Source organism: Pseudomonas sp. SJZ080, from assembly GCF_007828295.1.
Taxonomy (GTDB): Bacteria; Pseudomonadota; Gammaproteobacteria; order Pseudomonadales; family Pseudomonadaceae; genus Aquipseudomonas; species Aquipseudomonas migulae_A.
Window position 1 is genome coordinate 1 of record NZ_VIUK01000032.1, and the last position, 53561, is coordinate 53561.

General features: G+C 56.3%; 61 protein-coding genes and 4 tRNA genes. 54 read left to right on the forward strand and 11 right to left on the reverse strand.

Annotated elements, in window-relative coordinates; genetic code table 11:
• The first annotated feature begins 171 nt into the window (after positions 1 to 171).
• The 49 genes from birA to bfr all read left to right on the forward strand — a co-directional run bounded on the left by birA (position 172) and on the right by bfr (position 35554).
• Complete coding sequence (gene birA, locus FBY04_RS28595; RefSeq protein WP_145318727.1) at positions 172 to 1131, forward strand: bifunctional biotin--[acetyl-CoA-carboxylase] ligase/biotin operon repressor BirA; 960 nt, start codon at positions 172 to 174, stop codon at positions 1129 to 1131.
• Positions 1121 to 1870: a pantothenate kinase gene (locus FBY04_RS28600; protein ID WP_084319626.1), complete on the forward strand. Its 750-nt coding sequence runs from the start codon at positions 1121 to 1123 to the stop codon at positions 1868 to 1870. Before birA ends, FBY04_RS28600 begins: the two co-directional genes overlap by 11 nt.
• Before the next feature lie 7 nt (positions 1871 to 1877).
• On the forward strand, positions 1878 to 2318 hold the full coding sequence (locus FBY04_RS28605) for a hypothetical protein (RefSeq protein ID WP_084319628.1): 441 nt from the start codon (positions 1878 to 1880) through the stop codon (positions 2316 to 2318).
• 143 nt (positions 2319 to 2461) lie between these two features.
• A tRNA-Tyr gene (locus FBY04_RS28610) sits at positions 2462 to 2546 on the forward strand.
• Positions 2547 to 2570: 24 nt separating this feature from the next.
• A tRNA-Gly gene (locus FBY04_RS28615) sits at positions 2571 to 2644 on the forward strand.
• A gap of 26 nt (positions 2645 to 2670) precedes the next feature.
• A tRNA-Thr gene (locus FBY04_RS28620) sits at positions 2671 to 2746 on the forward strand.
• Between the two features lie 166 nt (positions 2747 to 2912).
• Positions 2913 to 2988, forward strand: a tRNA-Trp gene (locus FBY04_RS28625).
• Positions 2989 to 3033: 45 nt separating this feature from the next.
• Positions 3034 to 3402, forward strand: coding sequence for a preprotein translocase subunit SecE (gene secE / locus FBY04_RS28630; RefSeq protein WP_007896620.1), 369 nt, complete (start codon positions 3034 to 3036; stop codon positions 3400 to 3402).
• Between the two features lie 9 nt (positions 3403 to 3411).
• Positions 3412 to 3945 carry a transcription termination/antitermination protein NusG gene (nusG, locus tag FBY04_RS28635; protein WP_007896622.1) on the forward strand — a complete coding sequence of 178 codons (534 nt, stop codon included), beginning with the start codon at positions 3412 to 3414 and terminating at the stop codon, positions 3943 to 3945.
• Positions 3946 to 4062: 117 nt separating this feature from the next.
• A complete protein-coding gene (gene rplK, locus FBY04_RS28640; RefSeq protein WP_017341076.1) occupies positions 4063 to 4494 on the forward strand; it encodes a 50S ribosomal protein L11 in 432 nt (143 codons plus the stop codon).
• A complete protein-coding gene (gene rplA, locus FBY04_RS28645) occupies positions 4494 to 5189 on the forward strand; it encodes a 50S ribosomal protein L1 (RefSeq protein WP_008041297.1) in 696 nt (231 codons plus the stop codon). The genes rplK and rplA overlap by 1 nt, the downstream gene beginning before the upstream one ends.
• 198 nt (positions 5190 to 5387) lie before the next feature.
• Positions 5388 to 5888: a 50S ribosomal protein L10 gene (gene rplJ, locus FBY04_RS28650; RefSeq protein ID WP_007896629.1), complete on the forward strand. Its 501-nt coding sequence runs from the start codon at positions 5388 to 5390 to the stop codon at positions 5886 to 5888.
• Between the two features lie 80 nt (positions 5889 to 5968).
• Entirely contained in the window at positions 5969 to 6334 is a 366-nt protein-coding gene (gene rplL, locus FBY04_RS28655) for a 50S ribosomal protein L7/L12 (protein WP_084319630.1), read from the forward strand.
• Positions 6335 to 6554: 220 nt separating this feature from the next.
• Positions 6555 to 10628: a DNA-directed RNA polymerase subunit beta gene (gene rpoB / locus FBY04_RS28660; RefSeq protein WP_084319632.1), complete on the forward strand. Its 4074-nt coding sequence runs from the start codon at positions 6555 to 6557 to the stop codon at positions 10626 to 10628.
• A gap of 64 nt (positions 10629 to 10692) precedes the next feature.
• Positions 10693 to 14892: a DNA-directed RNA polymerase subunit beta' gene (gene rpoC / locus FBY04_RS28665; protein WP_084319634.1), complete on the forward strand. Its 4200-nt coding sequence runs from the start codon at positions 10693 to 10695 to the stop codon at positions 14890 to 14892.
• A 216-nt stretch (positions 14893 to 15108) separates the two neighbouring features.
• On the forward strand, positions 15109 to 15480 hold the full coding sequence (gene rpsL / locus FBY04_RS28670) for a 30S ribosomal protein S12 (protein ID WP_002555494.1): 372 nt from the start codon (positions 15109 to 15111) through the stop codon (positions 15478 to 15480).
• 119 nt (positions 15481 to 15599) lie between these two features.
• On the forward strand, positions 15600 to 16070 hold the full coding sequence (rpsG, locus tag FBY04_RS28675; protein ID WP_002555493.1) for a 30S ribosomal protein S7: 471 nt from the start codon (positions 15600 to 15602) through the stop codon (positions 16068 to 16070).
• Positions 16071 to 16100: 30 nt separating this feature from the next.
• Positions 16101 to 18206: an elongation factor G gene (gene fusA / locus FBY04_RS28680; protein WP_008030893.1), complete on the forward strand. Its 2106-nt coding sequence runs from the start codon at positions 16101 to 16103 to the stop codon at positions 18204 to 18206.
• A 30-nt stretch (positions 18207 to 18236) separates the two neighbouring features.
• Complete coding sequence (gene tuf / locus FBY04_RS28685) at positions 18237 to 19430, forward strand: elongation factor Tu (protein WP_007896660.1); 1194 nt, start codon at positions 18237 to 18239, stop codon at positions 19428 to 19430.
• 156 nt (positions 19431 to 19586) lie between these two features.
• Positions 19587 to 19898, forward strand: a complete 312-nt coding sequence (rpsJ, locus tag FBY04_RS28690) for a 30S ribosomal protein S10 (protein ID WP_003186070.1) — start codon at positions 19587 to 19589, stop codon at positions 19896 to 19898.
• 80 nt (positions 19899 to 19978) lie between these two features.
• Positions 19979 to 20614, forward strand: coding sequence for a 50S ribosomal protein L3 (gene rplC / locus FBY04_RS28695; protein WP_003186059.1), 636 nt, complete (start codon positions 19979 to 19981; stop codon positions 20612 to 20614).
• Positions 20615 to 20626: 12 nt separating this feature from the next.
• Positions 20627 to 21229 (forward strand): 50S ribosomal protein L4, encoded by a 603-nt coding sequence (gene rplD, locus FBY04_RS28700; protein ID WP_007896707.1) that lies wholly within the window; start codon positions 20627 to 20629, stop codon positions 21227 to 21229.
• Positions 21226 to 21525 (forward strand): 50S ribosomal protein L23, encoded by a 300-nt coding sequence (gene rplW, locus FBY04_RS28705; protein ID WP_002555488.1) that lies wholly within the window; start codon positions 21226 to 21228, stop codon positions 21523 to 21525. Before rplD ends, rplW begins: the two co-directional genes overlap by 4 nt.
• Positions 21526 to 21539: 14 nt before the next feature.
• Positions 21540 to 22364 (forward strand): 50S ribosomal protein L2, encoded by an 825-nt coding sequence (gene rplB, locus FBY04_RS28710; RefSeq protein ID WP_008030897.1) that lies wholly within the window; start codon positions 21540 to 21542, stop codon positions 22362 to 22364.
• A 16-nt stretch (positions 22365 to 22380) separates the two neighbouring features.
• Complete coding sequence (rpsS, locus tag FBY04_RS28715) at positions 22381 to 22656, forward strand: 30S ribosomal protein S19 (RefSeq protein ID WP_002555486.1); 276 nt, start codon at positions 22381 to 22383, stop codon at positions 22654 to 22656.
• Positions 22657 to 22667: 11 nt separating this feature from the next.
• Positions 22668 to 23000, forward strand: coding sequence for a 50S ribosomal protein L22 (gene rplV / locus FBY04_RS28720; protein WP_003103908.1), 333 nt, complete (start codon positions 22668 to 22670; stop codon positions 22998 to 23000).
• Positions 23001 to 23013: 13 nt separating this feature from the next.
• The gene (gene rpsC, locus FBY04_RS28725; RefSeq protein ID WP_003176422.1) at positions 23014 to 23700 is read left to right on the forward strand and encodes a 30S ribosomal protein S3; all 687 of its coding nucleotides are present in this window, start codon (positions 23014 to 23016) and stop codon (positions 23698 to 23700) included.
• Between the two features lie 12 nt (positions 23701 to 23712).
• Entirely contained in the window at positions 23713 to 24126 is a 414-nt protein-coding gene (gene rplP / locus FBY04_RS28730; protein ID WP_007943783.1) for a 50S ribosomal protein L16, read from the forward strand.
• A complete protein-coding gene (gene rpmC, locus FBY04_RS28735) occupies positions 24126 to 24317 on the forward strand; it encodes a 50S ribosomal protein L29 (RefSeq protein ID WP_008030901.1) in 192 nt (63 codons plus the stop codon). Before rplP ends, rpmC begins: the two co-directional genes overlap by 1 nt.
• A 2-nt stretch (positions 24318 to 24319) precedes the next feature.
• Positions 24320 to 24586, forward strand: coding sequence for a 30S ribosomal protein S17 (gene rpsQ / locus FBY04_RS28740; RefSeq protein WP_003176419.1), 267 nt, complete (start codon positions 24320 to 24322; stop codon positions 24584 to 24586).
• A gap of 23 nt (positions 24587 to 24609) precedes the next feature.
• Positions 24610 to 24978, forward strand: coding sequence for a 50S ribosomal protein L14 (rplN, locus tag FBY04_RS28745; RefSeq protein WP_002555479.1), 369 nt, complete (start codon positions 24610 to 24612; stop codon positions 24976 to 24978).
• An 11-nt stretch (positions 24979 to 24989) separates the two neighbouring features.
• Positions 24990 to 25304 (forward strand): 50S ribosomal protein L24, encoded by a 315-nt coding sequence (rplX, locus tag FBY04_RS28750; protein WP_003176416.1) that lies wholly within the window; start codon positions 24990 to 24992, stop codon positions 25302 to 25304.
• 22 nt (positions 25305 to 25326) lie between these two features.
• Positions 25327 to 25866, forward strand: coding sequence for a 50S ribosomal protein L5 (gene rplE, locus FBY04_RS28755; RefSeq protein ID WP_003176415.1), 540 nt, complete (start codon positions 25327 to 25329; stop codon positions 25864 to 25866).
• A 13-nt stretch (positions 25867 to 25879) separates the two neighbouring features.
• A complete protein-coding gene (gene rpsN, locus FBY04_RS28760) occupies positions 25880 to 26185 on the forward strand; it encodes a 30S ribosomal protein S14 (protein WP_003176414.1) in 306 nt (101 codons plus the stop codon).
• A gap of 210 nt (positions 26186 to 26395) precedes the next feature.
• Positions 26396 to 26788 carry a 30S ribosomal protein S8 gene (rpsH, locus tag FBY04_RS28765; protein ID WP_003186040.1) on the forward strand — a complete coding sequence of 131 codons (393 nt, stop codon included), beginning with the start codon at positions 26396 to 26398 and terminating at the stop codon, positions 26786 to 26788.
• Positions 26789 to 26800: 12 nt separating this feature from the next.
• The gene (rplF, locus tag FBY04_RS28770) at positions 26801 to 27334 is read left to right on the forward strand and encodes a 50S ribosomal protein L6 (protein ID WP_145318730.1); all 534 of its coding nucleotides are present in this window, start codon (positions 26801 to 26803) and stop codon (positions 27332 to 27334) included.
• Positions 27335 to 27344: 10 nt separating this feature from the next.
• Complete coding sequence (rplR, locus tag FBY04_RS28775; RefSeq protein ID WP_003186037.1) at positions 27345 to 27695, forward strand: 50S ribosomal protein L18; 351 nt, start codon at positions 27345 to 27347, stop codon at positions 27693 to 27695.
• A gap of 3 nt (positions 27696 to 27698) precedes the next feature.
• Positions 27699 to 28199 (forward strand): 30S ribosomal protein S5, encoded by a 501-nt coding sequence (gene rpsE, locus FBY04_RS28780; protein WP_003186035.1) that lies wholly within the window; start codon positions 27699 to 27701, stop codon positions 28197 to 28199.
• Positions 28200 to 28201: 2 nt separating this feature from the next.
• Positions 28202 to 28378 (forward strand): 50S ribosomal protein L30, encoded by a 177-nt coding sequence (gene rpmD, locus FBY04_RS28785; RefSeq protein ID WP_003186033.1) that lies wholly within the window; start codon positions 28202 to 28204, stop codon positions 28376 to 28378.
• 3 nt (positions 28379 to 28381) lie between these two features.
• Complete coding sequence (gene rplO, locus FBY04_RS28790) at positions 28382 to 28819, forward strand: 50S ribosomal protein L15 (protein WP_007896782.1); 438 nt, start codon at positions 28382 to 28384, stop codon at positions 28817 to 28819.
• Positions 28820 to 30148 (forward strand): preprotein translocase subunit SecY, encoded by a 1329-nt coding sequence (secY, locus tag FBY04_RS28795; protein ID WP_003228718.1) that lies wholly within the window; start codon positions 28820 to 28822, stop codon positions 30146 to 30148.
• 27 nt (positions 30149 to 30175) lie between these two features.
• Positions 30176 to 30292 carry a 50S ribosomal protein L36 gene (rpmJ, locus tag FBY04_RS28800; RefSeq protein WP_002555468.1) on the forward strand — a complete coding sequence of 39 codons (117 nt, stop codon included), beginning with the start codon at positions 30176 to 30178 and terminating at the stop codon, positions 30290 to 30292.
• Positions 30293 to 30422: 130 nt separating this feature from the next.
• Entirely contained in the window at positions 30423 to 30779 is a 357-nt protein-coding gene (gene rpsM / locus FBY04_RS28805) for a 30S ribosomal protein S13 (RefSeq protein WP_003186020.1), read from the forward strand.
• A 30-nt stretch (positions 30780 to 30809) separates the two neighbouring features.
• Positions 30810 to 31199, forward strand: coding sequence for a 30S ribosomal protein S11 (gene rpsK / locus FBY04_RS28810; protein WP_002555466.1), 390 nt, complete (start codon positions 30810 to 30812; stop codon positions 31197 to 31199).
• 18 nt (positions 31200 to 31217) lie between these two features.
• On the forward strand, positions 31218 to 31838 hold the full coding sequence (rpsD, locus tag FBY04_RS28815; protein ID WP_003210056.1) for a 30S ribosomal protein S4: 621 nt from the start codon (positions 31218 to 31220) through the stop codon (positions 31836 to 31838).
• A gap of 22 nt (positions 31839 to 31860) precedes the next feature.
• Complete coding sequence (gene rpoA, locus FBY04_RS28820) at positions 31861 to 32862, forward strand: DNA-directed RNA polymerase subunit alpha (RefSeq protein ID WP_003186012.1); 1002 nt, start codon at positions 31861 to 31863, stop codon at positions 32860 to 32862.
• Positions 32863 to 32904: 42 nt separating this feature from the next.
• Positions 32905 to 33291: a 50S ribosomal protein L17 gene (gene rplQ / locus FBY04_RS28825; protein ID WP_007943777.1), complete on the forward strand. Its 387-nt coding sequence runs from the start codon at positions 32905 to 32907 to the stop codon at positions 33289 to 33291.
• Between the two features lie 194 nt (positions 33292 to 33485).
• Complete coding sequence (locus FBY04_RS28830) at positions 33486 to 34940, forward strand: catalase (protein WP_084319636.1); 1455 nt, start codon at positions 33486 to 33488, stop codon at positions 34938 to 34940.
• A gap of 149 nt (positions 34941 to 35089) precedes the next feature.
• Complete coding sequence (bfr, locus tag FBY04_RS28835; RefSeq protein WP_084319637.1) at positions 35090 to 35554, forward strand: bacterioferritin; 465 nt, start codon at positions 35090 to 35092, stop codon at positions 35552 to 35554.
• Positions 35555 to 35690: 136 nt separating this feature from the next.
• Here bfr and uvrA read toward each other — a convergent pair whose 3' ends face one another.
• The gene (uvrA, locus tag FBY04_RS28840; RefSeq protein ID WP_084319639.1) at positions 35691 to 38525 is read right to left on the reverse strand and encodes an excinuclease ABC subunit UvrA; all 2835 of its coding nucleotides are present in this window, start codon (positions 38523 to 38525) and stop codon (positions 35691 to 35693) included.
• 191 nt (positions 38526 to 38716) lie between these two features.
• Here uvrA and FBY04_RS28845 point away from each other — a divergent pair, with 191 nt between their 5' ends.
• Positions 38717 to 40114: an MFS transporter gene (locus tag FBY04_RS28845; RefSeq protein ID WP_084319641.1), complete on the forward strand. Its 1398-nt coding sequence runs from the start codon at positions 38717 to 38719 to the stop codon at positions 40112 to 40114.
• A 9-nt stretch (positions 40115 to 40123) separates the two neighbouring features.
• A complete protein-coding gene (locus FBY04_RS28850) occupies positions 40124 to 40651 on the forward strand; it encodes a single-stranded DNA-binding protein (protein ID WP_056743429.1) in 528 nt (175 codons plus the stop codon).
• A gap of 187 nt (positions 40652 to 40838) precedes the next feature.
• Here the strand turns inward: FBY04_RS28850 and FBY04_RS28855 are convergent, their stop codons facing one another.
• The 10 genes from FBY04_RS28855 to FBY04_RS28900 all read right to left on the reverse strand — a co-directional run bounded on the left by FBY04_RS28855 (position 40839) and on the right by FBY04_RS28900 (position 50187).
• A complete protein-coding gene (locus FBY04_RS28855) occupies positions 40839 to 43043 on the reverse strand; it encodes an OsmC domain/YcaO domain-containing protein (RefSeq protein ID WP_084319643.1) in 2205 nt (734 codons plus the stop codon).
• A 156-nt stretch (positions 43044 to 43199) separates the two neighbouring features.
• Positions 43200 to 44357, reverse strand: a complete 1158-nt coding sequence (locus tag FBY04_RS28860) for a glutathionylspermidine synthase family protein (RefSeq protein WP_084319644.1) — start codon at positions 44355 to 44357, stop codon at positions 43200 to 43202.
• 12 nt (positions 44358 to 44369) lie between these two features.
• Positions 44370 to 45083 carry a DUF1190 domain-containing protein gene (locus tag FBY04_RS28865; protein WP_084319645.1) on the reverse strand — a complete coding sequence of 238 codons (714 nt, stop codon included), beginning with the start codon at positions 45081 to 45083 and terminating at the stop codon, positions 44370 to 44372.
• Positions 45084 to 45101: 18 nt separating this feature from the next.
• Positions 45102 to 45530 (reverse strand): DUF350 domain-containing protein, encoded by a 429-nt coding sequence (locus FBY04_RS28870; protein WP_084319646.1) that lies wholly within the window; start codon positions 45528 to 45530, stop codon positions 45102 to 45104.
• A gap of 14 nt (positions 45531 to 45544) precedes the next feature.
• Positions 45545 to 46219, reverse strand: a complete 675-nt coding sequence (locus FBY04_RS28875) for a DUF2491 family protein (RefSeq protein WP_145318733.1) — start codon at positions 46217 to 46219, stop codon at positions 45545 to 45547.
• Positions 46206 to 47240 (reverse strand): ion channel, encoded by a 1035-nt coding sequence (locus tag FBY04_RS28880; protein ID WP_084319648.1) that lies wholly within the window; start codon positions 47238 to 47240, stop codon positions 46206 to 46208. Before FBY04_RS28880 ends, FBY04_RS28875 begins: the two co-directional genes overlap by 14 nt.
• 71 nt (positions 47241 to 47311) lie before the next feature.
• Positions 47312 to 47875: a rhomboid family intramembrane serine protease gene (locus tag FBY04_RS28885; RefSeq protein WP_145318747.1), complete on the reverse strand. Its 564-nt coding sequence runs from the start codon at positions 47873 to 47875 to the stop codon at positions 47312 to 47314.
• A 111-nt stretch (positions 47876 to 47986) separates the two neighbouring features.
• Positions 47987 to 48685: a PspA/IM30 family protein gene (locus FBY04_RS28890; RefSeq protein WP_145318736.1), complete on the reverse strand. Its 699-nt coding sequence runs from the start codon at positions 48683 to 48685 to the stop codon at positions 47987 to 47989.
• A gap of 24 nt (positions 48686 to 48709) precedes the next feature.
• Positions 48710 to 49291 carry a YjfI family protein gene (locus tag FBY04_RS28895; RefSeq protein WP_145318750.1) on the reverse strand — a complete coding sequence of 194 codons (582 nt, stop codon included), beginning with the start codon at positions 49289 to 49291 and terminating at the stop codon, positions 48710 to 48712.
• A 347-nt stretch (positions 49292 to 49638) separates the two neighbouring features.
• Entirely contained in the window at positions 49639 to 50187 is a 549-nt protein-coding gene (locus FBY04_RS28900; protein WP_084319651.1) for a cysteine hydrolase family protein, read from the reverse strand.
• A gap of 101 nt (positions 50188 to 50288) precedes the next feature.
• On the opposite strand from FBY04_RS28900, the gene FBY04_RS28905 reads away from it, so the two are divergent.
• The 3 genes from FBY04_RS28905 to FBY04_RS28915 all read left to right on the forward strand — a co-directional run bounded on the left by FBY04_RS28905 (position 50289) and on the right by FBY04_RS28915 (position 53445).
• Positions 50289 to 51284 (forward strand): GlxA family transcriptional regulator, encoded by a 996-nt coding sequence (locus tag FBY04_RS28905; RefSeq protein ID WP_145318739.1) that lies wholly within the window; start codon positions 50289 to 50291, stop codon positions 51282 to 51284.
• A 303-nt stretch (positions 51285 to 51587) separates the two neighbouring features.
• Positions 51588 to 52697 carry a DUF3182 family protein gene (locus tag FBY04_RS28910; RefSeq protein ID WP_145318742.1) on the forward strand — a complete coding sequence of 370 codons (1110 nt, stop codon included), beginning with the start codon at positions 51588 to 51590 and terminating at the stop codon, positions 52695 to 52697.
• Positions 52687 to 53445, forward strand: a complete 759-nt coding sequence (locus tag FBY04_RS28915) for a S9 family peptidase (RefSeq protein ID WP_145318744.1) — start codon at positions 52687 to 52689, stop codon at positions 53443 to 53445. The genes FBY04_RS28910 and FBY04_RS28915 overlap by 11 nt, the downstream gene beginning before the upstream one ends.
• The last annotated feature ends 116 nt before the right edge of the window (positions 53446 to 53561 follow it).

A 53561-nucleotide genomic window follows, 5' to 3' on the forward strand; every position in this document is an offset into this window, starting at 1 on the left:
GGGTTTCCCCATGTGAGAGTAGGTCATCGTCAAGATTAAATTCCGAAACCCCTATCTGCGTATGCAGGTAGGGGTTTTGTTTTGCCCGCAGGAAAATCAGCCCGAGACGGTTTCTATGCAACAGATCAAGGCGTGGCTATCATGCGGTCCTCATTGTGAGGCGAGATTTGCATGCTGACATTGTTAAAGCTTCTTAAGGATGGTCGATTTCATTCAGGTCAGGCCCTGGGTTCCGCTTTGGGTGTCAGTCGCAGCGCTGTATGGAAACAACTTCAGCTTTTAGAAGCTGAACTTGGCTTGTCCATCCACAAGGTGCGAGGGCGCGGTTATCAGCTGGCTTCGCCGTTGACGCTGCTTGATTCTGTCGCGATTGCAGAGCAGGCGCCTTCTTGTGATTGGCCCATTCTTGTTTTCGATTCAATTGACTCCACTAATGCTGAGGCGTTGCGTGCAATTGATCGTGGCCAAACAGCCCCATTCCTTGTGCTCGCCGAGCGGCAGACGTCTGGTCGTGGGCGCCGAGGGCGTAAATGGGCGAGTCCTTTCGCAGAAAATATCTATTACAGTCTGGTGCTGCGTATTGATGGTGGCATGCGTCAGCTCGAAGGCTTGAGCCTTGTTGTCGGGCTTGCCGTCATGCAAACCCTGAGGGGGCTGGGTGTTTCTGAGGCGGGTTTGAAGTGGCCGAACGATGTTCTGGTCGGTCAGAAAAAAATCGCGGGAATATTGCTTGAGTTGGTTGGGGATCCCGCTGACGTGTGTCATGTGGTGCTGGGTGTTGGAATAAATGTGAATATGCAGAAGACCGATGAGGTTGATCAGCAATGGACGTCCATGCGGCTCGAGTCGGGGCGAGCGTTCGATCGAAATCATCTGGTCGCAGAGTTAGGTCAGATGCTCCAGGTCTATTTGGAGCGGCATCAGGTCGACGGATTTCCCGCTATCCAGGCTGAGTGGGAGCAAAATCATCTATGGCAGGGGCGGGCGGTGTCGTTGATCGCTGGTGTTAACCAAGTAGATGGCGAAGTGCTGGGTATTGATAGTCAGGGGGCTCTGCGCTTGAAGGTGGGTGGTGTGGAAAAAGTATTTAGTGGTGGTGAGCTCAGCTTGAGGTTGCGTGATGATTCTTGAGCTCGACTGCGGAAATAGCTTCATCAAGTGGCGAGTGCTTGGCGCGGATGCGCGTCAGACGGTCGGTGAGGGAGTTGTCGATTCGAATCTCGCATTGCTGGAGAGTTTGAGTGCGCTCAAGGGGCTCGCTCTCAAGTTCTGTCGGTTAGTCAGTGTCAGAACGGCCGAGGAAACCAGTGCATTGGTTTCTCTGCTGAAAGAGGCTTTTGGGGTGTCGGTAGCTTGCGCAGCACCCGCTCGCGAAATGTTGGGTGTTCGCAATGGCTACGAAGAGTTCGAGCGCTTGGGGCTGGATCGCTGGCTGGCGATGCTTGGAGGATTCCATTTGGCATCGCGTGCTTGCCTGGTGCTGGATTTCGGTACTGCTGTCACTGCGGATTATGTCGCCGGTGATGGAGAGCATCTCGGAGGATTCATTTGTCCGGGTATGCCGTTGATGCGGAATCAGTTGCGTACCCATACCCGTAAAATTCGTTATGGAGATCTGGCCGCAGAGCGCGCGCTGGAAAGTCTCGTCCCGGGTCGGACAACCGTCGAGGCGGTTGAGCGGGGTTGCTTATTGATGCTCAGGGGGTTTGTCCTGACTCAGTTGGAGCTCGCACGTAGTTATTGGGGGACAGATTTTTCCGTATTCCTTACTGGGGGGGATGCGGGGTTGGTTTCCGAAATCGTTCCTGAGGCCAGAGTGGTTCCAGATCTGGTATTTGTGGGTTTGGCTATGGCATGTCCTTTGTCCTGAGGTTCGTATGCGTTGGTTGTTCCTGTTGCTGCTTGTTCTCAACGTCTTCTATTACATCTGGCACCAACAAGAGGCTCCTCTGCGCGCGAAGGATGTCACTCCTTTGAGTTTGTACCGGGGGTCTCAGCAGGATATTCGCTTGTTGAGCGAGACGACTGATGCATCCCGAGATAGAGGAAAAGCTGCCCAGGCGGACAATAGCTGCTTGTACTTGGGTGGTTTTGTTCGTCCAGAGGTCGTTGAGGCTGTTGAGCGACGCTTGAAAGGCATGGAGATCAAGTATCAGTCCTTGCCGAAGGATCTCCCCGAGTTTGCTGGTTACTGGGTGCGCGTGGCCCCTGAAAGCCGTCGCTGGCTGGATGAAGTGCAGTTGCAAAACCTTTCTAGAGAATTCAACGAGTTAAAACATAAAATAATGCCATGCGAGGGGGTTGCACCCGCTGAATAGTTTGCATAGAATGGCGCCCGCTTCGCAGTGAAGACCTATGAGGGTCAACGGTGCGAAGCGAGGTCAACGCAGCTAACCTCAGGTTTTTTAATGAGAAAATGCTTGACAGAAGGCTGGCATGATATAGAATGCCGGCTCGCTTAGGAGGGGTTCCCGAGCGGCCAAAGGGATCAGACTGTAAATCTGACGTCTACGACTTCGAAGGTTCGAATCCTTCCCCCTCCACCATTTTTAGCGAGAGCTGCAAGTCTCGCGGGTATAGTTTAGTGGTAGAACCTCAGCCTTCCAAGCTGATGATGCGGGTTCGATTCCCGCTACCCGCTCCAAGTTTGCAGGTTTTGCACAGTGTTACGCTCTTGTAGCTCAGTTGGTAGAGCACACCCTTGGTAAGGGTGAGGTCAGCGGTTCAAATCCGCTCAAGAGCTCCATATAACAAGGCAGATATGAAAATATCTGCCTTTGTTTTAATGGTCTGGTTGTGTTTCGTTGTTTCTCGGGGGTTAAATCCCGGAGCTGACGGGGCGCAAAGGCTGTTGAGTAAATTGTTGTAATGTCTTTTTCGGGCCGGCATAATGGTCGGCCTGATTTTGTTTTAGGTCAGTAGCTCAATTGGCAGAGCGACGGTCTCCAAAACCGTAGGTTGGGGGTTCGATTCCCTCCTGACCTGCCAGATTCACTTGGTGTGTCTGGCTTTCTTTTCACAGGATCTTCATAGATGACTCCTAAAGCTGAAGCTCAAGGCTCTCGCTTCGATCTGCTCAAGTGGCTAGTGGTAGTCGCTTTGGTGGTTGTTGGCGTTGTTGGTAATCAGTATTACTCTGCTTCGCCGATCCTGTACCGTGTGCTTGCATTGCTTGTCATTGCTGCTGTAGCTGCCTTTGTAGGCCTGCAGACAGTCAAGGGCAAGTCTTTCTTTGTGCTGGTGAAGGAAGCTCGCACCGAGATTCGTAAAGTCGTATGGCCAACTCGCCAAGAAACTACGCAGACCACGTTGATTGTTGTGGCTGTTGTTCTGGTAATGGCGTTGCTGTTGTGGGGGCTCGATTCCCTGCTCGGCTGGCTTGTTTCCTTGATTGTCGGCTAAGGGTGTCCCGTGGCTAAGCGTTGGTACGTTGTGCATGCTTACTCCGGTTACGAGAAGCATGTCATGCGCTCGTTGGTAGAGCGCGTAAAGCTGGCTGGCATGGAAGATGGCTTTGGCGAAATTCTGGTTCCCACTGAAGAAGTGGTTGAAATGCGTAATGGCCAGAAACGCAAAAGCGAGCGCAAGTTCTTCCCGGGTTATGTGCTGGTTCAGATGGACATGAATGAGGGTACTTGGCACTTGGTCAAGGATACTCCTCGGGTGATGGGTTTCATTGGCGGTACCGCTGATAAGCCTGCGCCAATCACAGATAAAGAGGCAGAAGCGATTCTGCGTCGTGTTGCTGACGGTAGCGACAAGCCGAAGCCGAAGACATTGTTCGAGCCAGGTGAGTCGGTACGAGTCAATGACGGGCCGTTTGCCGATTTTACTGGCACGGTTGAAGAAGTTAACTACGAAAAGAGCCGGATCCAAGTGGCAGTGCTCATTTTCGGTCGCTCTACTCCGGTAGAGCTCGAGTTCAGCCAGGTCGAAAAGGTCTAGCTGGGCAAGCATCCCAACCCCGCAGCCCTAGGCTGTGGGGTTTTGTCGTCACTGGGATAAACGCGCAAGTAACCGGGGAGCCTTTCGAGGCGTTCGAACCCGTAATTGGAGTGCCTCATGGCCAAGAAGATTACCGCTTACATCAAGCTGCAAGTGAAGGCCGCTCAGGCTAACCCAAGCCCACCTGTTGGTCCTGCTCTGGGTCAGCACGGCGTGAACATCATGGAATTCTGCAAGGCTTTCAACGCCCGTACTCAGGGTATTGAGCCAGGTCTGCCGACTCCAGTGATCATCACTGTTTACAGCGACCGTAGCTTCACGTTCGAAACCAAATCCACCCCTGCTTCGGTTCTGCTGAAGAAGGCGGCCGGTCTGACTAGCGGTTCCGCTCGTCCGAACACCGTTAAGGTCGGCACCGTGACTCGTGCTCAGCTGGAAGATATCGCGAAAGTTAAAAATGCGGATCTGACTGCAGCTGATATGGAAGCAGCCGTGCGTACCATCGCCGGTTCTGCTCGTAGCATGGGCCTTAACGTGGAGGGTGTGTAATGGCTAAGTTGACCAAGCGTCAAAAGGCTATCGCCGGTAAAATCGAAGCAGGCAAGTCCTACAACTTTGTAGACGCTGCTGCTCTGCTGGCTGAGCTGTCGACTGTCAAGTTCAGCGAGTCGTTCGATGTTGCTGTGAACCTGGGTGTTGACCCGCGTAAATCCGACCAGGTCGTTCGTAGCGCTACTGTGCTGCCACACGGTACTGGCAAGACTGTTCGCGTTGCTGTGTTCACCCAGGGTCCAGCTGCTGAGGCCGCTCTGGCTGCCGGCGCTGACCGCGTAGGTATGGACGACCTGGCTGCCGAAATGAAAGGCGGCGACCTGAACTATGACGTAGTTATCGCATCCCCGGATGCAATGCGCGTTGTAGGTCAGTTGGGTCAGATCCTCGGTCCACGTGGTCTGATGCCTAACCCTAAAGTCGGCACCGTAACCCCAGACGTAGCTACCGCGGTTAAAAACGCCAAGGCTGGTCAGGTTCGTTATCGCACCGACAAAAACGGCATCATCCACACCTCCGTTGGCAAGATCGGCTTCGACGCCGTCAAGCTGAAGGAAAACGTTGAAGCCCTGATCGCTGATCTGAAGCGTATCAAGCCAGCTTCCTCGAAAGGCATTTACGTCAAGCGCGTTACCCTGAGCACCACTATGGGCCCAGGTCTGGTCATCGACCAAAGCTCGCTCGACGCTTAAGACACAGGTTGGCGCGAGCGATCGCGTCAATTGAAAGATTGGGGTCCCTGCCTGGCGGGGGCTATCCAAGACCGTAGGCGACGCAAGTCTTAAACCTCAAGCCTACGCAGATGGTGCTCCCGGTTCCTTACCGAATCAGACACCAAAACGACATCCGGCTCCGGTTGGATGAAACGGTAACAAGCAGGAGTTAAACCCGTGGCAATTAAACTCGAAGACAAGAAGGCCATCGTCGCTGAAGTCAACGAGGCTGCCAATGTTGCCCTGTCTGCTGTTGTGGCTGATGCCCGCGGTGTGACAGTAGGCGCTATGACCGGACTCCGTAAAGAGGCTCGTGAAGCTGGCGTTTACGTACGTGTTGTACGTAACACCCTGCTCAAGCGCGCCGTTGCTGGCACTCAATATGACGTGCTCAACGACGTGTTCACTGGCCCGACCTTGATTGCATTCTCTAAAGAACATCCGGGCGCTGCTGCTCGTATCTTCAAAGAATTCGCAAAAGGTCAGGATAAGTTCGAGATCAAGGCAGCTGCGTTCGAGGGCAAGTTCCTCGCAGCTAATCAGATCGACGTACTGGCAAGTCTGCCGACCCGTGACGAAGCAATTTCTCAGCTGATGAGCGTGATTCAAGGCGCAACCAGCAAATTGGCTCGTACTCTGGCGGCCCTTCGCGACCAGAAAGAAGCTGCCGCAGCCTAAGGCTGAGCGACTCCTTTCAGCGTTTATTGTTTATTTCGATGGCCGCGTAGGCTGTCACCCCAATACAGGAATTTATAGTCATGTCTCTGACTAACGACCAAATCATCGAAGCAATCGGCGAAAAATCCGTTCTGGAAATCGTTGAGCTGATCAAGGCCATGGAAGAGAAGTTCGGCGTTTCCGCTGCCGCTGCTTCCGCTGGTCCAGCTGCTGTTGCTGCCGTTGTTGAAGAACAAACTGAATTCAACGTCATGCTGACCGAAGCTGGCGAGAAGAAAGTTAACGTGATCAAGGCAGTACGTGAACTGACCGGTCTGGGCCTGAAAGAAGCCAAGGCTGTAGTTGACGGCGCTCCTGCCATGGTTCTGGAAGCTGTTGCCAAAGACGCAGCTGACAAAGCCAAAGCAGTACTGGAAGAAGCAGGCGCTAAAGTCGAGCTGAAGTAAGCATCGACTTTGCTCCTCCAGCCCGAGCGTTAAGCGAAAGGCTGATGGCTGGTGGCTCTTGCCACCGGCCTTTTTCCGTTATTGGCAACCGACTGGGTCGGTGCTGGTAACGAGCTGTAACCACCCGATGCGGTGGCGCAAACCATGGGGTTTGCACGATTTTCTGGCTGCTCCCGTCGGGAGGGGCCAAACAAGCAGGTGACCAAGCTGGGGAACGCTGATGGCTTACTCATATACTGAGAAAAAACGTATCCGCAAGGACTTTAGCAAGTTGCCGGACGTCATGGATGTGCCGTACCTCCTGGCCATCCAGCTGGATTCGTATCGTGAATTCTTGCAAGCGGGAGCGACTAAAGATCAGTTCCGCGACGTGGGCCTGCATGCGGCCTTCAAATCCGTTTTCCCGATCATCAGCTACTCCGGCAATGCTGCGCTGGAGTACGTCGGTTATCGCCTGGGCGAACCGGCATTTGATGTCAAAGAATGCGTATTGCGCGGTGTAACTTACGCCGTACCTTTGCGGGTAAAAGTGCGCCTGATCATTTTCGACAAAGAATCGTCGAACAAAGCGATCAAGGACATCAAAGAGCAAGAAGTCTACATGGGTGAAATCCCCCTGATGACTGAAAACGGTACCTTCGTAATCAACGGTACCGAGCGTGTAATCGTTTCCCAGCTGCACCGTTCCCCGGGCGTGTTCTTCGACCACGACCGTGGCAAGACGCACAGCTCCGGTAAACTGCTGTACTCCGCGCGCATCATTCCTTACCGCGGTTCGTGGCTGGACTTCGAGTTCGACCCGAAAGACTGCGTATTCGTGCGTATCGACCGTCGTCGCAAGCTGCCTGCATCGGTACTGCTGCGCGCGCTCGGCTATACCACTGAAGAAGTGCTGGACGCGTTCTACACCACCAACGTCTTCCACGTGCAAGGTGAAAACCTCAGCCTGGAACTGGTGCCTCAGCGCCTGCGTGGTGAAATTGCTGTCCTGGATATCCTGGATGACAAAGGCAAGGTTATTGTCGAGCAAGGTCGTCGTATCACTGCTCGCCACATCAACCAGCTGGAAAAAGCAGGGATCAAAGAGCTGCAAGTGCCTCTGGACTACGTCCTGGGTCGCACTACCGCCAAGGTCATCGTGCATCCGGCAACCGGCGAAATCCTGGCAGAGTGCAACACTGAGCTGAACACCGAGATCCTGGCGAAAATCGCCAAGGCCGGCGTTGTTCGCATCGAAACTCTGTACACCAACGACATCGACTGCGGTCCGTTCGTCTCCGACACTCTGAAGATCGACTCCACCAGCAACCAATTGGAAGCGCTGGTCGAGATCTATCGCATGATGCGTCCTGGCGAGCCGCCAACCAAAGATGCTGCCGAGACTCTGTTCAACAACCTGTTCTTCAGCCCTGAGCGCTATGACCTGTCTGCGGTCGGCCGGATGAAGTTCAACCGTCGTATCGGTCGTACCGAGATCGAAGGTTCGGGCGTGTTGTGCAAAGAAGACATCGTCGCGGTTCTGAAGACTCTGGTCGACATCCGTAACGGTAAAGGCATCGTCGATGACATCGACCACCTGGGTAACCGTCGTGTTCGCTGCGTAGGCGAAATGGCCGAGAACCAGTTCCGCGTTGGCCTGGTACGTGTTGAGCGTGCGGTCAAAGAGCGTCTGTCGATGGCGGAAAGCGAAGGCCTGATGCCGCAAGACCTGATCAACGCCAAGCCAGTGGCTGCGGCGGTGAAAGAGTTCTTCGGTTCCAGCCAGCTGTCCCAGTTCATGGACCAGAACAACCCGCTGTCCGAGATCACCCACAAGCGTCGTGTTTCTGCACTCGGCCCTGGCGGTTTGACTCGTGAGCGTGCTGGCTTTGAAGTTCGTGACGTACACCCGACTCACTACGGTCGTGTATGCCCGATTGAAACGCCGGAAGGTCCGAACATCGGTCTGATCAACTCCCTGGCTGCCTATGCGCGCACCAACCAGTACGGCTTCCTCGAGAGCCCGTACCGTGTGGTGAAAGACGCTCTGGTCACCGACGAGATCGTGTTCCTGTCTGCCATCGAAGAAGCTGATCACGTGATCGCTCAGGCCTCGGCCACGATGAACGACAAGAAAGTCCTGATCGACGAGCTGGTAGCTGTTCGTCACTTGAACGAGTTCACTGTCAAGGCGCCGGAAGACGTCACCTTGATGGACGTTTCGCCGAAGCAGGTAGTTTCGGTTGCAGCGTCGCTGATCCCGTTCCTCGAGCACGACGACGCCAACCGTGCGTTGATGGGTTCGAACATGCAGCGTCAAGCTGTACCAACCTTGCGTGCTGACAAGCCGCTGGTCGGTACCGGCATGGAGCGTAACGTAGCCCGTGACTCCGGCGTTTGCGTCGTGGCTCGTCGTGGCGGCGTTATCGATTCCGTCGACGCCAGCCGTATCGTGGTTCGTGTTGCTGATGACGAAGTTGAAACTGGCGAAGCTGGTGTCGACATCTACAACCTGACCAAGTACACCCGCTCCAACCAGAACACCTGCATCAACCAGCGTCCGCTGGTGCGTAAAGGTGATCGGGTTCAGCGTAGCGACATCATGGCCGACGGTCCGTCCACCGATATGGGTGAGCTGGCTCTGGGTCAGAACATGCGCATCGCGTTCATGGCATGGAACGGCTTCAACTTCGAAGACTCCATCTGCCTGTCCGAGCGTGTGGTTCAGGAAGATCGCTTTACCACGATCCACATCCAGGAACTGACCTGTGTGGCACGTGACACCAAGCTTGGGCCAGAGGAAATCACTGCAGACATCCCGAACGTGGGTGAGGCTGCACTGAACAAACTGGACGAAGCCGGTATCGTTTACGTAGGTGCTGAAGTTGGCGCCGGCGACATTCTGGTTGGTAAGGTCACTCCGAAAGGCGAGACCCAGCTGACTCCGGAAGAGAAGCTGCTGCGTGCCATCTTCGGTGAAAAAGCCAGCGACGTTAAAGACACTTCCCTGCGTGTGCCTACCGGCACCAAAGGTACTGTCATCGACGTGCAGGTCTTCACCCGCGATGGTGTTGAGCGCGATGCTCGTGCACTGTCGATCGAGAAGACTCAACTCGACGAGATCCGCAAGGACCTGAACGAAGAGTTCCGTATCGTTGAAGGCGCCACTTTCGAACGTCTGCGTTCCGCTCTGGTCGGCCACAAAGCCGAAGGCGGCGCCGGTCTGAAGAAAGGTCAGGAAATCACCGACGAGGTTCTCGACGGTCTTGAGCATGGTCAGTGGTTCAAACTGCGCATGGCTGAAGATGCTCTGAACGAGCAACTCGAGAAGGCTCAGGCCTACATCGTTGATCGCCGCCGTCTGCTGGACGACAAGTTCGAAGACAAGAAGCGCAAACTGCAGCAGGGCGATGACCTGGCTCCAGGCGTGCTGAAAATCGTCAAGGTTTACCTGGCAATCCGTCGTCGCATCCAGCCGGGCGACAAGATGGCCGGTCGTCACGGTAACAAAGGTGTGGTCTCCGTGATCATGCCGGTTGAAGACATGCCGCACGATGCCAATGGCACCCCGGTCGACGTCGTCCTCAACCCGTTGGGCGTACCTTCGCGTATGAACGTTGGTCAGATCCTTGAAACCCACCTCGGCCTCGCGGCTAAAGGCCTGGGCGAAAAGATCAACCGGATGATCGAAGAACAGCGCAAAGTCGCTGAACTTCGTAAATTCCTCGACGAGATCTACAACCAGATCGGCGGCCGTAACGAAGATCTGGATAGCTTCTCCGACCAGGAAATCCTGGATCTGGCGAAGAACCTGCGTGGCGGCGTTCCAATGGCCACTCCAGTGTTCGACGGTGCCAAGGAAAGCGAAATCAAGGCCATGCTGAAACTGGCAGACCTGCCAGAAAGCGGCCAGATGCAGCTGACCGACGGCCGTACCGGCAACAAGTTCGAGCGCCCGGTAACTGTTGGCTATATGTACATGCTGAAGCTGAACCACTTGGTAGACGACAAGATGCACGCTCGTTCTACCGGTTCGTACAGCCTGGTTACCCAGCAGCCGCTGGGTGGTAAGGCGCAGTTCGGTGGTCAGCGTTTCGGGGAGATGGAGGTCTGGGCACTGGAAGCATACGGTGCTGCTTACACTCTGCAAGAAATGCTCACAGTGAAGTCGGACGATGTGAACGGCCGTACCAAGATGTACAAAAACATCGTGGATGGCGATCACCGTATGGAGCCGGGCATGCCCGAGTCCTTCAACGTGTTGATCAAGGAAATTCGTTCCCTCGGCATCGATATCGATCTGGAAACCGAATAACACGTGACGCGAATCGAGAGCGGGGCAGGATTGCCCGCTCTCTGCTCCGCCAGGAGGAAAGGCCTTGAAAGACCTACTGAATTTGCTGAAAAACCAGGGTCAAGTCGAAGAGTTCGACGCCATCCGTATTGGATTGGCATCGCCTGAGATGATCCGTTCGTGGTCGTTCGGTGAAGTTAAAAAGCCGGAAACCATCAACTACCGTACGTTCAAACCTGAACGTGACGGCCTGTTCTGCGCCAAGATCTTTGGCCCGGTAAAGGATTACGAGTGCCTGTGCGGTAAGTACAAGCGCTTGAAGCACCGTGGTGTGATCTGCGAGAAGTGCGGCGTTGAAGTCGCGCTGGCTAAAGTTCGTCGTGAGCGCATGGCACACATCGAACTGGCCTCGCCAGTTGCCCACATCTGGTTCCTGAAATCGCTTCCGTCCCGTATCGGCTTGCTGATGGACATGACCCTGCGTGATATCGAACGCGTTCTCTACTTCGAGAGCTATGTCGTTATCGATCCAGGCATGACCACCCTTGAAAAAGGTCAGCTGCTGAACGACGAGCAGTACTTCGAAGCGCTGGAAGAGTTCGGTGACGATTTCGATGCCCGCATGGGTGCCGAAGCTGTCCGTGAACTGCTGCACGCTATCGACCTGGAGCACGAGATTGGCCGTCTGCGTGAAGAAATTCCGCAAACCAACTCCGAAACCAAAATCAAGAAGCTGTCCAAGCGTCTGAAGTTGATGGAAGCCTTCCAGGGTTCCGGCAACCTTCCAGAATGGATGGTGCTGACCGTTCTGCCGGTTCTTCCGCCAGATCTGCGTCCACTGGTCCCGCTGGATGGCGGTCGCTTCGCGACTTCCGACCTCAACGATCTGTATCGTCGAGTGATCAACCGTAACAACCGCTTGAAGCGCCTGCTGGATCTGTCCGCTCCGGACATCATCGTGCGCAACGAAAAGCGTATGTTGCAGGAAGCCGTCGACGCACTGCTCGACAACGGTCGTCGTGGCCGCGCTATCACCGGTTCCAACAAGCGTCCTCTGAAATCCCTGGCTGACATGATCAAGGGTAAGCAAGGTCGTTTCCGTCAGAACTTGCTCGGTAAGCGTGTTGACTACTCCGGTCGTTCGGTAATTACCGTTGGTCCGACCCTGCGTCTGCACCAGTGCGGTCTGCCGAAGAAAATGGCTCTCGAGCTGTTCAAGCCGTTCATTTTCGGCAAGCTGGAAATGCGTGGTCTCGCTACCACCATCAAAGCTGCCAAGAAGATGGTCGAGCGCGAGCTGCCGGAAGTTTGGGACGTTCTCGCTGAAGTGATTCGCGAACACCCGGTTCTCCTCAACCGTGCACCGACCCTTCACCGTCTGGGGATCCAGGCGTTTGAACCGGTACTGATCGAAGGCAAGGCTATCCAGCTGCACCCTCTGGTCTGTGCTGCGTACAACGCCGACTTCGACGGCGACCAAATGGCCGTGCACGTACCGCTGACACTGGAAGCCCAGCTGGAAGCGCGTGCGTTGATGATGTCGACCAACAACATCCTGTCGCCAGCCAACGGTGAGCCAATCATCGTTCCGTCGCAGGACGTTGTATTGGGTCTGTACTACATGACTCGTGAAGCGATCAACGCCAAGGGCGAAGGTCGTGTGTTCGCGGATCTGCAGGAAGTTGACCGTGTGTTCCGTGCCGGCGAAGCCGCACTGCACGCTAAAGTCAAAGTGCGGATCAACGAAACCGTTAACGATCGTGACGGTGGTAGCGTCAAGAACACCCGTATCGTCGACACCACTGTCGGCCGTGCGCTGTTGTTCCAGGTTGTTCCACCTGGCCTGTCGTACGATGTCGTCAACCAGCCGATGAAGAAAAAAGCGATCTCCAAGCTGATCAACCAGTGCTACCGCGTGGTTGGTTTGAAAGAGACCGTGATCTTCGCTGACCAGTTGATGTACACCGGTTTTGCCTATTCGACCATTTCCGGCGTTTCCATCGGTGTTAACGACTTCGTTATCCCGGATGAAAAAGCCCGCATCATCGGTGCTGCTACCGATGAAGTGAAAGAGATCGAAAGCCAGTACGCCTCCGGCCTGGTAACCCAGGGCGAGAAGTACAACAAAGTGATCGACCTTTGGTCCAAGGCGAACGACGAAGTTTCCAAGGCGATGATGGCCAACCTCTCGAAAGAGAAAGTCATCGACCGTCATGGCGTCGAAGTCGACCAAGAGTCCTTCAACTCGATGTACATGATGGCCGACTCGGGCGCACGGGGTTCTGCTGCGCAGATCCGTCAGCTCGCCGGTATGCGTGGCCTGATGGCCAAGCCGGACGGCTCCATCATCGAAACGCCGATTACTGCGAACTTCCGTGAAGGCTTGAGCGTACTTCAGTACTTCATCTCCACTCACGGTGCTCGTAAAGGTTTGGCGGATACCGCGTTGAAAACGGCGAACTCCGGTTACCTGACTCGTCGTCTGGTAGACGTGGCGCAGGATCTGGTTGTGACCGAGATCGATTGCGGCACCGAACATGGCCTGGTAATGACTCCGCACATTGAAGGCGGTGACGTTGTTGAGCCATTGGGTGAGCGCGTATTGGGTCGTGTCATTGCCCGTGACGTATTCAAGCCGGGTACCGAAGAAGTTATCGTTCCTGCCGGCACGCTGGTAGACGAGAAGTGGGTCGAGTTCATCGAGCTGAACAGCATCGACGAAGTGATCGTGCGTTCGCCGATCAGCTGCGAAACCCGCTACGGTATTTGTGCCAAGTGCTACGGCCGTGATTTGGCTCGTGGTCACCAGGTGAACATCGGTGAAGCGGTCGGCGTTATCGCTGCCCAGTCCATCGGTGAGCCGGGTACCCAGCTGACCATGCGTACGTTCCACATCGGTGGTGCGGCAAGCCGGACCTCCGCAGCCGACAGCGTTCAGGTGAAGAATGGCGGTACCGTCCGTCTGCACAACCTGAAGCACGTTGAGCGAGTGGATGGCTGCCTGGTAGCTGTGTCCCGTTCCGGTGAGCTGGCAATCGCTGATGACTTCGGTCGCGAGCGCGAGCGCTACAAGCTGCCGTACGGTGCTGTGATTTCGGTTAAAGAAGGTGACAAGGTCGACGCTGGCGCAATCGTGGCCAAGTGGGATCCGCACACTCACCCAATCGTTACCGAAATGAAAGGTACCGTGACCTACGTGGGCATGGAAGAAGGCATCACGATCAAGCGTCAGACTGACGAATTGACCGGTATGACCAACATTGAAGTACTCGACGCCAAAGACCGTCCAGCTGCCGGTAAAGATATCCGTCCAGCTGTGAAGATGGTTGATGACAACGGCAAGGATCTGTTGCTGCCAGGCACTGACGTTATCGCTCAGTACTTCCTGCCAGCCAACGCCCTGGTCGGTGTTGCGGACGGTGCGAAAATTGCGATCGGTGATGTTATCGCTCGTATTCCGCAAGAGACTTCGAAAACCCGTGACATCACCGGTGGTCTGCCGCGTGTTGCCGACTTGTTCGAAGCCCGTCGTCCGAAAGAAGCCTCGATTCTGGCTGAAGTCAGCGGCACCATCGCGTTCGGTAAAGAGACCAAAGGCAAACGTCGTCTGGTTATCACCCCGAACGACGGTAGCGATCCGTACGAAGAGCTGATTCCGAAGTGGCGCCACCTGAACGTCTTCGAAGGCGAACAGGTAAACCGCGGCGAAGTTATCTCCGACGGCCCGAGCGATCCACACGACATCCTGCGTCTGCTGGGTGTGAGTGCGCTGGCCAAGTACATCGTGAACGAGATCCAGGACGTTTATCGTCTGCAAGGCGTGAAGATCAACGACAAGCACATCGAGACCATCCTGCGTCAGATGCTGCGTAAAGTTGAAATCGCTGAATCCGGCGATTCCAGTTTCATCAAGGGTGACCAGATGGAATTGACTCACGTTCTGGTAGAGAACGAGCGCCTGGCGAACGATGAGAAATTCGTTTCCAAGTTCACTCGCGTGCTGTTGGGTATCACCAAGGCGTCGTTGTCCACCGAATCGTTCATCTCGGCGGCTTCCTTCCAGGAAACCACTCGCGTGCTGACCGAAGCGGCGGTAACCGGCAAGCGCGATTACCTGCGCGGCCTGAAAGAGAACGTGGTCGTGGGTCGTCTGATCCCGGCCGGTACCGGTCTGGCTTATCACAGCGAGCGCAAACGCCGCCGTGATGCTGACAAACCGTTGCGCGTAAGCGCCAGTGAAGTGGAAGCTGCACTGACCGAAGCGCTGAACTCGAGCGGTAACTGAGTTCTGCGATAAATGAGTGTGAGGCCCTGGCCATTCCGTTCATCGAATCGAGACAAATTGTCGAGGTTGGATGAGCGGGGAGGTCGGGGCCTTGCCTTGACTGGGGACAAGATCCTCTTTAGACTCTTGTACCCCTAAATTTGGCGGGAATTCGTTCCTGCCATTTTGCTTTTCTTGCAAGACAATAGCGTCGCAAGACAACAGTGGAGCTAGTAGATGGCAACTATCAACCAGCTGGTACGTCAGCCGCGTAAGCGTATCGTCGAGAAATCCGACGTGCCTGCGCTGCAGAACTGCCCGCAACGTCGTGGCGTATGCACCCGTGTGTATACCACCACGCCGAAAAAACCTAACTCGGCACTGCGTAAAGTATGCCGTGTGCGTCTGACCAACGGTTTCGAGGTTTCCTCGTACATCGGCGGTGAAGGCCACAACCTGCAAGAGCACAGCGTCGTACTGATCCGTGGCGGCCGTGTAAAAGACTTGCCAGGTGTTCGTTACCACACCGTTCGCGGTTCTTTGGATACTTCCGGCGTTAAAGGTCGTAACCAGGGTCGTTCGAAGTACGGTACCAAGAAGCCTAAGTAGTAGTGGCTTTTTGTAAAAACTGAATCATCTATTTTTCTGAGTCGATAAGAGTAAGGTCGGAGGCGTCCCGAAAGGGCACCGATTCCGAGCGAACCTGAAGACCGTTTGAGGGCTTATCCATGCCAAGAAGACGCGTAGCAGCCAAGCGCGAAGTGCTTGACGATCCAAAATACGGCAGCCAGATCCTGGCCAAGTTCATGAACCACGTGATGGAAAGCGGCAAGAAAGCCGTTGCCGAGCGTATCGTTTATGGCGCGCTGGAAAAGGTTAAAGAACGCAAGAACAGCGACCCCCTGGAAATCTTCGAGAAAGCTCTCGACGCCATCGCTCCGCTGGTCGAAGTAAAGTCGCGCCGTGTAGGCGGTGCTACTTACCAGGTTCCGGTTGAAGTTCGTCCGTCCCGTCGTAACGCTCTGGCAATGCGCTGGTTGGTAGACTTCGCCCGTAAGCGCGGCGAGAAGTCTATGGCTCTGCGTTTGGCTGGCGAACTGTTGGACGCTGCTGAAGGTAAAGGTGCTGCAGTTAAGAAGCGTGAAGACGTGCACCGTATGGCTGAGGCCAACAAGGCTTTCTCGCACTACCGCTTCTAATTTTAGCGTCACTAATTTTGCGAGGGCTTTATGGCTCGTACAACACCGATTAATCGCTACCGTAACATTGGTATCGTTGCTCACGTGGATGCTGGTAAAACCACCACCACCGAGCGCGTCCTTTTTTACACTGGCAAAAGTCACAAAATGGGCGAGGTGCATGACGGCGCCGCGACCACCGACTGGATGGTGCAGGAGCAGGAGCGTGGTATTACCATTACTTCTGCTGCCATTACCGCCTTCTGGCAGGGTTCCGAGAAGCAGCACAAAGATCAATACCGCTTCAACGTCATCGATACCCCGGGCCACGTTGACTTCACTATTGAAGTTGAACGTTCCCTGCGTGTTCTCGACGGCGCGGTCGTTGTGTTCTGCGGCACCTCGGGTGTTGAGCCTCAGTCGGAAACCGTATGGCGTCAAGCCAACAAATACGGTGTTCCACGTCTTGTTTACGTAAACAAGATGGACCGTGCTGGTGCTAACTTCCTGCGCGTGATCGGTCAGATCAAGCAGCGTCTGGGTCACACCCCGGTGCCAATCCAGTTGGCTATCGGTTCCGAAGACAACTTCCAGGGTCAGATCGATCTGATGTCCATGGAAGCTGTTTACTGGAACGATGCTGACAAAGGCATGACTCCTCGTCGCGAGCCTATCCCTGCTGAACTGCAGGAACTGGCTGACGAGTGGCGCAGCAACATGATTGAAGCTGCAGCCGAAGCTAGCGAAGAGCTGATGAACAAGTACCTCGAAGGTGAAGAACTCACCAACGCGGAAATCAAGGCCGCTCTGCGTCAGCGTACTATCGCTGGCGAGATCGTTCTGGCTGTTTGCGGTTCTTCCTTCAAGAACAAGGGTGTTCCCCTGGTTCTCGACGCCGTTATCGACTACCTGCCTGCTCCTACCGACATTCCTGCCATCAAGGGTACAGACCCGGATGACGAGACCAAGGAAATGGAGCGTCACGCAGACGACAGCGAGCCGTTCTCGGCTCTGGCGTTCAAGATCGCTACCGACCCATTCGTGGGTACCTTGACCTTTGTTCGGGTTTACTCGGGCGTGTTGGCCTCCGGCGACGGCGTGATCAACTCGGTTAAGGGCAAGAAAGAGCGCGTGGGTCGTATGGTGCAAATGCACGCGAACGCCCGTGAAGAAATCAAGGAAGTGCGCGCTGGTGACATCGCGGCCTTGATCGGCATGAAGGACGTCACCACTGGTGAGACTTTGTGCAACGCTGACAAGCCAATCATCCTGGTTCGCATGGACTTCCCGGAGCCGGTTATTTCGGTTGCCGTAGAGCCTAAGACCAAGGACGACCAGGAAAAAATGGGTATTGCACTGGGCAAACTTGCTCAGGAAGACCCGTCTTTCCGCGTCAAGACTGATGAAGAGACTGGTCAAACGATCATCTCCGGCATGGGCGAGTTGCATCTGGACATCCTGGTTGACCGGATGCGCCGTGAGTTCAACGTCGAAGCCAACATCGGTAAGCCTCAAGTTTCGTACCGTGAGCGCATCACGAAGAGCTGCGAAATCGAAGGCAAGTTCGTTCGTCAGTCCGGCGGTCGTGGCCAGTTCGGTCATTGCTGGATTCGTTTTGCTCCTGCTGACGAAGGTCAGGAAGGTCTGCAATTCTTGAACGAAGTAGTGGGTGGTGTGGTTCCTAAGGAATACATCCCGGCTATCCAGAAAGGTATCGAAGAGCAGATGAAGAACGGCGTAGTTGCCGGCTATCCGCTGATCGGCCTGAAGGCTACCGTGTTTGATGGTTCCTACCACGACGTCGACTCGAACGAGATGGCGTTTAAGGTGGCTGCTTCCATGGCGACCAAGCAACTGGCCCAGAAGGGCGGTGGTGAGTTGCTCGAGCCGATCATGGCAGTAGAGGTTGTTACACCTGAAGACTATATGGGTGACGTGATGGGCGACCTTAACCGTCGTCGCGGCATGATCCTGGGTATGGAAGATACGGTTTCCGGTAAAGTAATTCGTGCCGAGGTTCCGTTGGGCGAGATGTTCGGTTATGCGACCGACGTTCGTTCCATGTCCCAAGGTCGCGCAAGCTACTCTATGGAATTCAAAAAATACAATACAGCTCCGTCGCACATCGTCGAAACTGTAACCAAAAAACAAGGCTGATTCAGTCCTTTAGGCTAGGAGTTAATTGTCGTGGCTAAAGAAAAATTTGACCGTACCCTCCCGCACGTCAACGTTGGCACCATTGGTCACGTTGACCATGGCAAAACCACGCTGACCGCTGCTCTGACTCGTGTTTGCTCCGAAGTTTTCGGTTCCGCTGTTGTTGCTTTCGACAAAATCGACAGCGCTCCGGAAGAGAAGGCTCGTGGTATCACCATCAACACCGCGCACGTTGAATACAACTCGCTGATCCGTCACTACGCTCACGTTGACTGCCCAGGTCACGCTGACTATGTGAAGAACATGATCACCGGTGCTGCTCAGATGGACGGCGCTATCCTGGTTTGCTCGGCCGCTGATGGTCCGATGCCACAAACCCGTGAGCACATCCTGCTGTCCCGTCAGGTTGGCGTTCCGTACATCGTTGTCTTCCTGAACAAGGCTGACATGGTTGACGACGCTGAGCTGCTGGAACTGGTTGAGATGGAAGTGCGCGATCTGCTGAGCACTTACGACTTCCCAGGTGACGACACTCCGATCATCATCGGTTCGGCTCTGATGGCTCTGAACGGCCAAGACGACAACGAAATGGGCACTACTGCCGTTCGTAAACTGGTTGAAACTCTGGACAGCTACATCCCAGATCCAGTTCGTGTTATCGACAAGCCGTTCCTGATGCCAATCGAAGACGTATTCTCGATCTCTGGTCGCGGTACTGTTGTAACTGGTCGTATCGAGCGCGGTATCGTCAAGGTTCAGGATCCACTGGAAATCGTTGGTCTGCGTGACACCACCGTCACCACCTGCACCGGTGTTGAAATGTTCCGTAAGCTGCTCGACGAAGGTCGTGCTGGCGAGAACTGCGGCGTTCTGCTGCGTGGTACCAAGCGTGATGACGTTGAGCGTGGTCAGGTTCTGGTTAAGCCGGGTTCGGTTAAGCCGCACACCAAGTTCGAAGCTGAAGTCTACGTTCTGAGCAAAGAAGAAGGCGGCCGTCATACTCCGTTCTTCAAAGGCTACCGTCCACAGTTCTACTTCCGTACTACTGACGTGACTGGTAACTGCGAGCTGCCGGAAGGCGTTGAAATGGTAATGCCAGGCGACAACATCAAAATGGTTGTCACCCTGATCAAGACCATCGCAATGGAAGACGGTCTGCGTTTCGCTATCCGTGAAGGCGGTCGTACCGTCGGCGCTGGCGTCGTAGCCAAAATCATCGAGTAAGCTCTTTTTGAGTAAGCTTTGATGAGTTGAAAAAGCCTCCGCTTAGCGGGGGCTTTTTTATTGGGTTGACACCTTTCTGGGGCGTCTATAGAATTGCGCCTCCTTTTAACGGGCGTATTGCGCCCGGTGGGAATAGCAGCCGGAGTCTGAAATCCAATGCAAAATCAGCAAATCCGTATCAGGTTGAAGGCTTTTGACCATCGCCTGATCGACCAATCCACCCAGGAAATCGTGGAAACCGCGAAACGTACTGGTGCTCAAGTGCGTGGTCCAATTCCACTGCCTACCCGTAAAGAGCGGTTCACCGTTCTGGTCTCCCCGCACGTCAACAAAGACGCGCGTGACCAGTACGAGATCCGTACTCATAAGCGCGTTCTGGACATCGTCCAGCCAACGGATAAAACCGTTGATGCTCTTATGAAGCTTGATCTTGCGGCCGGTGTGGAAGTGCAGATCAGCCTCGGCTAAGACTCGGTCTTAGTCGTGTAACGCTCTGAAATGGGCGGCCATAGCGGGTGAAAGCCCCGTACACTCATGAGGTTTACAACATGACTATTGGTGTAGTCGGTCGTAAATGCGGTATGACCCGTATTTTCACCGAAGAAGGTGTCTCCATTCCGGTCACGGTCATTGAGATCGAGCCGAATCGCGTCACCCAGTTCAAAACTGAAGAGACCGATGGCTATCGTGCAGTGCAAGTCACTGTAGGCGAGCGTCGTGCTTCGCGTGTAACAGCTGCTCAGGCTGGCCACTTCGCTAAAGCGAACGTTGCCGCTGGTCGTACCGTAATGGAATTCCGCCTTGAAGAAGGCGAGTACCAGGCCGGCGATCTGATCAACGCTGAAATCTTCGCTGCTGGTCAACTGGTTGATGTAACCGGTCAGTCCAAAGGTAAAGGCTTCCAGGGTACGATCAAGCGTTGGAACTTCCGCGGGCAAGATAATACCCACGGTAACTCCGTGTCCCACCGCGTTCCAGGCTCTATCGGCCAGTGCCAGACTCCTGGTCGTGTATTCAAGGGCAAAAAAATGTCCGGTCATATGGGCGCTGAGCGCGTGACCGTGCAGTCCCTCGAAGTAGTGCGCGTGGACGCTGAACGCAATCTGTTGTTGGTCAAGGGCGCTGTTCCTGGCGCTACTGGCGGCAACTTGGTTGTACGTCCAGCAGCCAAGGCTCGCGGTTAAGGGGAAGCTGACATGCAATTAAATGTAAATGACGCTCAAGCGATCGAAGTTTCCGAACTGACATTTGGCGGCGAATTCAACGAGACGCTGGTTCACCAAGCAGTCGTGGCCTACATGGCCGGCGGCCGTCAAGGTAGCAAGCAGCAAAAGACCCGTTCCGACGTTCGTGGTGGCGGTAAGCGCCCATGGCGTCAGAAAGGTACTGGCCGTGCTCGTGCCGGTACTATCCGTAGCCCAATCTGGCGTGGCGGCGGTACCACTTTCGCAGCTCGTCCTCAGGATCACACCCAGAAGCTGAACAAGAAGATGTATCGCGCAGCGATGCGTTCCATTCTTGCTGAGCTGGTGCGTACTGATCGTCTGGTTGTGGTTCAGGACTTCGCTGTTGATGCACCGAAGACCAAAGATCTGCTGAACAAACTGACCGGCATGGGCCTGACTGACGTCTTGATCGTGTCTGAAGTGGTTGATCAGAACCTGTACCTGGCTGCTCGTAACCTGCCACACGTTGATGTACGTGACGTGCAAGGTTCCGATCCAGTTAGTCTGATCGCATACGACAAGGTGTTGATCACCGTGTCGGCCGTGAAGAAATTCGAGGAGCTGCTGGGATGAACCAGGAACGCGTATTTAAAGTTCTGCTTGGCCCGCACGTTTCCGAGAAGGCTACGGTTCTGGCTGACAAGAAAGGCCAGTTCGTTTTCAAGGTTGCAACTGACGCAACCAAGCTGGAAATCAAGAAGGCCGTCGAAAGCCTGTTCAGCGTGAAAGTAGAGCGTGTTACTACCCTGAATGTTCTGGGTAAGAGCAAGCGTACTGCTCGCGGTCTGGGCAAGCGTAATGACTGGAAGAAGGCAGTTATCTCCCTTCAGCCAGGCCAAGATCTCGATTTCAGCAGCAGTGCTGAGTAAGGAAGGGGTGCATCATGGCAATCGTTAAATGCAAACCGACTTCCCCTGGCCGCCGTCATGTGGTCAAGGTGGTCAACCAGGAGCTGCATAAAGGCGCTCCTCACGCACCGCTGCTCGAGAAGAAATCGAAGTCTGGTGGTCGTAACAACAATGGTCGTATTACCACTCGTCACATCGGTGGTGGCCATAAGCAGCATTATCGTCTGGTCGATTTCCGTCGCAACGACAAAGATGGCATTCCAGCCACTGTCGAGCGTATCGAATACGATCCAAACCGTACTGCTCACATTGCTCTTATGTTGTACGCAGACGGCGAACGCCGTTACATCATCGCCCCTAAAGGCGTGAACGCTGGTGACCAGCTTATTTCGGGTGCTTTGGCTCCGATCAAGCCGGGCAACCAGTTGCAACTGCGCAGCATTCCAGTTGGTAGTACCGTACACGGCATCGAATTGAAGCCAGGTAAAGGCGCGCAAATCGCTCGTTCCGCTGGTGCTTCGGCTCAGCTGATCGCTCGTGAAGGTGTCTATGTGACCCTGCGTCTGCGTTCTGGTGAGATGCGTAAAGTGCTGGCTGAATGCCGCGCGACCCTGGGCGAAGTCTCGAACTCCGAGCACAGCCTGCGTTCGCTGGGTAAAGCTGGTGCCAAACGCTGGCGTGGCGTTCGCCCAACCGTTCGTGGTGTTGCCATGAACCCGGTTGACCACCCACATGGTGGTGGTGAAGGTCGTACCTCTGGTGGTCGTCATCCGGTATCGCCATGGGGCTTCCCGACTAAGGGCGCGAAGACTCGTGGTAATAAGCGTACCGACAAAATGATCGTCCGTCGTCGCAAGTAAATAGAGGGATACGACAGTGCCACGTTCTCTGAAAAAAGGTCCTTTTATCGATCTTCACCTACTGAAGAAGATCGAAGTGGCGGCGGAAAAGAACGATCGCAAACCGGTGAAAACCTGGTCGCGTCGTTCGATGATCCTGCCACAAATGGTCGGTCTGACCATCGCAGTACACAACGGTCGTCAACATGTTCCAGTTCTCGTGAACGAAGACATGGTCGGCCACAAACTGGGCGAGTTCGCCGGTACCCGCACTTATCGTGGGCACGTGGCTGACAAGAAAGCCAAGCGTTAAGGGGTTAGGAAATGGAAGTAGCCGCTAAGTTGTCGGGCGCTCGAATCTCCGCCCAGAAAGCCCGCTTGGTCGCCGACCAGATCCGCGGGAAGAAGGTGGGCGAAGCGCTCAACCTGTTGGCTTTCAGCAGTAAGAAAGCCGCCGAGATCATGAAGAAAGTGCTGGAGTCGGCCGTAGCCAACGCCGAGCATAACGAAGGCGCAGACGTTGATGACCTCAAGGTCAGCACCGTTTTCGTCAACGAAGGGCGTTCGCTGAAGCGCATCATGCCACGTGCCAAAGGCCGTGCTGATCGCATCGTCAAGCGGTCTTGCCATATCACTGTCAAGGTTGCTGACAAGTAACGGAGTCGAAGAGATGGGTCAGAAAGTACATCCCATTGGCATTCGCCTGGGAATCGTCAAGGAGCACACCTCCGTCTGGTACGCAGACGGTCGGACTTATGCGGACTATTTGTTCGCTGATCTGAAGGTGCGTGAGTATCTCCAAGACAAACTAAAAAGCGCGTCCGTAAGCCGTATCGATATCCATCGTCCGGCCCAAACTGCACGTATCACCATCCACACCGCTCGTCCAGGTATCGTTATCGGGAAGAAAGGTGAAGATGTTGAGAAACTGCGTCAGGACCTGACCAAGCAAATGGGTGTGCCTGTGCACATCAATATCGAAGAAATCCGCAAGCCGGAACTCGACGGTATGTTGGTTGCGCAGAGCGTAGCTCAGCAGCTGGAGCGTCGCGTAATGTTCCGTCGCGCTATGAAGCGCGCTGTACAGAACGCTATGCGCATTGGTGCCAAAGGCATCAAAATCCAAGTGAGCGGTCGTCTCGGCGGTGCTGAAATCGCACGTACTGAATGGTATCGCGAAGGTCGTGTGCCACTGCACACCCTGCGTGCCGACATCGACTATGCCAACTACGAAGCTCACACCACTTACGGTGTGATCGGTGTAAAGGTTTGGATCTTCAAAGGCGAAGTAATTGGTGGTCGCCAAGAAGAACTGAAACCACAAGCACCAGCGCCTCGTAAAAAAGCTGCTAAGTAAGGGGTACGCCAAATGTTGCAACCAAAGCGTACGAAGTTCCGCAAGCAGATGACTGGCCACAACCGTGGCTTGGCTCAGCGCGGTAGCAAAGTCAGCTTCGGCGAATATGCGCTGAAGTCTGTAGCTCGTGGTCGTCTCACCGCTCGTCAGATCGAATCAGCGCGTCGTGCACTGACCCGTCACGTTAAGCGTGGCGGCAAGATCTGGATCCGTGTATTCCCGGACAAGCCTATTTCCAAGAAGCCACTCGAAGTTCGGATGGGTAAAGGTAAAGGTAGCGTGGAATACTGGGTTGCCCAGATTCAGCCAGGCAAAGTCCTGTATGAAATCGAGGGTGTTTCTGAAGAGCTGGCGCGTGAGGCATTTGCCCTGGCTGCTGCAAAGCTGCCGCTCGCCACTGCCTTCGTTAAACGGACGGTGATGTGATGAAAGCGAACGAACTTCGTGAAAAAGACGCGCCGCAGCTTAACGAGCAACTGCTCGGCCTGCTGCGCGACCAGTTCAATCTGCGCATGCAGAAAGCAACTGGCCAGTTGGGGCAGTCTCACCTGCTCCGGCAAGTTAAGCGTGACATCGCTCGCGTGAAGACTGTGCTCAAACAGCAGGCAGGTAAGTAATCATGGCTGAAGCCGAAAAAACCGTCCGTACGCTGACTGGCCGTGTTGTCAGCGACAAAATGGACAAGACCATCACCGTTCTGATCGAGCGTCGCGTTAAGCACCCGATCTACGGTAAATACGTTAAGCGTTCGACTAAGCTGCACGCGCACGACGAAACTAATCAGTGCCACATCGGCGACAAAGTCACTATTCGTGAAACTCGTCCTTTGGCCAAGACCAAGTCTTGGGCGCTGGTTGATGTTCTCGAACGCGCTGTGGAAGTCTAAGGACTAGGGGTCGGAGAAATTATATGATTCAGACTCAATCCATGCTCGATGTGGCCGATAACAGCGGCGCTCGCCGCGTTATGTGCATCAAGGTGCTGGGTGGCTCCCATCGTCGTTACGCTGGTATCGGTGACATCATCAAAGTTACCGTGAAGGAAGCAATTCCTCGCGGTAAAGTGAAAAAAGGCCAAGTGATGACTGCTGTTGTAGTCCGCACTCGTCACGGCGTTCGTCGTGCTGATGGCTCCATTATCCGCTTTGATGGCAACGCTGCTGTTCTTCTGAACAACAAGCAAGAGCCGATCGGCACCCGTATCTTTGGGCCAGTGACCCGTGAACTTCGTACTGAGAAGTTCATGAAGATCGTCTCGCTCGCCCCAGAAGTGCTGTAAGGAGATCCGACATGCAAAAGATTCGTCGTGACGACGAGATCATCGTGATCGCCGGCAAAGACAAAGGTAAGCGCGGTAAGGTGCTTAAGGTTCTCGCTAATAACCGTCTGGTTATTGGTGGTCTGAACCTGGTCAAGCGTCATACCAAGCCTAACCCGATGTCGGGCGTACAAGGCGGTATCGTCGAGAAAGAAGCTCCACTGGATGCTTCTAACGTAGCCATTTTCAACGGCGAAACCAACAAGGCTGATCGCGTTGGTTTCAAAGTAGAAGACGGCAAAAAAATTCGTGTCTTCAAGTCGACCCAAAAAGCGGTTGATGCTTGAACACTGCTAGGTAGATGAGACCATGGCACGACTAAAAGAGATTTACTGGAAAGAAATCGCACCGAAGCTTAAGGAAGAACTTAAGCTTTCGAACGTGATGGAAGTTCCACGCGTTACCAAAATCACCCTGAACATGGGTCTGGGCGAAGCGGTCGGTGACAAAAAAGTCATCGAGCACGCAGTTGCTGACCTAGAAAAGATCACCGGCCAGAAAGTCGTTGTGACTTACGCTCGGAAATCCATCGCTGGCTTTAAAGTCCGTGAAGGTTGGCCGATCGGCGTCAAAGTGACCCTGCGCCGTGAGCGTATGTACGAGTTCCTGGATCGTCTGCTGTCGATCTCCCTGCCTCGGGTTCGCGACTTCCGCGGCCTGAATGCCAAGTCCTTTGATGGTCGTGGTAACTACAGCATGGGCGTTAAAGAGCAGATCATCTTCCCGGAAATCGACTACGACAAGATCGATGCTCTCCGCGGTCTGGACATTACCCTGACCACCACTGCCAAGAACGATGATGAAGGTCGCGCCCTGTTGCGTGCTTTCAAATTCCCGTTCCGCAACTGATTGGAGTAGGAAAATGGCCAAGATGAGCATGAAAAACCGCGAGCTGAAGCGTCAGCTCACGGTTGCCAAGTACGCCAAAAAGCGTGCAGCACTGAAAGCTATCATCGTTGATCTGAACGCAAGTCCAGAAGCGCGTTGGGAAGCTACAGTAGCTCTGCAGAAGCAGCCACGTGACGCAAGCGCTTCGCGCATGCGTAACCGCTGCCGCCTGACCGGTCGTCCACACGGCGTTTACCGCAAGTTCGGCCTTGGCCGTAACAAACTGCGTGAAGCTGCAATGCGTGGTGACGTACCTGGTCTGGTTAAAGCCAGCTGGTAAGCACTATCAAAGTCTCGGTGTTCGGGGTCGCAAGATCCTGACCGCCGGTGACCTTGAACTTGAATCAAGCCCCTTTTGGGGCTTGATTCATTTGTGGGGTGTGTCTAGAATACCCGGCTCGCCTGAGCCCGTGCTTTTTTCGCGCGGATGTACTCGGCGACACGTAGTAGCCGCAAGGCTAATTTTTTGTGTATTAGGAGCGTCTAGCCCATGAGTATGCAGGACCCGTTAGCGGACATGCTAACTCGAATCCGTAATGCCCAGATGGCTGAAAAGTCCGTCGTAAGCATGCCATCTTCTACTTTGAAGGTAGCTGTTGCCAAAGTCCTGAAGGACGAAGGTTACATTGCGGGTTATCAGATCAGCAGCGAAATCAAGCCACTGCTGTCCATCGAGCTGAAGTACTTCGAAGGCCGTCCGGTCATCGAGGAAGTGAAGCGCGTTAGCCGTCCAGGCCTGCGTCAGTACAAGTCCGTCGATGATCTGCCAAAAGTTCGTGGCGGTCTCGGTGTGTCTATCGTCTCCACCAACAAAGGTGTGATGACGGATCGTGCTGCGCGCGCTGCCGGTGTCGGCGGCGAAGTTCTTTGCACTGTGTTCTAAGGGGGGATAAGCATGTCACGCGTCGCTAAGAACCCCGTTAAGCTGCCAGCTGGTGTCGAAGTCACATTCGCAGGCCAACAGCTTTCGGTGAAGGGTGCCAAGGGCACTCTCGAACTGAACATCCATTCGTCCGTTGAGATCGTTGAAGAAGCTGGTGAGCTGCGTTTCGCTGCTCGCAATGGCGATCAACAAACTCGCGCAATGGCTGGTACCACTCGTGCGTTGGTAAACAACATGGTCCAAGGCGTAAGCCAAGGCTTCGAGCGCAAGCTCCAGCTGGTCGGTGTTGGTTACAAAGCGCAAGCAAAAGGCACAGTGCTGAACCTGGCTCTTGGCTTCTCGCACCCAGTGGATTATGAACTGCCGGAAGGCATCACCGCTGAGACTCCTAGCCAGACCGATATCCTGATCAAGGGCATCGATAAGCAGCTGGTAGGTCAAGTGGCCGCCGAGATCCGCGACTTCCGTCCACCAGAGCCGTACAAAGGCAAAGGTGTGCGCTACGCGGACGAAGTCGTCCGTCGTAAAGAAGCCAAGAAGAAGTAGGGCATAGCAAATGACCGACAAAAAAGTTACTCGACTGCGTCGCGCTCGCAAAGCACGCCTGAAAATGCACGAACTCGAAGTCGTGCGTCTCTGCGTGTTCCGCTCGTCGCAGCACATCTACGCCCAGGTCATTTCGGCCGACGGCAACAAAGTCCTGGCATCTGCCTCGACTTTGGATAAAGAACTGCGTGATGGCGCCACTGGCAACATCGACGCGGCCACTAAGGTTGGCCAGCTGGTCGCTACGCGTGCTAAAGCCGCTGGCGTCTCGCAGGTGGCTTTCGACCGCTCTGGCTTCAAGTACCACGGCCGCGTCAAGGCGCTGGCTGATGCTGCTCGTGAAGCTGGGCTGGAGTTCTAAGTTATGTCAAATAACGACCAAAAGCGCGACGAAGGCTACATCGAGAAGCTGGTTCAAGTTAACCGCGTAGCCAAAACCGTTAAAGGCGGCCGTATCTTCACTTTCACCGCGTTGACCGTGGTTGGTGATGGTAAAGGGCGCGTTGGCTTCGGCCGTGGCAAGTCGCGTGAAGTGCCTGCTGCGATCCAGAAGGCAATGGAAGCTGCTCGCCGCAACATGATCCAAGTTGATCTGAACGGTACCACTCTGCAGTACGCAATGAAGTCCGCCCATGGCGCTTCGAAGGTGTACATGCAGCCTGCTTCTGAAGGTACCGGTATCATCGCTGGCGGCGCTATGCGTGCCGTTCTCGAAGTTGCTGGCGTTCAGAACGTTCTGGCCAAGTGCTACGGCTCGACTAACCCGGTAAACGTGGTTCACGCCACTTTTAAAGGTTTGAAGGCTATGCAGTCTCCTGAATCCATTGCCGCCAAGCGTGGCAAAAGCGTCAAGGAGATCTTCTGATCATGGCTACCGTTAAAGTTACGCTGATCAAAAGCATGACCGGCCGCATCCCTAACCACAAACTGTGCGTTAAGGGTCTGGGTCTGCGTCGCATCGGTCACACTGTAGAAGTACTTGATACTCCCGAGAATCGCGGGATGATCAACAAGGCTTACTACATGCTGCGTGTCGAGGGTTAATCGATGAAACTCAATGATCTGAGTCCAGCGCCGGGTTCCCGTCGCGAAAAGCATCGTCCGGGCCGTGGTATCGGTAGTGGTTTGGGCAAGACCGGTGGCCGTGGCCACAAAGGTCAGTCCTCCCGCTCCGGTGGCACCATTGCTCCAGGCTTTGAAGGCGGTCAACAGCCGCTGCATCGTCGCCTGCCAAAGTTCGGTTTCGTTTCCCTGAAAGCCATGGATCGCGCAGAAGTGCGTCTGTCCGAGCTGGCTAAAGTGGAAGGCGACATCGTCACTGTGCAGTCCTTGAAAGATGCCAACGTGATCAACGTCAACGTACAGCGTGTGAAAATCATGCTGTCCGGCGAAGTGACTCGCGCTGTTACCATCGGAAAGGGAATCGGCGCCACCAAAGGTGCGCGTGCGGCTATCGAAGCAGCTGGCGGCAAGTTCGAGGAATAAATGGCTAAGCAAGGTGCTCTCTCTGCGCTCGGCAAAGGCGGTATGTCTGAACTCTGGGCTCGTCTGCGTTTTCTGTTCCTGGCGATTATCGTCTACCGAATAGGCGCACACATCCCGGTTCCAGGTATCAACCCGGACCGACTCGCGGACCTGTTTCGACAGAATGAGGGGACCATTCTTAGCTTGTTCAACATGTTTTCCGGCGGCGCGCTGGAGCGGATGAGTATCTTTGCACTGGGGATCATGCCGTACATCTCGGCATCGATCATCATGCAACTGATGACCGCCGTCAGCCCGCAGCTGGAGCAGTTGAAGAAGGAAGGTGAAGCTGGCCGTCGCAAGATCAGCCAGTACACCCGCTACGGCACTGTCGTCCTCGCTCTTGTTCAGGCAATTGGCATGTCCATTGGTCTGGCAGGGCAGGGCGTTGCGTTCACTGGTGACTTTGGCTTCCATTTCGTCGCGGTATCCACTTTTGTGGCTGGTGCGATGTTCATGATGTGGCTGGGTGAGCAGATTACTGAGCGTGGTGTTGGCAACGGTATCTCGATGTTGATTTTTTCGGGTATCGTCGCCGGTCTTCCGAGAGCGATCGGGCAGTCTTTCGAGTCTGCACGTCAGGGTGATATCAACATCTTCGCCCTGGTTGCCATCGGTTTGCTGGCAGTAGCGATTATCGGTTTCGTGGTGTTCATTGAGCGTGGTCAGCGTCGTATTGCTGTTCACTACGCCAAGCGTCAGCAAGGCCGTAAGGTCTTCGCTGCGCAGACCAGCCACTTGCCGCTGAAGGTGAACATGGCCGGTGTTATTCCGGCCATTTTCGCGAGCAGCATTTTGCTGTTCCCGGCTTCGTTGGGTGCCTGGTTCGGCCAGTCTGAAGGTATGGGCTGGTTGCAGGACATCTCGCAGTCGATCGCTCCTGGTCAGCCGTTGAATATTCTGCTGTTTAGTGCAGGGATTATTTTCTTCTGCTTCTTCTATACGGCGTTGATGTTCAATCCGAAAGACGTAGCGGAAAACCTGAAGAAGTCCGGTGCCTTTATTCCGGGTATCCGTCCAGGTGAGCAGTCTGCGCGCTACATTGATGGCGTTCTGACTCGCTTGACCATGTTCGGTGCTCTTTACATGACGGCCGTGTGTCTGCTTCCCCAGTTCCTGGTGGTTGCGGCAAACGTACCGTTCTACCTTGGCGGGACCTCGTTGCTGATCGTCGTCGTGGTTGTGATGGACTTCATGTCCCAAGTACAATCGCACCTCGTTTCGCACCAGTACGAATCCCTGATGAAGAAAGCCAACCTGAAGGGTTACGGCAGCGGCATGTTGCGCTGAGTACCCATAAGGTTCGAGGAGTTGGTGATGAAAGTTCGTGCATCGGTGAAAAAGCTGTGCCGTAACTGCAAGATTATTCGCCGCGAAGGTGTTGTTCGAGTAATTTGCAGCGCGGAACCGCGTCACAAACAGCGCCAAGGCTGAGTGTGATTGTGCTTCAAGCCCGGTAGCTAGTGCGCTACCGGGTTGATTATTTGTTATTACAGCGATATTATCTCGCGCCCTATTTCTTGGCTTCCGGGGCGTAGGTAGCTGTCAATTGGAGTCCCACTGAATGGCCCGTATTGCAGGCGTTAACATTCCAGATAACAAGCATACTGTTATCTCGCTGACCTACATCTATGGTGTTGGTCGCACTACTGCACAGAAGATCTGTGCAGTGACTGGGGTAAACCCAGCCGCAAAGATCAAGGATCTGAGCGACGAGCAGATTGAACAGCTGCGTGGCGAAGTGGCGAAGTTCACCACTGAAGGTGACCTGCGTCGCGAAATCAACATGAAAATCAAGCGTTTGATGGACCTCGGTTGCTATCGCGGTCTGCGTCATCGTCGTGGTCTTCCAGTGCGCGGTCAGCGTACCAAGACTAACGCGCGTACCCGTAAAGGTCCGCGTAAGCCGATCCGCAAGTAATCGCCCCAGCGAATCGACAGGAAATTAATCATGGCTAAACCTGCTGCTCGTCCTCGTAAAAAAGTTAAAAAGACAGTGGTTGATGGCATCGCCCACATCCATGCTTCTTTTAACAACACAATCGTGACCATCACCGACCGTCAAGGCAACGCTCTTTCCTGGGCTACCTCCGGTGGTTCGGGTTTCCGCGGTTCCCGCAAGTCCACCCCGTTTGCTGCTCAAGTAGCTGCTGAACGTGCTGGTCAAGCTGCGCTGGAATACGGTCTGAAAAACCTCGACGTTAACGTCAAAGGTCCAGGCCCAGGTCGTGAATCTGCAGTCCGCGCTTTGAACGGCTGTGGCTACAAGATCGCCAGCATCACCGACGTGACGCCAATCCCGCACAACGGGTGCCGTCCGCCGAAGAAGCGCCGCGTGTAATCCAGGAGATTGTAAAGAATGGCTCGTTACATTGGTCCAAAATGCAAACTCGCTCGTCGCGAAGGCACCGATCTCTTTCTGAAGAGCGGCGTGCGCGCGATCGAATCGAAGTGCAACATTGAAGCAGCACCTGGTATCCACGGCCAACGCCGCGGTCGCCAGTCCGATTACGGCACCCAACTGCGTGAAAAGCAGAAGGTCCGTCGTATCTACGGCGTTCTCGAGCGTCAATTCAGCGGCTACTACAAAGAAGCTGCTGGCAAGAAAGGTGCAACTGGTGAAAACCTGCTGCAACTGCTCGAATGCCGTCTGGACAACGTTGTATACCGTATGGGTTTTGGCTCTACTCGTGCCGAATCCCGTCAGCTGGTATCGCACAAATCCGTCAGCGTTAACGGTCAGACCGTAAACGTGCCGTCGTACCAGGTTCGTGCTGGTGACGTGGTCGCGATTCGCGAGAAAGCAAAGAACCAACTTCGCATTGTCCAAGCTCTCGATCTGTGTGCCCAACGTGGCCGCGTAGAATGGGTAGAAGTAGACACTGAGAAGAAGTCGGGCGTTTTCAAGAACGTTCCAGCTCGCAGTGATCTGTCCGCCGACATCAACGAAAGCCTGATTGTCGAGCTCTACTCCAAGTAAGGGCTAGAAAATAGGTGCATCCATGCAGATTTCGGTAAATGAGTTCCTGACACCCCGCCATATTGATGTGCAGGTTGTCAGTCCAACCCGCGCCAAGATCACTCTCGAGCCTCTCGAGCGTGGTTTCGGCCACACCCTGGGCAACGCGCTGCGCCGCATCCTGTTGTCCTCAATGCCCGGCTGTGCAGTAGTCGAGGCCGAGATTGACGGTGTACTTCATGAGTACAGCGCCATCGAAGGCGTACAGGAAGACGTAATTGAAATCCTGTTGAACCTTAAAGGTCTGGCTATCAAGCTGCACGGTCGTGACGAAGTTACGCTGACCTTGTCGAAGAAGGGTTCGGGGGTGGTTACCGCTGCCGATATTCAGCTGGATCATGATGTCGAGATCGTTAACCCCGATCACGTAATCGCTAACCTGGCGTCTAACGGCGCCCTGAACATGAAGCTCACCGTAGCTCGTGGTCGTGGTTATGAACCGGCAGACTCGCGTCAGAGCGATGAAGACGAAAGCCGCAGCATCGGTCGCTTGCAGCTTGACTCTTCGTTCAGCCCGGTTCGCCGCATCGCATACGTGGTGGAAAACGCCCGTGTCGAGCAGCGTACCAACCTGGACAAGCTGGTTATTGATCTGGAAACCAACGGTACCCTGGATCCTGAAGAGGCTATCCGTCGCGCTGCAACCATTCTGCAACAGCAGTTGGCTGCGTTCGTCGACCTCAAAGGTGACAGTGAGCCAGTGGTTGTCGAGCAGGAAGACGAGATCGATCCGATCCTGCTTCGCCCGGTTGACGATCTGGAACTGACTGTACGTTCGGCTAACTGCCTTAAGGCGGAAAACATCTACTACATCGGTGACCTGATTCAGCGTACCGAAGTAGAGCTGTTGAAGACTCCGAACCTTGGCAAGAAATCCTTGACTGAAATCAAGGACGTTCTGGCCTCCCGCGGTCTGTCCCTCGGCATGCGCCTCGACAACTGGCCGCCTGCAAGTCTTAAGAAGGACGACAAGGCGACTGCCTGATCGTCGTAATCACCGAACGTCGTGTTTGGTAAGGAATGAACCATGCGTCATCGTAAAAGTGGTCGTCACCTGAGCCGCACTAGCTCGCACCGCAAGGCCATGTTTCAAAACATGGCAGTGTCGCTGTTCGAGCACGAGCTGATCAAAACTACACTGCCGAAAGCTAAAGAACTGCGTCGCGTTGCTGAGCCGCTGATCACTTTGGCCAAGACAGACAGCCTGGCTAACCGCCGTCTGGCTTTCGACCGTACTCGTTCGAAAGCTATCGTTGGTAAGCTCTTCAACGACCTGGGCAAGCGTTACGCTACCCGTGAGGGTGGCTACCTGCGCATCCTCAAGTGCGGTTTCCGCACTGGCGACAACGCGCCTATGGCGTACGTCGAGTTGGTTGATCGTGCTACCGGCGGTGAAGCTGTATCCGCTGAGTAAGACGTCAGTCTGAAACGAAAAACCGGGCCTTGTGCCCGGTTTTTTGTGGGCGATCAAAAAGTTTAGCCGTACGGCTCGTTAGTTATTTTCTATCGGCGCCTACAGGTTAATGAATTAGTAGGTGTAACGTTCCTGATCAATACTCCCTCTCAGCCGATAGCCGGCAGTTAAAGTCTGACAGAGGAAGAGATCGCATGAGCCAAAACAAAACACTTACAACCGCCAGTGGCGCTCCTGTCGCCGACAACCAGAATTCTCGCTCCGCCGGCCCTCGCGGCCCACTGCTCCTCGACGACTTCCACCTGATCGAGAAGCTTGCCCACTTCAACCGTGAAAACATCCCGGAGCGTCGCGTGCACGCCAAAGGTTCGGGTGCTTACGGTACGTTCACCGTCACGCGTGACATCACCGAGTACACCAGCGCCAAACTGTTTGAGTCCGTCGGCAAGCAAACCCCAACGTTCCTGCGGTTTTCCACCGTGGGAGGTGAGCGCGGTTCGGCCGACACAGAGCGCGATCCACGTGGCTTCGCGTTGAAGTTCTACACCGAGGAAGGCAACTGGGACATCGTTGGCAACAACACGCCGGTGTTCTTCATTCGCGATCCGCTCAAATTTCCGGACTTTATCCACACTCAAAAACGCCTGCCGCAGAGCAACCTGAAAAGCGCGCAGATGATGTGGGACTTCTGGTCGCACTCGCCTGAGGCGCTGCACCAGGTCACCATCCTGTTTTCGGATCGTGGCATTCCAGACGGCTATCGTCACATGCACGGCTTCGGCAGCCACACCTACAGCCTGATCAACGCCAGCGGCGAGCGTCATTGGGTGAAGTGGCACTACAAGACCCAACAAGGGATCAAGAATCTTGCGCCGGCAGAGGCGGCTCGCCTGGCCGGTACGGATCCGGATTACGCACAGCGCGATTTGTTCGGTGCGATTGAGCGCGGTGATTTCCCGAAATGGCGCGTATGCATTCAGATCATGACCGAGGCCCAGGCTGCGGCGCATTACGAGAACCCTTTCGACGTGACCAAAACCTGGTCGCAGAAAGAGTTCCCGCTGATCGAAGTCGGCGAGCTGGAGCTCAACCGCAATCCGCTGAACTACTTCGCTGAAGTCGAGCAGGCGGCGTTCGGACCGAGCAACATGGTGCCGGGTGTCGGCCTGTCGCCAGACCGCATGCTGCAAGGTCGCGTGTTCGCTTACGCAGATGCGCACCGCTACCGTGTCGGCACCAACCACCAGCAACTGCCGGTGAATGCACCTCGCAGCCCGGTCAACAGTTACCAGCGTGATGGCTCCATGGCATTTGGCAGCAATGGAGGTGCCGCGCCGAACTACGAGCCGAACAGCTACGTCGAGTCGCCGAAACAAGCGCCTCGCTATGCTGAGCCTGCTCTGGCATTGAGTGGAGCGGCTGATCGTTTCGATCATCGCGAAGACACCGACTACTACAGCCATGCCGGTGCGCTGTTCCGACTCATGAGTGATGAGCAGAAGGCGCTGTTGGTCAACAACATTGCCGGGGCGATGGCTGGCGTTTCAAGCGATGTGGTTGATCGTCAGTTGCAGCATTTCTTCAAGGCCGACCCGGCGTATGGAGAAGCAATCGCAAAGGCTCTTAACGTACAGCTTAACGAAGTCTAAACGCTAAGCAGAACCGCCCTCATTTGGGCGGTTTTTGCGCTATTTAAACCATTTTTCTCAGAAAATCTTCGCTTTTATCGCGCAAACCGAGTGACCAAACAGTCGCCGTGGTTCAAACTGCAGACTTTCAAGCAGGGAGATGTAGGGCGATGCAAGGCCACCCAGACGTAATCGATTACCTCAACACGTTGCTGACCGGCGAACTGGCCGCGCGTGATCAATATTTCATCCATTCGCGGATGTATGAGGACTGGGGTTTCACCGAGCTCTACGAACGTATCAACCACGAGATGGAAGAGGAAGCAGGGCACGCCGATGCGCTGATGCGTCGTATCCTGATGCTCGAAGGCACGCCGCGCATGCGTCCGGATGACCTGGATGTCGGCACCACCGTGCCGGATATGCTCGCTGCCGACCTGCGCCTGGAATACAAAGTCCGCGCTGCACTCTGCAAGGGCATCGAGCTCTGTGAGCTGCACAAGGATTACGTCAGTCGCGAGATGTTGCGCATCCAGCTGAACGACACTGAAGAAGATCACACCTACTGGCTGGAGAAGCAGTTGGGTCTGATCAAGTTGATCGGTCTGGAGAATTACCTGCAATCACAGTTCTGACGCTGAACTGCAGGAGCACGGCTTGCCGGCGATGGCATCGCTGAAATTATTGTCGTCAGCAATCCGTGCTCCTGCATTCAACACAAAAAAGCCCCTGTCACCGACAAAGTGACAGGGGCTTTTTCATGGGCCTGATTCAGGCCTTGTCGCGAGCCAGCAGCGGCTTGAGGTAGAAACCGGTGTGGGACTGCTTCATCTCGGAGACTTCTTCAGGCGTACCGACCGCAATGATCTGTCCGCCCTTGGAACCACCTTCCGGCCCAAGATCAACCAGCCAGTCAGCCGTCTTGATCACGTCCAGATTGTGCTCGATCACCACCACGGTGTTGCCGTGGTCGCGCAGGCGATGCAGCACGTCGAGCAGTTGCTGGATATCCGCGAAGTGCAAACCGGTAGTCGGCTCGTCGAGGATATACAGCGTCTTGCCGGTATCGCGCTTGGACAGTTCGCGGGACAGTTTCACCCGCTGCGCTTCACCACCGGACAGCGTGGTCGCGGATTGCCCGAGCTTGATGTACGACAGACCGACATCCATCAACGTCTGAAGCTTGCGTGCCAAGGCAGGCACCGCATCGAAGAACACCCGAGCCTCCTCGATGGTCATCTCAAGGGTTTCATGGATGCTCTTGCCCTTGTACTTGATTTCCAGCGTTTCGCGGTTGTAGCGCTTGCTCTTGCAGACGTCGCACGGGACATAGATGTCCGGCAGGAAGTGCATTTCAACCTTGATCAAGCCGTCGCCCTGACAGGCCTCGCAACGTCCGCCCTTCACGTTGAAGGAGAAGCGCCCCGGCCCGTAGCCGCGCGAACGGGATTCCGGCACGCCGGCGAACAGCTCTCGAATCGGCGTGAACAACCCGGTGTACGTCGCCGGGTTGGAGCGCGGGGTGCGGCCGATCGGGCTCTGGTCGATGTCGACGACCTTGTCCAGATGCTCCAGCCCTTTGATGCTGTCGTGAGCGGACGCTTCGAGCGTCGTTGCACCGTTGAGTGCGGTAGCGCTCAAAGGAAACAGTGTGTTGTTGATCAGTGTCGATTTGCCCGAGCCGGACACGCCAGTGACACAGGTCAGCAGACCGATCGGAATATCCAGGTCGACGTTACGCAGGTTGTTGCCGCGAGCACCCTTGAGGGACAGCGACAACTTCTTGTTACGCGGTGTGCGTTTGGCCGGTACGGCGATCTTTACCCGGCCCGACAAGTACTTGCCGGTCAGCGAGTCAGGGTGAGCCATGACCTCGGCCGGCGTGCCTTCGGCGACGATATGCCCGCCATGCACGCCAGCCCCCGGGCCGATATCCACTACATAGTCAGCAAGGCGAATCGCATCTTCATCGTGCTCGACCACGATCACCGTGTTGCCGATATCGCGCAGGTGCTTGAGTGTGCCCAGCAACCGATCGTTGTCGCGCTGGTGCAGACCAATCGACGGTTCATCGAGGATGTACAGAACGCCAACAAGACCGGCACCGATCTGACTGGCCAGGCGAATCCGCTGAGCTTCACCGCCAGACAACGTGTCGGCACTGCGATCCAGCGACAGGTAGTCGAGGCCGACATTGACCAGAAACTGCAGGCGCTCGCGGATTTCCTTGAGAATCTTGTCGGCAATTTCACCGCGACGTCCGGTCAGCTTCAGGACACCGAAGTATTCGCACGCATCGCCAATCGGCAGATTGGTGACGGCCGGCAAAGTCTTCTCGCCCACCCAGACATGCCGCGCCTCGCGACGCAGGCGTGTGCCACGGCAATCCGGGCACGGCTGGGTACTGAGGAATTTGGCCAGCTCTTCGCGCACGGAGGCCGATTCGGTTTCGCGGTAGCGACGTTCCAGGTTCGGCACGATGCCTTCGAACGGGTGCGAGCGTTTGACGATGTCGCCACGGTCGTTCAGGTACTTGAAATCGACGTTCTGCGAGCCGCTGCCGTGCAGGATGAATTTCTGCTGATCGGCCGGCAGGTCGTTGAACGGCACTTCCAGACTGAACTTGTAATGCGAAGCCAGTGACCCGAGCATCTGGAAGTAATAGACGTTGCGCCTGTCCCAGCCGCGAATCGCGCCCTCGGCCAGGGTCAGTTCGCCATTGACCAGGCGCTTGATGTCGAAGAACTGCTTCACGCCCAGGCCATCGCATGTCGGGCAGGCGCCGGCCGGGTTGTTGAAGGAGAACAGCTTGGGTTCCAGTTCGCTGATGGCATGGCCGCAAATCGGACAGGCGAAGCGCGCGGAGAAGATGATTTCTTCACCCGGCTCATCGTCCATCGGCGCAACCAGGGCAATGCCGTCCGCCAGTTTCAGCGCGGTCTCGAACGATTCGGCGAGGCGCTGTTGCAGGTCGGCGCGTACCTTGAAGCGGTCGACTATTACATCAATCGAGTGCTTCTTCTGTTTATCCAGCTTCGGCAGCTCATCCAGTTCGCAGATCCTGCCGTTGACCCGGGCTCGTACAAAACCCTGGGCGCGCAGCTCTTCGAAGACCGAAAGGTGTTCACCTTTGCGCTCGCGAATCACCGGTGCCAGCAACATAAGCTTGCTGCCTTCCGGTTGCGCGAGGACCAGGTCGACCATCTGGCTGACAGTCTGCGCTTCCAGCGGAATGTCGTGATCCGGGCAGCGCGGAATGCCCACGCGAGCGTAAAGCAGGCGCAGGTAATCGTAGATTTCGGTGATGGTGCCGACAGTCGAACGCGGGTTATGCGAGGTCGACTTCTGCTCGATGGAAATGGCTGGCGACAGGCCTTCAATGGTGTCGACGTCAGGTTTTTCCATCATCGACAAAAACTGCCGGGCGTAGGCCGATAGCGATTCGACATAGCGGCGCTGGCCTTCGGCGTACAGCGTGTCGAAGGCCAGGGATGATTTGCCGGATCCGGACAGGCCGGTGATGACGATCAGTTTGTCCCGTGGCAGGGTCAGGTCGATGTTCTTCAGGTTGTGGGTTCGGGCCCCACGAATCAGGATCTTGTCCAAAGTGGCCTCGCTCGGCGGGCGTCGAAAACGTAGGAGTATACGGCCAAATACTGGATGGATGCACACTATCAAACGAGTGGATGACTGTCGTACATGAAGAGTCTGTCAGCGGAGCGCGTCAAAGCGTCGCGATATACCCCGTCAATCGATGGGACTGGTAGAATCGCCGCCGGTTCACATGAGGTTTTTCCATGCACGATCCCCACAGCGAACGCATGAGTGGCAGTGAGACCCGCGCAGCAAGCGGTCTGGCCCTTGTGTTCGCCTTCCGTATGCTTGGCATGTTCATGGTGTTGCCGGTATTGGCGACCTATGGGATGGATCTGGCGGGAGCGACCCCGGCCCTCATCGGGCTGGCGATTGGCGCTTACGGCCTGACCCAGGCGATTTTTCAGATTCCTTTCGGTTTCATTTCCGACCGCATCGGGCGCCGCCCGGTGATTTACCTGGGGCTGATCGTCTTCGCCCTCGGCAGCGTGCTGGCGGCCAACGCCGATTCGATCTGGGGCGTTATCGCCGGCCGAATCCTGCAGGGCGCCGGGGCCATTTCCGCAGCCGTGATGGCGTTGCTGTCAGACCTGACCCGCGAACAGCATCGGACGAAAGCCATGGCCATGATCGGCATGACGATCGGTCTGTCGTTCGCGGTCGCCATGGTGGTAGGACCGTTGCTGACCCGCGCTTTCGGTCTGTCCGGATTGTTTCTCGCCACGGGTGGCATGGCGCTGTTCGGTATCGTGATTGTGATGTTCATGGTGCCGCGCTCGACCGGGCCGTTGCAGCATCGCGAGTCCGGCGTCGCGCGTCAGGCACTGATGCCGACGCTCAAGCACCCGGACCTGTTGCGCCTGGACCTGGGTATTTTTGTGTTGCACGCGATGTTGATGTCGAGCTTCGTTGCATTGCCGCTGGCTCTGGTCGAAAAGGCCGGGCTGCCCAAGGAACAGCACTGGTGGGTCTATCTGACCGCGCTGCTGATTTCTTTCTTCGCCATGATCCCGTTCATTATCTACGGCGAGAAGAAACGCAAAATGAAACGAGTTTTATTGGGCGCGGTGCTGACGCTGATGCTCACTGAGCTATTCTTCTGGCAGTTCGGCGATAGCTTGCGGGCTCTGGTGATCGGGACGGTGGTGTTCTTTACCGCGTTCAATCTGCTGGAAGCTTCGTTGCCGTCGCTGATCAGCAAGGTTTCACCGGCTGGCGGCAAGGGCACGGCGATGGGGGTTTATTCCACCAGCCAGTTCCTCGGTTCGGCGCTGGGCGGGATCCTCGGCGGCTGGATGTTCCAGCACGGCGGTTTGTCGGCGGTATTCCTCGGATGCGCCGGCCTGGCTGCCCTCTGGCTGGCCTTTGCTGTTACCATGCGCGAACCACCTTACGTGACGAGCCTGCGCTTGCCGTTGTCGCCCGAGGCGATCCGCGAAGCGGGTCTGGTCGAGCGCCTGAAGGCCGTCGTAGGGGTAACAGATGCAGTAATCGTCGAAGATGAAGCGGCGATTTACATAAAATTGGACACCGAACTATTGGATCGCACCACCCTTGAGCGCCTGGTGAACAACCCGGCCGAGGCAGCGTGCGTAGCCTAGGAGAACGTTATGGCCCGTGGGGTTAACAAAGTCATATTGGTCGGCACTTGCGGCCAGGATCCCGAAGTTCGCTACTTGCCTAACGGTAACGCCGTGACCAACCTGAGTCTGGCGACCAGCGAACAGTGGACCGACAAGCAAACCGGTCAGAAAGTTGAAAAGACTGAATGGCACCGTGTGTCGATGTTCGGCAAGGTTGCGGAAATCGCCGGTGAATACCTGCGTAAAGGTTCGCAGGTCTACATCGAAGGCAAGCTGCAGACCCGTGAGTGGGAAAAAGACGGTATCAAGCGTTACACCACTGAAATCGTGGTCGACATGCAAGGCACCATGCAACTGCTCGGCGGCCGTCCACAGCAGGGCGACCAACAAGGTGGGGGCAACAACTATCAGCAGTCCGCTCCGGCTCCGCGCCAACAGGCTCCGCGTCCGCAGCAGTCGGCAGCACCGCAACAGTCGCGTCCGGCTCCACAACAGCAGGCCGCTCCGCAGCCAGCTCCGGATTTCGACAGCTTTGATGACGATATCCCGTTCTAGGAAATATCTGAGACTCGACCATAAGGTTTAGCCTCTAAACCCCCGATCAATCCTCTGGACTGGTCGGGGGGTTTCTTTTGCACCTCGTTCTGTAGGAGCCGGCTTGCTGGCGAAGAAGATCACACGGTAAATCAGGCAAACCGTGTCACCGTTCTTCGCCAGCAAGCCGGCTCCTACAGGATTGCGGTCAACGGGATAACGTCGTGACGTTGGCCCGCGCCTGGTGCAGTTTTTTGTAGCTGTCGATCAGGCGCAGGTGCCGGTCGAGGCCCTCCAGTTTCATGCTGGTCGGCGTCAAACCATGGAAGCGCACGCTGCCGTCCACTGAGCCGATCGCTGCATCCATCCGCTCGTTGCCAAACATCCGACGGAAGTTGGCCTCGTAGTCTTCCAGTTCCAGGTCTTCGTCCAGCTTCATCTCCAGCACCACATTGACGGCCTGGTAGAACAAACCGCGCTCAACCGTGTTGTCGTTGTACTGCAGGAACATTTCCACCGCCTCTTTTGCCTCTTCATATTGCTGCAAGGCGAGATAAATCAGCAGTTTCAACTCCAGAATCGTCAGCTGACCCCAGGCTGTATTGTCGTCAAATTCGATGCCGATCAAGGACGTGATGTCGGTGTAGTCGTCCAGCTCGCTTTCCACCAGGCGCTCCACCAGCGCTCGCAGTTCGTCTTCGTCCAGGCGATGCAGGTTCAGGATGTCTTCGCGGAAGAACAGCGCTTTGTTGGTGTTATCCCAGATCAGATCGTCTACCGGATAAATTTCCGAATAGTCCGGCACCAGGATACGGCAGGCCGTTGCGCCGATATGCTCGTAGACCGCCATGTACACTTCTTTGCCCATGCCTTCGAGAATGCCGAACAAGGTCGCGGCTTCCTCGGCATTCGAGTTTTCACCCTGGCCGGAGAAGTCCCACTCCACGAATTCGTAATCCGACTTCGAACTGAAGAAGCGCCAGGACACCACGCCGCTGGAGTCGATGAAGTGCTCGACGAAGTTATTCGGCTCGGTCACTGCATGACCTTCAAACGTCGGCTGGGGCAGGTCGTTGAGGCCTTCGAAGCTGCGACCCTGGAGCAATTCGGTCAGGCTGCGTTCCAGCGCCACTTCCAGGCTTGGGTGCGCGCCGAACGAGGCGAACACACCGCCAGTGCGGGGGTTCATCAACGTGACGCACATCACCGGGAATTCACCGCCCAGGGACGCATCCTTCACCAATACCGGGAAACCCTGTTCTTCCAGCGCCTGAATACCGGCGAGGATCCCTGGGTATTTTGCCAGCACGTGGGCCGGCACATCCGGCAGCGCAAATTCACCTTCGATGATTTCGCGTTTGACCGCGCGCTCGAAAATCTCCGACAGGCACTGCACCTGGGCTTCTGCCAGCGTGTTACCGGCGCTCATACCGTTGCTGAGGAACAGGTTTTCAATCAGGTTGGAGGGGAAATACACGACCTCGCCGTCCGACTGGCGCACGTACGGCAGCGAGCAGATGCCGCGCTCTTCATTGCCCGAGTTGGTATCGATCAGATGGGAGCCGCGCAGCTCGCCGTCGCGGTTGTAAATCTTCAGGCAGTACTCGTCGAGAATTTCAGTCGGCAGCGCGTCTTTACGGCCAGGCTTGAACCAGCGCTCATCCGGGTAATGCACAAATTCTGCATTGGCGATGCCTTCGCCCCAGAACTGGTCGTTGTAGAAGAAGTTGCAGTTGAGCCGCTCGATAAACTCGCCCAACGCCGACGCCAACGCGCCTTCCTTGGTCGCACCCTTGCCGTTGGTGAAACACATCGGCGAGTGTGCATCGCGGATATGCAGCGACCACACATTGGGCACGATATTGCGCCACGAGGCGATTTCAATCTTCATGCCCAGGTCCGCCAGAATGGCCGACATATTGGCAATGGTTTGCTCCAGCGGCAGATCCTTGCCGGCAATGTAAGTGCTCGCTTCTGAACTGGAAGCAGGCATCAACAAGGCCTGGGCATCGGCGTCGAGGTTTTCCACCTCTTCGATCACAAACTCAGGCCCGGCTTGCACCACTTTTTTCACGGTGCAACGGTCGATGGAGCGCAAGATGCCCTGGCGGTCCTTGTCGGAGATGTCCGCCGGCAACTCGACCTGGATCTTGAAAATCTGGTTGTAGCGGTTTTCCGGGTCAACAATATTGTTCTGCGACAGGCGGATGTTATCCGTGGGGATATTGCGTGTGCTGCAGTACAACTTCACAAAGTACGCCGCACACAACGCCGACGAAGCCAGGAAGTAGTCGAACGGACCCGGTGCCGAGCCATCGCCCTTGTAACGGATAGGTTGATCGGCCACCACCGTGAAGTCGTCGAACTTGGCTTCAAGCCGAAGGTTGTCGAGAAAGTTGACCTTGATTTCCATGGGGGATTACCAGAATAACGGGCTAGACGATTTGGACGCCATTATCCGGCTTTTCAGCGGTAAGTCTTGTGGTTGTCTGGTCCTCGATCGGGTTTACACCTGTTTCAACCCGACGCCCGATGCACGGCAGTGGGCTTTTTCACGAACGGTGATTGTTCAGTCGAGTATCAAGTGCGGCAAGAACCGGCTCGAATCCTTGGTGATCAAGCTGTTGTCCTCCCGCACACCAATCCCCGCCGCCTGATCACCGATCACCCAGGAACCGATCAAGGTGTAGCTGTCGCCAAACTGTGGCAACGGCGCAAACTCCTGAAGGATAAACGGCGCGTCTGTGTAGGGGCCGTCCTCTTTCACGATCAGGCCGTCAGCCGTTTGCAGTTCGATGTTGGCGCCTTCCCGCGAGAAGAATGGCTTGCGCACCCAGCCCTTGGGCACCGCTTTGTTCGGGTCGGTATCCAGATGGGCGGCGAGCAGGTTCGGATGGCCTTTGTTGAATTCCCACAGCAGCGGCAGGATGCCTTTGTTGGAGATGATGGATTTCCAGGCCGGTTCGAAAAACTGCGTATCGCTCTGGGCAATCGCTGTACCAAAAGGCTCGTGGAAGATGAACTCCCAGGCGTGCAGTTTGAACAGGTGAGGAATCCAGCGATCTTCAAGATCGACGAAGCGTCCATCACTGGTGAGGCCGATGTCTTCGATGTCGATGTGGCGGGATTCGATGCCGACCTTTTCCGCCACCAGTCGCAGGTAATCGGTGGTGCCTTTGTCCTCGACCGAGTCCTTCATCGAGGCGAAATAGAAGGGCTGTGAGAGCTGCAGTTGAGCAAAGGCCTGATGCAGCTTGGTGTCGATGCTGTTGAACTGGTCGGCGTTCTTGGGCAGCAAGCCGCGTTCGATGCATTGCTCCAGCCAGCCCCACTGAAACGCCGCCGCTTCATACAGGCTGGTCGGCGTGTCGTAGTTGAGCTCCAGCAGTTTGGCGGGGCCGCTGCCGTTGTAGGAAAAGTCCATACGCCCGTAAAGATGCGGATGACCTTCGAGCCATGAAGTACGAACCATGTCATGGAACGGTGCAGGAATGCTCAGGCGCTCCAGCAACGCCTCGCTCTGCACCACGCGGGCCACCAGATCCATGCACATCTCATGAATCTCGGTGGTCGGGTCTTCGAGATCGTTCTCGATCTGCTTGAGCGTGAACTGGTAGTACGCGCTCTCGTCCCAATAAGGTTCATCGTCGATGGTGTGGAACAGAAAGCCGAGGTTCTCGGCAGTTTGTTTCCAGTCATGACGCTCTGCGCAGAGGATTTTCTTCATGGCCCTGTTTCCTTAACTGCTCGACCCGCCGCCGCCCCAGCCGCTGCGTGCACTGGCTTTGCTGCCGAAGCCGCCACGGGAAGTGGACGAGGCAACGGACATCGGTTTGCTGGTGGAACGAATCGAGTCGGCGTAGTTGCTGCTGCCGTATCGCGCCTGATTGGATTTGGTAAAAGTCGAGCCCTTGGCAATCCGCTGGCCGAGCGTCGAAGACGAATAGCTGCCGCGGTCATCCCGATAACGGTAAACCGGCTCGGAGTAGTAGCTGTTGCGGTTGTTGCTCAGCATGTTGCCGATCAGCAGACCGGTCAGCAGGCTGGTGCCGGAGAATCCGGAGCCGCCACTGTTCGCTTCCGAGGCGGGCAGTTGAGCCTTGGCGGCGTCCACCTGGGATTGGGTCACCTCGCCATCGGCGGTCAGTTCGAAGCCGCCCAGTTTCGGGATGAATTTGCCGGCGGAATCCTGCTGGCACCAGTCGGCGACGAAGTCGGCTTCGCAATCGGCCTGGTTGTCGTACACCGGTGCAATGCGCCGATGTTCGGCCATAGCGGTCATGAAGGCGTCCGAGCAGACGTCCACCGGAAGCTTTTCATCGGCGCATTGTTGAACGGACTGGAAGTTGTACTTCTTCTGCATCGAGTAGGTTTTTTCCGTCGGCCCGCAGCCTGAAATCGCCATGGCGACCGAGGCTGCCAGCGACAGCTGAACGTACTTGCTTCGTTTCATCGGGAGCTCCGTGCGCGATCAGTTCTGGGAAGGAGTCATGCAGGCGGCGTTCAACATGCCGACGCTGATGGCCACCGCTGCCACGTAGATGCCCGCAGCGATTTCGCCTTTCTTGATACGCTCGGAGGAGCCTTTGAGCACCAGGCTGGTCATCAGGAATGCCAGCAATTGTACGAACGCGGCGATCACGGCCCAGACGACGAAGTCGAGAATGCTGATCGAGTAGGCAATCACGTTGCTGGCCGGAATCGCGAAACCGATGATCGCGCCACCCAAGGCAATCGCGGCTGCCACGTTGCCCGAACGGATCAGTTCGAATTCTTTGTGCGGGGTGAGGCGGGTGTAGATGAACTGGAACAGCGCGAACAGCACGGCGGCGCCGAGGATGTAAGCAACAAACCCGAACACGGCGGCTTTGTTCAGGGAAATGGAGAGCGCTTCTAGCATGGGTTTCTTCCTTTTTAAAAAGTGTTCAGGTCGGTGGTGTACAGCGAAATGCCCAGCGAAGTGCTCAAGCTGATGGTGCCTTCGGCGTCCTCTTCGACGGAAAACAGCAGGAACTCCCGGCGATCGGTCAGGCCGGTGTCGCGGGCGTACAGCATCGAACGGTGCTCGACTCTGTAGGACTCATCCGGGTTTTTCAGCTGCTCGCTCAACGCCACCAGTTCAGTCTGGCCATCCTCGGTACCCCATTCGCGGGTGTACTCGACGCCGTTGTGTGTGTAAGTCGGCAGCCCGATCAGGCTTTGCGGGCCGGCCAGCCGCCGTAGCTCCGCTTCGCTGCTGATGGTGATGTAGCTGAGGTAGTTGAACAGGATCACTGACTCGACCTGGCCGGCGATGTCGCCGGTGGTGTGCACTTGCAGCCAGTAGTCTTCGTCATTCATGTAGTAGCGCGACAGCCAGGTCGACTGGCCGAGGTCAAGGGTGCCGTTGCTCCAGATCTGTTGGGAGTCCGGGATGGCCACGGCGGTTTTTCCGTCGAGCAGCAATTTGAGCGTGGTGTCGAACATCACGCCTTTGCCCGGCGCCAGACCCAGCGGGCCGGTGGCCGGCTGAGTGTCGCTGGCGGTCCGGTTCGATTCCGTATGCGCGTTCGGGGCCTCAAGCCCCATCAGCTGCTTAAACCATCCCATTGGAGATTTCCTTCAGGCGGGTGGAGGCGATATAGAAGAGTTCGCCGCCGTCAACACGCGTCGCGCTGGGCGGGTTGATCGACGGTTGCCGGGCGCCTTTGGCGCGGTAGCCGATGAGCGTGGCGTTGTGGTGTTCCTTCATCTGCGTGTACAGATCGCCGAACGTAGCGTTGAACGTCTCGGGCAGTTTCATCAAGTATTGGGTGGCGCCTTGGCCCACACACAGCAATTCGTTGATGACCACGGACGAACCCGGATCCTGAGAGGCGCGCACCAGCATCTCGATGGCCATGCTTGATGTGCATTCCAGGCTGGGCGCGTAGGCGCTGGCGAGCGCGGCGATTTCACTGTCATTGAAGTGCGCAACCACATGCCCGACAGGCTTCAGTTGATTGACCGCCAGCACCGTGGCCAGGGTCAGGTCGTCTGAATGGGTTCGCACCAGGACGCGTTCGGCGCCCGGAACACCCGCGCGCAGTAACAGCGTCACCGAGGACAGGCTTTCACCCTTGATGAAAGATGCCTGGCCCGGCATGGGGTTTTCTTCAAGGGTGCAATCGCAAATGACGATCAGGTTGTCGTTGGAGGTTTCATCCTGAAGCAACAATTCAACGACCCGCTCGCTGGCTGCACCCTCCCAGCCGATGAGCACCGTATGCCCGACCTTGCCGGTGTAATCACCTTTGCCCTTCATGCCTTTTCTCCATACATCGATAACGCTGCTGGTGGTTTTACCAATGGCTGCCGTCAACAGCGCAATGCCCCCGAGCATGACCCAGGTGGCCACGAAAATGCGTCCCGCCGATGTCTGTGGCGCGAGATCGCCGTAGCCGACGGTGAGCGTGGTGGTGAGATAGAAGTAGGTAAACGTGGCGGGGGCGGTGAGGTGCTGTTCGCCCAGCAACACCAGGCCCAGATACGCTGTGCTCAGGTGCACGCCCAAGGCAATGACCAGTCCTGCCCAACCGAACCGGTGGAAGAGGGACGAGGCGTACATGCGCAGTAATAGGAAAATCGACATTTCGTCCCTGACTCCATGGGGGCTCATTCCTGGCGAGGTAATCGCCCCGGCGTCTGAATGCTGGATTGCGGCTACCGAGCGGCATTAAACCTGTTGCGCGGTGCAGATAAAAGTATCTTGGCTGCAATAAATCCGGCGAGCGCACCAAACAGATGCCCTTCGAAGGAAACACCCTGGCGGGGAAGGAAGCCAAAGACCAGGCTGCCATAGAGCAAGGCCACGACGCTGGCCGTGATCAGGTTGCCCCAGCTCCTGTGAAACCAGGCACGAGACAGGAGGTACGCCCACAATCCGAATACCCAGCCGCTGGCGCCGATGTGCACGCCTGAAAAACCGAACAACCAGACCAGCGCGCCACCCAGCACAATGATGATCGCGCTGACGGCCAGGAACCGGTTGAGCCCGTCGACAATGACCAGGGTGCCCAGAATCAGGAAGGGAATCAGGTTGGCGCTGAGGTGTGCAAAGGACGCGTGCAAAAAGGGTGAGGTGATGATGCCGCCCAGTCCGTGGACTGTTCTCGGCACCAGGCCGAAGGCCACAAGGCTGTAACCGGTCGCGACATTGAGCAGTTGCAGCGCCACCATGAAAATGGCGAGGCTGGCGATTGTCTTGAAACCCTTCAGGGCATCCATCCTTGACCTCGAATCAACAAAAAACATGGCGCAGAATCCATGTGGGAGCGGCGGTGCGACGATTCGACTTGCTCGCACCGCCGCTCCCACAGGTTATGCATCCGGCCTCTGTTACTCAGCCGATTTCTGCTTCAGGCGTTCCAGAATCGCGTTGGCGCTGCCGGTATCCGGCGTGATGCCGGCTTCGCGAAGCTTGCGCTCCAGGTCGGTGCCGGTCGACGCATCGGCCAGTTGGTCCTGCGCTTCCAGTTCAGCGGCGCGTTGCTGCTGCTTGGCTTGCAAGCGGTTCAGCGTGCCGACCGCGGTTTCGAGCTTGCCGTTGGCACCGCCACTGGCGATGGACGCGCTGACCTGGGCTTTCTGTACGCTTTCGCGCGCCTTGGCCATGTCCACTTGCTGGCGCAAGCTTCTGATGCGGCTTTCAGCCTTGGTGATGTCTTTGCGCATGTTGTCCGCATAACCGCCGAATTCGGTGGCCTGCTTTTGCTCGACATCCAGCTCGTTGGTCAGGGTCGAAATGGCTTCGGCCACTTCCAGTGCCAGGTCTTCGCGATTGGCCTGGATCGCGGCCAGAGCCTTGGATTCCAGGTCCTTGATCTTGGCGTTGTACTCGCCGACGCGATCGGCCGACAGTTTGTGCTTGGCCATGATGGTGACGAGCTCACGCTTGGCGTTGGCCAGTGCGCCGTCGGCATCGCGAATTTCCTGGTCGAGGATGCGCAGGGCCTGCTGGTCGACGATCGATTCGCCGACCTCATTGGCACCGCCACGCAGCGCGGTGAACAATTTGCTCCAGATGGACTGAGTCATTGGATACTCCCTAATCCCGAATAATTAATTGAAGAAACGTTCGAAGGCTTCGCTGGCGCGCTGGACGTTGTCGACGAGGGTTTTCACCTCGGTCACGACGTTGGTCAGGCTCGAGTCGGAACTCAACGCGCCGAACATGTTGTAAACGACCTGGCCGTTGGGCATGGACTCGATACCGATCGACGACAGCGGAAACATTTCCCGGCTGCGCAACACGGCCTCATTGAAGGCCGGCACGTCCTTGATCGACTCGATGTCGACCAGCACGGTATCGACGATGATCTGGTCGCCCACCACTGCGATGTAAATCGGCAAGCCACCGAAGTCGTTCATTTCCAGCTTGATGCTGGACTCGGAGCCTTGAACCAGGGAGAGGGTGATGTCGTTCGAGACCACTTCGTCCAGGGCTTGAAGGGCGCTGTAGAGGCGATCGATGTTCCAGTTGTTACCTGCGCTCATGTAATTCTCCGACATGAATGAGCCAGCCAGAATCGGTTGGCGTAGCTGTTTCTCCATCTGCTTGAGCAGGCTTCGGTTTTCGGGAAGCACCCAAGTCTCGTGTTTCACATAACCGGCGGCACCCAGGCCCGCGCGCATCTGCTTCATGTAGAAGCTCGACGGCTTTTTCGCGGACGGCTTCGAGCGCTCTCCCTTGCGGCTCGCGGAATCGGTCACAGAACCGGAAGCCGGATCTGGTGGAGAGCTGCTGTTCATGATGCTGACCTCGTTGTGAAAAAACTCACGCGTGAGAAACACTACAGGCAATTTCCGCCGCCCTCAATAGCTCACGCGTGAGATTTTTTCGGGCTATTGAACCTGTGGGTTCACAACTGATGTGTACGCTACGCACCACTGTGGGAGCGGGCTTGCTCGCGAAGGCGCCGGGTCAGTCAACGTTGATGTCAACTGACCCGGCGCCTTCGCGAGGAAGCCCGCTCCCACAGGTTTTCGTCTTAACCAGCCAGGAACTCGTCGGTAGACACCACGCTGGCATACGCAAAACCCAGCGCCGACATGAAGGCTGCGTGAACGTGGGCGGCCGGAACGGTGAGGCCGTTGAACTCCAGATCCCGTGAGGCACAGGCGTCGTGAATGACGGTGACGACATAACCCATGTCGGCGGCGGCACGGGTAATGCCGTCGACACACATGTGGCTCATGCTGCCGACCACCACCAGTTCCTTGATGCCTTGTTCGTCGAGGATCGACTTCAGTTCGGTTTCGCGGAACGAGTTGACGAAATGCTTGAGCACCACCGGCTCGTCGGCGCGGTTGAGGACTTTGGGGTGCAGCTTCGCGCCTTCAGAGCCGGGGGTGAAGAACGGCGCTTCATCGGAGGTGAATTCGTGGCGAATGTGCACCACCGAATCGCCGGCATCGCGGAAGGCCTTGATCAGGCGGACGGCATTGTCCGCAGCGGCATCCGCACCGACCAGCGGCCACTTGCCCTGGGGGAAGTAGTCGTTTTGGATATCGACTACGATGAGTGCTTGCTTGGCCATGACTGTTTCCTCGAGTGTGTGTTGGGTGTGGAATGAAGTATCGGGTCTGGCGGGCCGTCCGAGGATTGGCCGCACCGACAATAGAAGGGGGAAAACTGACAATGGACGCACAAAGGGCAATCGCCGAGCTGGGCGTGCTGATTTATCCGGGCGCGCAGATGGCGGCGGTGCACGGGCTGACGGACTTGTTCGGGGTGGCGAACCGGATTGCCGCCGACTATCAGGCGGCGCAGTTGCCGCTGTTGCGGGTCAGCCATTGGCAGGTCGATGGCGATCAGGCGCCCAAGCGCGTCTACGACAGCCATCCCGCGCCGGACGGTGCATTGGTGGCGGTGTTGATCCCGCCGTCGATTGCCGGTTTTTCCGAAGGCCAGGCGCCGCAAGGCTTGCTGAGCTGGATTCGGCAGCAACACGCACAAGGTGCGACCCTTGGCGGCGTTTGCGTGGGCTCGATTCTATTGGCCGAAAGCGGTCTGCTCGACGGCCGCAGCGCCACCACCCACTGGACCTCGGCCAAGGCCTTCGCCGAACGTTACCCGGCGATCAGACTCAAGGCTGATACACCCATCGTCGATGACGGCGACCTGATTACCACCGCCGGGTTAATGGCCTGGTCCGAGCTGGGTTTGCGTCTGGTCGACCGGCTGCTGGGGCCGAGCATCGCCACCGGCACGGCGCGTTTTCTGGTGGTGGAACACAGCGACAGCGCGAGCGAATGCGGCAGTAATTTTTCACCGATCCTCAGCCATGGGGACGCCTCGATTCTCAAGGTTCAGCACTGGCTGCAAAGCACGGGGGCGACGGATGTGTCGCTGACGGCGATGGCCGAACGGGCAGGGCTGGAAGAGCGCACGTTCCTGCGCCGATTCCGCGCCGCGACCGGGTTGAAACCCACCGAATACTGCCAGCACCTGCGGGTCGGCAAGGCTCGGGAAATGCTTGAATTCACCAACGGCACCATTGATCACATTGCCTGGACCGTGGGTTATCAGGACCCGAGTGCCTTTCGCGCGACGTTCAAGAAGATAACCGGGCTGGCGCCGAGTGATTATCGGGCGCGGTTTGGCGTTTCGCCGACTGCCGCCGTGGCTCGTTAGCCAGAACGCCGCAGATCAAAATGTGGGCGCGGGCTTACTCGCGAAGGCGGCATGTCCGTCGACATTGATGCTGACTGACACTCCGCTTTCACGAGCAAGCCCGCTCCCACATTGGATCTGAGTATGGCTTGGGTCGTGCAAAATGCCGGAACTGAAACAGGTGTCGTGCAGAATAAGACAGGCGTAGTGCTATCACCTTTTCAACAACTTCTTGATTTGCCGCTCATTTCACACCGGGTGCCATTGGCCTGATCTCTGCACCCCTACCACTACATTCATCTAGCGCCGATTGAAGGGGGACGCATGACCCCAACAAACCGCAAGAAGCTGGTAGTCGCCCATTCGGTGCGCCCCGACGCGCCACAACATGAAGTCGAAACCAACCGCGCGCTGGCCCGTTGGCTGGCGCTTATCCTCGGGCTCAAATTCGGTGGCAGTTACGATCCCGAACGGCACAGCGGTCGAGACCTTTATCTGTTGCCCACTCAAACCCTGGTCGGTGCCGCTGCCGCGCGACAGCTCGGAGTCAGCGGACCGGAGGATTTGTGGGGTGGCTACGTCGAGCATGATTTCATCTGCACCAAAGCCATCAGCCACGGCCTGCGCAACAAGAATGCCCATGCTCCGCAAGGTTGGTCGCCGCTGTTTTCCGAGCGGGTGCGCAGCGTGGTGCTCGATGGCTTCAGCGTGTTTTCCTTCGACGATGCGCGTCCTGCGGCGGAACACTTGCTGTACAGCGGCCCGATTCGCTTGAAGCCGATTCATGCCTGTGCCGGGCGGGGTCAGGAGGTGATCAAGAGCCTTGATCAGTTCGACGAAATCCTGGCCAGGCCCGAGGCCCAAACGCTGTTCACCGAAGGCGTGGTTTTGGAACAGGACCTGACCGATGTGGTGACCCACAGCGTCGGGCAAAGCTTCATCGGCGACAACGTGCTGAGCTATTGCGGTGATCAATACTTGACCAAAGACGGTCAGGGCGAGCAGGTTTACGGAGGGTCCAACCTGCTGGTGGTGCAGGGTGACTACGACGATCTGCTCAGGCTGGATCTGCCCGATGAGGTGCGATTGGCGATCCGGCAAGCCCAGGTGTTCGACAACGCCGCGAATGAGGCCTATCCCGGTTTCTACGCGTCGCGTCGCAACTACGACATCGCGCAAGGCCTGGACACTAACGGCCGGCAGCGCAGCGGTGTACTCGAACAGTCCTGGCGCATGGGCGGCGCGAGCAGTGCGGAAGTGGCGGCGTTGCAGAGTTTCGTCAATCACCCGGGCATGCGCGCCATCCGCGTGTCTTCGGTGGAAACCTACATCGATCAGGCGCTGCCGGCGGACGCCATCGAGGTGTACCGCGGGCCGGCGCAAAACAGTGAATTTCTTCTCAAGTACGTAACGGTCCATTCCTATGACGGCTAGAAGCGAAACCATTCAGATCGACATCGACGATGAACAGATGAGCGGGACTTTTCTCAGCCCCAAATCGAAAGTCCCCGGCGTGCTCTTCGTGCACGGCTGGGGTGGCAGCCAGGAACGCGACCTTGAGCGGGCAAAAGGCATCGCCGGTCTAGGCTGCGTGTGCCTGACGTTCGACTTGCGCGGGCACACCGGCGGGACCGGCATTCCGCTGACGCGGGTCTCCCGCGAAGACAACCTGCGCGACCTGCTGGCGGCATACGACCGATTGCTCGCGCACCCGGCGCTCGATACCTCGGCGATTGCCGTGGTCGGCACCAGTTATGGCGGTTACCTGGCGTCGATCCTGACTTCCTTGCGGCCGGTACGCTGGCTGGCGCTGCGGGTGCCGGCGCTGTATCGCGACGAGCAATGGCATACGCCCAAGCGCGATCTGGACAAGATGGATTTGCGTGATTACCGCAGCACGCTGGTTCGTACCGACAGCAATCGCGCGTTGCACGCCTGTTCGCAATTTACCGGGGATGTGCTGTTGGTGGAGTCTGAGAACGACGACTACGTGCCACACGCGACGATCATGAGCTACCGCGCCGCGTGCCAGCAGACGCATTCGCTGACGCACCGCATTATCGACGGTGCCGATCACGCATTGAGCGAGCCGGTTTCGCAACAGGCGTACACCTCGATTCTGGTGGACTGGATTACCGAGATGGTGGTGGGTGAGCGGTTGAGTATTATCCAGTCGACATGAGATTTGCAGTGTTCTCGAGATCATTCGCGAGCAAGCCCGCTTGTGTCTAGATCTAGGAATAAGCTCTGGGGTGAGAGGGGTGGATGGCAAGCTGTGAGTCCGCGGTGCTTGAAGCA

Bases quoted from the DNA above. Each gene is read 5' to 3' on its own strand.
- birA (WP_145318727.1), top strand. From the start codon at position 172: ATGCTGACATTGTTAAAGCTTCTTAAGGATGGTCGATTTCATTCAGGT.
- FBY04_RS28600 (WP_084319626.1), top strand. From the start codon at position 1,121: ATGATTCTTGAGCTCGACTGCGGAAATAGCTTCATCAAGTGGCGAGTG.
- FBY04_RS28605 (WP_084319628.1), top strand. From the start codon at position 1,878: ATGCGTTGGTTGTTCCTGTTGCTGCTTGTTCTCAACGTCTTCTATTAC.
- secE (WP_007896620.1), top strand. From the start codon at position 3,034: ATGACTCCTAAAGCTGAAGCTCAAGGCTCTCGCTTCGATCTGCTCAAG.
- rplK (WP_017341076.1), top strand. From the start codon at position 4,063: ATGGCCAAGAAGATTACCGCTTACATCAAGCTGCAAGTGAAGGCCGCT.
- rplA (WP_008041297.1), top strand. From the start codon at position 4,494: ATGGCTAAGTTGACCAAGCGTCAAAAGGCTATCGCCGGTAAAATCGAA.
- rplL (WP_084319630.1), top strand. From the start codon at position 5,969: ATGTCTCTGACTAACGACCAAATCATCGAAGCAATCGGCGAAAAATCC.
- rpoB (WP_084319632.1), top strand. From the start codon at position 6,555: ATGGCTTACTCATATACTGAGAAAAAACGTATCCGCAAGGACTTTAGC.
- rpsL (WP_002555494.1), top strand. From the start codon at position 15,109: ATGGCAACTATCAACCAGCTGGTACGTCAGCCGCGTAAGCGTATCGTC.
- rpsG (WP_002555493.1), top strand. From the start codon at position 15,600: ATGCCAAGAAGACGCGTAGCAGCCAAGCGCGAAGTGCTTGACGATCCA.
- fusA (WP_008030893.1), top strand. From the start codon at position 16,101: ATGGCTCGTACAACACCGATTAATCGCTACCGTAACATTGGTATCGTT.
- rpsJ (WP_003186070.1), top strand. From the start codon at position 19,587: ATGCAAAATCAGCAAATCCGTATCAGGTTGAAGGCTTTTGACCATCGC.
- rplC (WP_003186059.1), top strand. From the start codon at position 19,979: ATGACTATTGGTGTAGTCGGTCGTAAATGCGGTATGACCCGTATTTTC.
- rplD (WP_007896707.1), top strand. From the start codon at position 20,627: ATGCAATTAAATGTAAATGACGCTCAAGCGATCGAAGTTTCCGAACTG.
- rplW (WP_002555488.1), top strand. From the start codon at position 21,226: ATGAACCAGGAACGCGTATTTAAAGTTCTGCTTGGCCCGCACGTTTCC.
- rplB (WP_008030897.1), top strand. From the start codon at position 21,540: ATGGCAATCGTTAAATGCAAACCGACTTCCCCTGGCCGCCGTCATGTG.
- rplV (WP_003103908.1), top strand. From the start codon at position 22,668: ATGGAAGTAGCCGCTAAGTTGTCGGGCGCTCGAATCTCCGCCCAGAAA.
- rpsC (WP_003176422.1), top strand. From the start codon at position 23,014: ATGGGTCAGAAAGTACATCCCATTGGCATTCGCCTGGGAATCGTCAAG.
- rplP (WP_007943783.1), top strand. From the start codon at position 23,713: ATGTTGCAACCAAAGCGTACGAAGTTCCGCAAGCAGATGACTGGCCAC.
- rpmC (WP_008030901.1), top strand. From the start codon at position 24,126: ATGAAAGCGAACGAACTTCGTGAAAAAGACGCGCCGCAGCTTAACGAG.
- rpsQ (WP_003176419.1), top strand. From the start codon at position 24,320: ATGGCTGAAGCCGAAAAAACCGTCCGTACGCTGACTGGCCGTGTTGTC.
- rplN (WP_002555479.1), top strand. From the start codon at position 24,610: ATGATTCAGACTCAATCCATGCTCGATGTGGCCGATAACAGCGGCGCT.
- rplX (WP_003176416.1), top strand. From the start codon at position 24,990: ATGCAAAAGATTCGTCGTGACGACGAGATCATCGTGATCGCCGGCAAA.
- rplE (WP_003176415.1), top strand. From the start codon at position 25,327: ATGGCACGACTAAAAGAGATTTACTGGAAAGAAATCGCACCGAAGCTT.
- rpsN (WP_003176414.1), top strand. From the start codon at position 25,880: ATGGCCAAGATGAGCATGAAAAACCGCGAGCTGAAGCGTCAGCTCACG.
- rpsH (WP_003186040.1), top strand. From the start codon at position 26,396: ATGAGTATGCAGGACCCGTTAGCGGACATGCTAACTCGAATCCGTAAT.
- rplF (WP_145318730.1), top strand. From the start codon at position 26,801: ATGTCACGCGTCGCTAAGAACCCCGTTAAGCTGCCAGCTGGTGTCGAA.
- rplR (WP_003186037.1), top strand. From the start codon at position 27,345: ATGACCGACAAAAAAGTTACTCGACTGCGTCGCGCTCGCAAAGCACGC.
- rpsE (WP_003186035.1), top strand. From the start codon at position 27,699: ATGTCAAATAACGACCAAAAGCGCGACGAAGGCTACATCGAGAAGCTG.
- rpmD (WP_003186033.1), top strand. From the start codon at position 28,202: ATGGCTACCGTTAAAGTTACGCTGATCAAAAGCATGACCGGCCGCATC.
- rplO (WP_007896782.1), top strand. From the start codon at position 28,382: ATGAAACTCAATGATCTGAGTCCAGCGCCGGGTTCCCGTCGCGAAAAG.
- secY (WP_003228718.1), top strand. From the start codon at position 28,820: ATGGCTAAGCAAGGTGCTCTCTCTGCGCTCGGCAAAGGCGGTATGTCT.
- rpmJ (WP_002555468.1), top strand. From the start codon at position 30,176: ATGAAAGTTCGTGCATCGGTGAAAAAGCTGTGCCGTAACTGCAAGATT.
- rpsM (WP_003186020.1), top strand. From the start codon at position 30,423: ATGGCCCGTATTGCAGGCGTTAACATTCCAGATAACAAGCATACTGTT.
- rpsK (WP_002555466.1), top strand. From the start codon at position 30,810: ATGGCTAAACCTGCTGCTCGTCCTCGTAAAAAAGTTAAAAAGACAGTG.
- rpsD (WP_003210056.1), top strand. From the start codon at position 31,218: ATGGCTCGTTACATTGGTCCAAAATGCAAACTCGCTCGTCGCGAAGGC.
- rpoA (WP_003186012.1), top strand. From the start codon at position 31,861: ATGCAGATTTCGGTAAATGAGTTCCTGACACCCCGCCATATTGATGTG.
- rplQ (WP_007943777.1), top strand. From the start codon at position 32,905: ATGCGTCATCGTAAAAGTGGTCGTCACCTGAGCCGCACTAGCTCGCAC.
- FBY04_RS28830 (WP_084319636.1), top strand. From the start codon at position 33,486: ATGAGCCAAAACAAAACACTTACAACCGCCAGTGGCGCTCCTGTCGCC.
- bfr (WP_084319637.1), top strand. From the start codon at position 35,090: ATGCAAGGCCACCCAGACGTAATCGATTACCTCAACACGTTGCTGACC.
- FBY04_RS28845 (WP_084319641.1), top strand. From the start codon at position 38,717: ATGCACGATCCCCACAGCGAACGCATGAGTGGCAGTGAGACCCGCGCA.
- FBY04_RS28850 (WP_056743429.1), top strand. From the start codon at position 40,124: ATGGCCCGTGGGGTTAACAAAGTCATATTGGTCGGCACTTGCGGCCAG.
- FBY04_RS28855 (WP_084319643.1), bottom strand. From the start codon at position 43,043: ATGGAAATCAAGGTCAACTTTCTCGACAACCTTCGGCTTGAAGCCAAG.
- FBY04_RS28860 (WP_084319644.1), bottom strand. From the start codon at position 44,357: ATGAAGAAAATCCTCTGCGCAGAGCGTCATGACTGGAAACAAACTGCC.
- FBY04_RS28865 (WP_084319645.1), bottom strand. From the start codon at position 45,083: ATGAAACGAAGCAAGTACGTTCAGCTGTCGCTGGCAGCCTCGGTCGCC.
- FBY04_RS28870 (WP_084319646.1), bottom strand. From the start codon at position 45,530: ATGCTAGAAGCGCTCTCCATTTCCCTGAACAAAGCCGCCGTGTTCGGG.
- FBY04_RS28875 (WP_145318733.1), bottom strand. From the start codon at position 46,219: ATGGGATGGTTTAAGCAGCTGATGGGGCTTGAGGCCCCGAACGCGCAT.
- FBY04_RS28880 (WP_084319648.1), bottom strand. From the start codon at position 47,240: ATGTCGATTTTCCTATTACTGCGCATGTACGCCTCGTCCCTCTTCCAC.
- FBY04_RS28885 (WP_145318747.1), bottom strand. From the start codon at position 47,875: ATGGATGCCCTGAAGGGTTTCAAGACAATCGCCAGCCTCGCCATTTTC.
- FBY04_RS28890 (WP_145318736.1), bottom strand. From the start codon at position 48,685: ATGACTCAGTCCATCTGGAGCAAATTGTTCACCGCGCTGCGTGGCGGT.
- FBY04_RS28895 (WP_145318750.1), bottom strand. From the start codon at position 49,291: ATGAAGCAGATGCGCGCGGGCCTGGGTGCCGCCGGTTATGTGAAACAC.
- FBY04_RS28900 (WP_084319651.1), bottom strand. From the start codon at position 50,187: ATGGCCAAGCAAGCACTCATCGTAGTCGATATCCAAAACGACTACTTC.
- FBY04_RS28905 (WP_145318739.1), top strand. From the start codon at position 50,289: ATGGACGCACAAAGGGCAATCGCCGAGCTGGGCGTGCTGATTTATCCG.
- FBY04_RS28910 (WP_145318742.1), top strand. From the start codon at position 51,588: ATGACCCCAACAAACCGCAAGAAGCTGGTAGTCGCCCATTCGGTGCGC.
- FBY04_RS28915 (WP_145318744.1), top strand. From the start codon at position 52,687: ATGACGGCTAGAAGCGAAACCATTCAGATCGACATCGACGATGAACAG.